The sequence below is a fragment of the Bradyrhizobium sp. MI1.4 genome, from assembly GCF_055811315.1.
Window position 1 is genome coordinate 1 of the sequence record NZ_JBVVPP010000041.1, and the last position, 52,037, is coordinate 52,037.

The following is a 52,037-nucleotide window of genomic DNA, read 5'->3' on the forward strand; positions in this document are numbered from 1 at the left end:
CCGCAAAGCGGCGAGACGGGTGAGGGGTTGTCTCGACACCCTCATATCTTGCAGTTGAATTCGCCGAGAGAAACCCCTCATCCGGCGCTTCGCGCCACCTTCTCCCACAAGGGGAGAAGGGAAGACAGTGGCGCGGCCTCAGGCCTCGCGCACCACGGTCTTCAGATAATTATACGCCTTGATGATTTCGATCAGGCGATCCTCGGTGGAGCGGTCGCCACCGTTGGCATCGGGGTGGTGCTGCTTCACCAGCGCCTTGTACTTGGACTTGACGTCGGCGAGCGTGGACTCGGGGCCGAGGCCCATCACCTGGAGCGCCTTGCGCTCGGCGTTCATGATCTTGCGCGTCTCGGCCTTGGGCGCGGCCTGCGGCCCGGCACGCCAGCCGGTACGGCCGTTCAGCTCCTGGAACATGCTGAACGGATCGAAGGCGCCGTCGATCTCGGCCTCGGCGCCCTTCTTGACGCCGCCATTGGCGCCCATCTTCCAGGTCGGACGATGACCGGTCAGCGCATCTTTCTGATAGCGCGCGACAGCGTCGGCATTCATGCCGGAGAAAAAATTGTAGTTCTGGTTGTACTCGCGCACGTGGTTCAGGCAGAAGTGCCAGTACTCACGCTGATTGTCGCGACCCTTGGGCGCACGATGCGCGCCCTTGTTCTGACACCCGGTCCATTCGCAATTGACCACGGCGTCGCGCGGCTTCACCTCCGGCTGCTTGCCTTTCGGCTTGATCCGGATGGAGTCGAAGAACTTTGATGAATCGATCGGCATGGCTGACTTTGACTACGCAATGCAAAAACCTTCAAGTCTTGACATTGCAATTAGCTGAAAAGCATAGCCGAAACTATGCTGAGGCGTCCTTGAACGGCCGCTAGAGGCGGCCTATGCAATACGGAGAGCGATCTCGCACCGTAATGACCCAGATGGCCATCAGAGACACTATCAGCAACAAGTTGCAGGAAGCTTTCACGCCGGAAAGCCTGCAAGTCGTCGACGAGTCACATTTACATGAGGGCCACGCCGGCCATCGGCCGAGCGGCGAGACGCACTTTCGGGTTTATATTGTGTCTTCCGCCTTCAAAGGGAAGAGCCGGGTCGATCGCCACCGCATGATAAATTCGGCGCTGGCCGCGGAACTCTCCGGCAGCGTGCACGCGCTGGCGATCCACGCGCAAGCGCCGGGAGAAGGCGGCAGCTAGCTCGCCGATGCGGCTGTCATGCCCGCGAAGGCGGGCATCCAGTACTCCGAGGCGGCGCGGCTAGAATCGAGCCGCTGCGGCTTACTGGGTCGTCCGCCCCAGTGCGCAAGCGCGCACAAGGCGGACGATGACAGCTACCGCTTCAAAACGACGTCCCCGCCCGCCGCCGCTTGGCTTCCTCCATTTCCGTCTCGCGCGGCACCGGTGAAATACGGAGCGCGGTGATGCGGTTGCGTTCGCGGCGGAGGACGCGGAAGCGGAAGCCGTGAAAGGTGAAACTCTGGCCGCGGTCGGGGATCGAGCGCGCCTCGTGAATGACGAGGCCGGCGACCGTCGTTGCCTCTTCGTCGGGCAGGTGCCAGTCCATTGCGCGGTTGAGATCGCGGATCGGGACCGAGCCGTCGACGACGACCGAGCCGTCCGGCTGGGCGCGCACGCCCGCGACCACGACGTCATGCTCGTCGGAGATGTCGCCGACGATCTCTTCCAGAATGTCTTCCAGCGTCACGAGACCTTCAACTTCGCCGTACTCGTCGACGACCAGGGCGAAATGAGTCTTGCGGCGGCGGAACGCCTTGAGCTGCTCGGAGACGGGCCGCATTTCCGGCACGAACCAGGGCGGCAGCGCGATGGTCGAGACGTCGATGCGCGAGGTATCGCCGTCGGACGCGCGGATCGCGCGCAGCAGATCCTTGGCGTGGAGCACGCCGATGATGTTTTCCGGTTTCTCCCGCCACAGCGGGATGCGGGTGTATTCGGCCGCCAGCACCTCGCGCACCAGATCCTCCGGCGGCAGGTCGGCGTTGATCATCGTCATCTCGGTGCGATGGATCATGACGTCGGAGACCTGGAGCTCGCGCAGATCGAGCAGCCCGCCGAGCATGTCGCGGTCGTGCTTCTCAAACTTGCCTTCATGATGCAGCAGGTCGACCGCGCCGCGGAGGCGCTCGGTCGGCGACAGGATCGCCTGGTGCTCGCCGGCAAGGCCAAACAGGCGCATCAACAGCCGCACGATGACTTCCACGATCCGCAGCAGCGGCCCCAGCACGTACATCGTCAGCCGCATCGGGCGCGCGACCGCGAGCGCCATACGGTCGGGCGCGTTGATCGCGATGGTCTTGGGCAGCACCTCGGCGAAGATCACGACCAGTGCGGTCATCAAGCCGGTGGCATAGAGCACGCCGACGTCGCCGAACCAGGCCGTGAAAATGCTGGTGGCCAGGGCGGATGCACTGATATTGGCGATGTTGTTGCCGAGCAGCAGGGCGCCGATCAGGCGCTCGCGCATGTCGAGCAGCTGCGAAACCACGTCGGCGTCGCGATTACCCTGCTTGGAGAGCCGCAGCATGCTGGCGCGCGAGGCGCCCGTCAGTGCGGTCTCGCTCGCGGCGAAGAAGCCGGAGACCAGCAGGCAGAGAATGACGATGGTGAATCCGAGCCAATCCATGAACCACTCTGGTTTCTTGTTTTGACGCGTTTCTTACGCGAACCGGTACCCACTTCGCGCGAAAACGCTGTAGCGCCGTTCAGCCTCGCGTCATGCCTTTTGCGCGAGCTTGTCCTTCAGGAAGTCGCGCACCGGAGCCGGCTCGACGTTCTTCACGGCGACGGCCCGCCCCACCGCCTCCAGCAGGATGAAGGTGAGCCTGCCGCGCTCGACCTTCTTGTCCTGCGCCATCAGCGTCATCAGCGCGTCGGCATCGGCAAGCCCCTCCTGCTCGAAGCCCGCGATGTCCTGCAAGCGCGTCGGCAAGCCGGCGTCAATGAGGTGACGCTCGACTCGCATCGCATCGGCTTCGCCGATCATGCCGAGCTTCGCCGAAAACTGCGCCGCCAGCGTCATGCCGATCGAAACGCCCTCGCCGTGAAACAGGCGGTCGGAGAAGCCGGTCGCGGCTTCTAGTGCATGGCCGAACGTGTGGCCGAGATTGAGCAGCGCACGCTCGCCGGTCTCGCGCTCGTCGCGCGAGACGACGCCGGCCTTGGCGCGGCAGGAGGTCGCGATCGCATGCTCGCGCGCCGAACCGCCTTTGGAGATGTCGGAATGGTTGTTCTCGAGCCAGGCGAAGAAGGCCTCGTCGCCGAGCACGCCGTATTTGGCGACCTCGGCATAGCCGGCGCGAAACTGCCGCGGCGACAACGTGTCGAGCACGGCGGTGTCGGCGATCACAAGCACCGGCTGGTGGAAGGCGCCGAGCAGATTCTTGCCCTGCGGCGAGTTGATGCCGGTCTTGCCGCCGACGGAGGAATCGACCTGCGCCAGCAGCGAGGTCGGCACCTGCACGAAGTCGACGCCGCGACGCAGGATCGCCGCCGCAAAGCCGGCGAGATCGCCGACCACGCCGCCGCCGAGCGCGATGACGAGATCGTTGCGCTCGATCTTGGCGGCGATCAGGGCTTCGCTGACCTTTTCGAGCCCGGCATAGGTCTTGGAGATCTCGCCTTCCTCGACGACGATGCGCGATGTCGGAACGCCGCTGGCTGCGAGGGACGCCTCGGCGGGTTCGAGCCAGTATTTCGCGACGGTGCGATCCGTCACGATCGCGGTGCGCACGCCGGGGCGCAGGCGCGCGACGCGTTCGCCGAGCGAGGCCAGCACGCCGCGGCCGATGACGATGTCATAGGCGCGATTCCCCAGCGCGACGTCGACATTGACGGGATCTGAATGTTTCAAAGGCGCGGTCATCGTGCGGCACTCGCGACGTCGGCTGGTGGCGGGGACGCCCGTTCGCCGCAAAGATGCGCGCGCAGCGTCTCTATCGTCTCATCGACGATCTTGTCGTGCGGCACGTCGCGCGAGGCGATGGTGAGGTCGGCATGGCCGTAGACCGGCTCGCGCTCGGTGAGCAGGCGCGTCACGGTTCCTTCGGGATCGGCGGTCTGGAGCAGCGGACGGTCGGCGCGCCGGCGCACGCGGCGCATGATGACATCATGATCGGCCTTGAGCCAGATCGATATCGCCTTCGCCGCGATCCGGGTCCGCGTCTCCTCGCGCATGAAGGCGCCGCCGCCGGTCGCCAGCACGATGGGACCGCCGTCGAGCAGACGCGCGATCACGCGGGCCTCGCCGTCGCGGAAATGCGGCTCGCCATGGCGCTCGAAGATTTCCGGTATGGTCATGCCGGCCGCCGCCTCGATCTCGGTGTCGGCATCGACGAAGGGCAGCTTGAGCCGGAGAGCCATGCGGCGGCCGATGGTGGATTTGCCCACCCCCATCATGCCGACGAGCACGATCGAGCGCGTCCCCAGCGCCGACAGGATGTCGGCCTCGGGCGAGGCTTGGATCGGCAACGCGGCGTCGGGCATTTGTCTCGCTCGAATGGGTCTCGCTCGATCTGCCGCCAAAGGCGGCATCCTTTGGCCACCTATACGACCCCGCAGGGGCCCTCGCCAGAGGACTCTTGCCACGAAACGGCGAACGTGTTGGATGATTTCATTGGTTAATTTGCCCGCCAAGCCCCTGACCGAGACCCTCTCCGAGATCCTGCCGATGCCCAGCCTGTTCCGCTTCCTGACGGTCGTCGCCGTGATCGCCGGCATCGTCTATGGCGTGGTCTTCGCGCTGGCGAACTTCGTCAATCCCAAGCCGCGGGAGATGACGGTGACGATCCCGCCGGATAAGTTTCTCAAGAAATAGCAGCTAGGCTGCGGGCATGCGTGCCAGATCTTCCGATAACAAGTCCTCAGACGCCAAGCTCACCGGCCTGTTCCTCGACATGCTCGCGGCGGAACAGGGCGCCGGCCCCAATACGCTCGACGCCTACCGCCGCGACCTCACCGACTTCTCCGAGTTTCTCGGTCGCGCCGGCCGTGCATTTGCGGACGCGGAAACACAGACGCTGCGCGACTATCTCGCCGATCTCGACACGCGCGGCTTCAAGTCCACCAGCGTCGCGCGGCGGCTGTCGGCGATGCGGCATCTCTATCGCTTCCTCCTGAACGAACGCATCAGAACCGACGATCCCGCGGCGATCCTGTCCGGCCCCAAGCGCGGCCGTGGCCTGCCGAAGGTGCTGTCGATCGCGGATGTCGACCGCATGCTCCGCCGCGCCAAGGAATTGAGCGAGGCGGAGGATGCCTCGCTCTCGAAACGGCTGCGCGCCCTGAGACTCTATTGCCTGCTCGAGGTGCTCTACGCCACCGGCCTGCGCGTCTCCGAACTGGTGGCGCTGCCACGTACGGCCGCGAAGCGCGACGCCCGCATGATCGTGGTGCGCGGCAAGGGCAACAAGGAACGGCTGGTGCCGCTCAACGAGGCCTCGCGCCAGGCGATGGCCGATTATCTCGCGGCGACCGAGGCGGCCAAGGACAACAACAAGACCGACAAGAAGAACAGCGTGGCGGCCTCGAAATGGTTGTTCCCCTCGTTCGGCGAGAGCGGACATCTGACGCGGCAGCATTTTGCCCGCGACTTGAAGGAGCTCGCGGTCGCTTCGGGCCTCCAGGCCCGGCTGGTCTCCCCCCACGTGCTGCGCCACGCCTTCGCCAGCCACCTGCTGCACAACGGGGCCGATTTGCGCATCGTGCAGACGCTGCTCGGCCACACCGACATCTCGACGACCCAGATCTACACCCACGTGGTCGAGGAGCGGCTGAAGAGCCTGGTCCGCGACCTGCACCCGCTGGCGGAGAAATAGTTGCTGCCGTAGCTGCAGTAGCCCGCATGAGCGAAGCGACATCCGGGATTGACGATCGGGCGACCTGCCCCGGATATCGCTTCGCTCATCCGGGCTACGGTACTGGAACGATGAAACCGCCTTGACTTCGGCCACATCTCCGCAGAAAGAGCCGGGGCCTCACGATGATTTGGCCTGCGCTCGTTGCGAGCACACAAGCCAACTCATTGACGAACCTACACTTCTTTCCGCGACATCGAATCCGCTTCGCCGCCTCGCCCCGTCCTCCCTATATTGAGTTGATGCCAGACCAGATGCGCAGCTATCTCGATTTCGAAAAGCCCGTCGCCGAGCTCGATTCCAAGCTCGATGAATTGCGGACGCTTGCGGCCTCCGGCAGCGACATCGCCGAGGAGATCGGGCGGATCGAGGACAAGGCGGCGCAGGCGATGGCCGACCTCTATCTGAACCTGACGCCGTGGCAGAAAACGCTGGTCGCGCGGCATCCGCAGCGGCCGCATTTCAACGACTTCATCAAGGGCCTGATCACCGAGTTCACCCCGCTCGCCGGCGATCGCAAGTTCGGCGAGGACGAGGCGCTGGTGGCCGGCTTCGGCCGCTTCCGCGGCGAGGCCATCTGCGTGATGGGCCAGGAAAAGGGCGATTCCACCGAGAGCCGCATCAAGCATAATTTCGGCATGGCGCGGCCCGAGGGCTATCGCAAATGCGTGCGGCTGATGGAGATGGCGGAGCGGTTCGGCCTGCCGGTGCTGTCGCTCGCCGATTCCGCCGGCGCCTATCCCGGCATCGGCGCGGAAGAGCGCGGCCAGGCCGAGGCGATCGCGCGTTCGACTGATGCCTGCATGGCGCTGACCGTGCCGAACGTCGCCATCATCACCGGCGAGGGCATGTCGGGCGGCGCCATCGCCATCACCACCGCCAACAAGGTCCTGATGCTGGAGCACGCGATCTACAGCGTGATCTCGCCCGAGGCGGCGTCCTCGATCCTCTGGCGCGACGGCTCCAAGGCGCAGGAAGCCGCCAACAACATGAAGATCACGGCCCAGGACATGCTCCGCTTCGGCGTGATCGACAGCATCCTGAAGGAGCCGGTCGGCGGCGCCCATCGCGACCCCGCCGCCATGATCGCCACCACGGGCGACGCCATTGCCAAGGCCTTTGACGAACTCCGGGGTCTGGACGGGGACGCCATCCGCAAGCATCGGCGGCAGAAATTCCTCGATATTGGCCGGAAACTGGGCTGATTCGGGCGGGCTTTGGGGCCCATTGGACGCGTCCCCCTCCGCCGTCGTCCTGGCTTTCGCCGAGACGACGCTGAATTTGAGGCCGGCCAAACCGTCCCGGAGGCCCCCGGTAACCCCGCGTTAACCCTTTTTTTGCCCAAATCAGCGATCTCAGTGCTGGTTTGGCCGAAAGGCCCAAGTTTCAGCCCAGTTTAAGTCTTCGTTGACCACGCCTTTGGGCCAACGGGCTCGTGATCCCCGTGCGGGTTGCGACCACATGACCCAGAGGTTAGAATTTTAATCAATGGCTTCAGGGCATAAGCGCTGGAGCGTGATTGCGAAAAAGCCCGTCGCGACGGGTCCCGGTCTCCGGTCGGATCATGCTTCAAGATTGGGGTTTGCGCGCGATGCCTTGGACGGTGTGGGGTCCATCTTGATTTCTCGTTCGCTTGCTCGCGCGTTTCTGGTTTCGGTGGCGCTTGCCGCCAGCTTCGTGCTGGCCGGCTGCGACACCGACCAGGCTTCGCTTGCGACCAATGCCAAGGCCAACCAGCCGGTGCCGCCAAAGCTTCTCGCCGCGATGGTCGAGAAGAACATGGATCTGCAATCACCGATCCTGGTGCGCCTGTTCAAGCAGGAGGCCGAGCTCGAGGTCTGGAAGCAGACCCGCAACGGCCAGTTCGCGCTGCTCAAGACCTATCCGATCTGTCGCTGGTCGGGCGATCTCGGCCCGAAGGTGCGCGAAGGCGATCGTCAGGCGCCGGAAGGATTCTACTCGATCAATCCGGGCCAGATGAATCCGCAATCGGCGTACTATTTGTCGTTCAACACGGGCTATCCGAACGCGTTCGACAAGGCTTTGGGCCGCAGCGGCTCGCAGCTGATGGTGCATGGCGATTGTTCGTCGCGCGGCTGCTACGCGATGACGGACGAGCAGATCGCCGAGATCTATTCGCTCGGGCGCGAATCCTTCTTCGGCGGCCAGAAGGCGTTCCAGCTGCAGGCCTATCCGTTCAAGATGACGCCGGTGAACATGGCCAAGCACCGGAACAATCCGAACATGCCGTTCTGGAAGATGATCAAGGAAGGCTATGATCATTTCGAGGTGACGCGGCAGGAGCCGAAGGTCGATTTCTGCGAGAAGAAGTACGTGTTCGACGCGGCGAAGCCGCCCGACGCCAAGCGCGATCCGGTGTTCGACGCGTCCGCTAAGTGCCCGGCCTATGTGATCCCCGAGGAGATCGCCAGCGCCGTGCGCGAGAAGGATGCGCGCGACCAGGCGGAGTACAACAAGCTGGTTTCGCGCGGCACGCCCGTTGCGCGCATGAACACCGGCATCGACGGCGGCATGAACAAGATCTTTGCCGCGAAGATTCCGGAAGGCTCGACCGGTCTGTCCGAGGGCGCCGAAGGCACCACGCTCCAGATGTTGGCGATGGCGAAGGCGCCGGGCACCATCCCTGGACACGTCAATCCGCCGAAGCCGAATCTCGATGCAGCCGCGCCCTCGCCGCAGGAAGAGCCGGTCGTCGCCGTCAGCGCGCCCGCCGCCAGCGCCCGCGTCGCCACCGCAGCTCCGCCCGAGAAATCCGGCTTCTTCTCCAATCTCGGCCGCAAGATAGGTGTGGGCAATGCCGACGCCACCGCGACCACGCCGCCGCCGCAGGCCACGGCATCCGTCGCCCCGGCTGCGACGTCGACGACGCCGCCCACCGCAGCCTCGAGGCTGAAGGCCGCGGTGACCCGGTTCGTACCGGGCCGCGACACGTCCAAGGACGCAGCGAAGGATGCACCGAAGCCGGCTGTTGCCACTGCCAAACCCGCCGAACCTGCGAAGCCCGACACCCGCCTCGCCGCAACCCGCCCGACGCTGAAGCCGTCGGTGTCGGATGGCGCGGGTGAAGCGACCCAGATCATGGGCGCCGCGCCGGTGGTGCAATCGAACTCGTTCGACAGCCGGTTTGGGGCGGTGAAGTAAAGCGGGCGCTCCGCTTAATCTCTTCGATCCATCCCAGCCTGACGCCGTCATTCCCCGCGAAGGCGGGGAATCCAGTATTCCAGAGGCACCCCTTATCGATCGAGAAGCTGCGGCGTACTGGATGCCCCGCCTTCGCGGGGCATGACAGCCGAGCTCGGTGTGAGAGCGATGCGCTTCACGCGCGCCCTAGGGCGCCAGATACCGCAGCAGCTCCGGATTGCCCCTCACCTCGCCCGCTTCGCCTTGCAGCGCGACGCGGCCGCGGTCCAGCACGTAGGCGTAATCGGCGACGCGGAGCGCGAGGTCGAGGTGCTGCTCGACGATGATGACGGCGATGGTTTTCGCAAGCTCGATCAGGCGCTCGGTGATCTCCTCGATTACGCCGATCCAGACGCCTTCGGTCGGCTCGTCGAGCAGAAGAAGTTTTGGATCGCCCAGCATGGCGCGGCCGATGGCGAGCATCTTGCGCTCGCCGCCGGAAAGCGTGCCGGCGGGCTGGTCGAGGCGCTGGCCGAGCTTTGGGAAGATGGTCAGCACGTGCTCGACCGCGTCGGCTTTCCTGCTCGCGAGCGACCCGACCGCGAGATTGTCGCGCACCGACAGGCGCGCGAACACCGAATGCTCCTGCGGCACGTAGCCGATGCCGGCGCGCACGCGCTCCTGGGTCGCGCGGCGGCTGACGTCGCGGCCATCGAAGGCGACCTCGCCCTTCCACGGCGGCAGTTCGCCGACGATGGTCTTCATCAGCGTGGTCTTGCCGGCGCCGTTGCGGCCCAGCACGGCGACACCGCCGCGCCAGGGAATGCCGAGGTTGACGTCGAACAGGACCTGGCTGCGACCATAGCCGGCGTCGAGATGCTTGATGTCCAAAAATTCAGGCACGGCGCAAATAGATCTCCTGGACGGCCTTGTTGGCCTGGATCTCCGACACCGTGCCGGACGCCAGCACCTTGCCCTGGTCGAGCACGGTGAGACGATCGCAGATGTCGCGGATGAAATCGAGATCGTGCTCGACGATGACCAGCGAGCAATGTTTTTTGATCGGCTGCAGCAATTCACCGGTGACGCGGCGCTCCTCCAGGCTCATGCCGCCGGTCGGCTCGTCCAGCAGCAGAAGCTTCGGCTTGCAGGCCAGCGCCATCGCGATCTCCAGCCATTGCTGCTGGCCGTGCGACAGCGCCGCCGCCGCGTCGAAAGCGCGGTTGGCGAGGCGAAATTGCGTCAGCATGGTCATGACCTGATCGTGCAAGAGCCCGCGCGTGCGCGAGAACACGAGATCGAACAGCGAGGATTGCGCCTGCAGCGCGAGCAGAATGTTGTCGTAGAGCGTCAGCGTCGGCAGCACGGATGTGATCTGAAATTTCAAGCTCATACCGGCGCGGGCACGCTCGGTCGGCGTGAACGCGGTGATATCGGCGTTGACGAAGGAGACCTTGCCCTGTGTCGGCACCTCGGCGCCGGCGATGCACTTCATCAGCGTGCTCTTGCCGGAGCCGTTCGGGCCGATCAGGCCGTGAAACTCGTTCTCGCCGACGGTCAGCGCGGCGCCGTCGAGCGCGGTGAGCTTCCCGAAGATCTTCTTGACGCCGGTGGCTTCAAGGAGCGGCATCGCGCTTCTCCTTCGCGGTCTTCCTGGATTTGCCACCAAAGCTGCCGACCCGCTCGCGCTCGCCGAGCACGAAGCTGATCAGGCCGAGCGGCCGGAACAGAATCACCAGCAGGAGCAGCACGCCAAGGATGATCGGCCAGACCTCGCGGTAATTGTCCGAGAGCCAGAAGCTGACGCCCTCGACGATGACGGCACCGATGACGGCGCCGATCAGCGTGCCGGAGCCGCCGAACAGCACATAGAGCACCACTTGCGTCGAGACCACGACGCCGACCATGTTGGGCCAGACGAAACCTTCGTGGAAGGCATAGAGGCTGCCGGCGAGGCCGGCCACTGCGCCTCCGATCGCAAAAATGATCGCCTTCAGATGCTGCGCCTTGTAGCCGAAAAAGGCGATGCGCTGCTCGTTCTCGCGCAATCCCGCGAGCGCCAACCCGAACTGCGAGCGCACCAGAAAGCGGCAGAGGAGATAGACCACGACGAGCAGGCCAAGCACGAGATAATAGAACGGCGGCCCTTCCGAGAACTCGTAACTGCCGAGCGTCATCGAGGAGATCGAGGGGATGCCGTTCTGGCCACCGAGATAGTACCAGCCGCGCGCAAGCCGATCGGCGGCGTAGGATCCGGTCAGCGTGCCCAGCGAGACGAAGATCACGCTGGAGGGATGCCGTCCAAGCAGCAGGAAGCCGCCCAGCAGTAGCGCAAAGGTGAGCCCGATCATGGTGCCCGCGGGCAGCACCAGGAAGATGTTGGTAATGTCGAGATCGCGCGCGAGCAGCGCCACGCCATAGCCGGCCGAGCCGAAAAACAGCGCCTGGCCGAAGCTCATGATGCCGGCATAGCCCCACACCAGGTCGAATGACAGCGCGAACAGCGCGAGGATGATCACGCGCGTCGCGAACACCGTGAGGTAGTCCTGCAGCACCAGCGGCGCGAGCAGCGCCGCGACGAGCACGACGCCCTCCACGATCGGCAGGATTTTCCGCGCCGAACCGGCTTGCCCTGCTGATCCGTGTTCAACCATGGCAACGTTCTGCTCCCCGCTGATCTCAGCGGGGACTGCCTGCTTTACTGCGCCCATCGCTTTCGGCATTCGACTCTAGCATTCCTTGGGATCGACGAGTCCGTCGCTGCGTCCGACGATCTCGTAGTTCCCGCCTTTGGCGACAGCGGTGTACATCTTCATCTTGCAGTGGCGCTTGCCCGGCACCATCTCGGCAGGTCCGCCGGGACCTTCGGCGATCTTGGCATGATCGAGCGCAGCGGCGACCGAGTCGCGATCGACCTTGCCGGCTTCCTTGACGGCGGCTTCCCACAGTTTCAGGCCGCGATAGGTGCCGGTGGCGGCGCTGCCGGCAGCGAACAGGAAGTTGCCCGGGAAATCCTTCTCGTAGGCCGCCTGGATTTTTGCGTCGAACGGGTTCTCCTTGGTGAGCACCTTGAAATAATCGAGACAGCTGGCGAGACCCTCGATCTCGGCCGCCTGATTGATGTTGAGCGTGTTCTCGTCATAGTAGACGCAGGCCAGCCGTCCGCCATTCTTGAGAAAGCCGGCCTCGTAGAGCTGCTTGAAGAACGGACCGACGCCGGGCGGGATGACGGTGTTGAAGACGACGTCGACCTTGTTGGAGATGATGCGGTTGACGGTCGAGGAGAAGTCGACCTGGTCAAGCGGATAGTATTCCTCGAACACGACCTCGCCGCCGTTGGCCTCGATCACCTTGCGGGCGTAGACGTTGAGTGTGTGCGGCCAGACATAGTTGGCGCTCGGCAGCGCGAACTTCTTGCCGCCGTTCTTGATCAGCCAGGGAATGAACTCGTCACACTGCTGCGCCGGCGTCGGCCCGGTACAGAACAGATAAGGCGTGCACTCCTTGCCTTCGTAGAGCTGCGGATAGATGTAGAGCGTCTTGCCGCGCGCGACGATCGGGTCCTTGATGGCGTTGCGCATCGACGAGGTGATGCCGCCCAATACCATGTCGACCTTGTCGCGCTGGATCAGCTTGCGGACGTTGCCGACCGCGACGGATTCGTTCGAGGCGGTGTCCTCGATAAAGAGCTCGAGCGGGCGGCCGAGCAGACCGCCGCCGGCGTTGATCTCCTTGATCACCATCTTGGCGACGTTGGCGTCGGCATTGCCGGCGTAGGCAATCGGCCCGGTGAGGTCGGTGGCGATGCCGACCTTGATCGGGGCTTCGGCCGCATTGGCCCAGGGCGCCGGGATCACCCAACCGCCGACGCCGGTTGCGACTGCACCGGAGGCAAAGGCGAGATTCGAAAGGAACCGGCGACGGGAGAGCTGAGAACGATCGGACATGTGACTAAACCCCTTTTCCAGCAATGAGGCCCTGCGGCCGGAATTTGATGAAGACGATGGCGAGAACGAAGACGAGGACATCGGCCACGACGGGCGCCATCACCCAGGGCAGCGCGGCGCTGAGCGTGCCGATGACGCCGGCGCCCGCGACCGGCCCGATGAAGGAGCCGACGCCGCCGACCATGACCGCGACAAAGCCCTGGATCAGGAAGCGCAGGCCGAGATCGGCGAACAGGCTGAACACCGGCACGATCAGTGCGCCGGCAAGGCCGGCAAGCGCCGCGCCGAACGCAAAGGTGGCGCCGTAGATCAGCGGCGTGGAGATTCCGGAGGCGCGGGCCAGCGAAGGATTTTCCAGGGTAGCGCGCACGCGCAGGCCGAAGCTGGTGCGCGCCAGCAGCAGATAGCAGCCGCCCATCACCAGCGCCGTGATGATGATGATGGTGAAGCGCCAGGCGGAGATGTGCATGGCACCGATATCGATCGAGCCGCCGATCGGCTCCGGCACGGTGAGATAGAAGCCGCCGATCAAGCCGCGCACGGATTCGCGGATGATCAGGCCGAGCGCATAGGTGCCGAGCATGGCGACGATGGGGGCTGCGTAGAAGCGTCGGATGATCAGCGCCTCCAGCACGAAGCCGAGCGCGCCGACAATGAATGGTGCGGCGACCATGCCGGCCCAGATCGGCAGGCCCTTGGCGTAGGCGAGATAGGTGATGTAGGCCCCGAGCAGGACGAACTCGCCCTGCGCGAAGTTGAAGATGCCCATCATGCTGGCGATGATCCCGAGCCCCAGCACGATCAGGACGATGATCGCGCCGAAGCTCAGGATCTCGAACGCCGCGACGAACGCGTTAGCCATGCGCCGGAGCCTTTCCCGTTCCGAAGGAATCGGAACGGGGCTCCGGCTCGTTGTCTTGACGCGTCCGAAAACGCTTCCCTGTTCCGTTGGCCCGCATCAATGCCTCGCTCACATCTTCTTCCAGTCGCCGATCTGCTCGAAGGCGTGGGCAGCCCGGTAGATGGTGGATTCCTCGAACATGCGGCCGACCAGCATCAGGCCGACGGGCAGGCCGTCGACCATGCCGCAGGGCAGCGACATCGCCGGATGATGGGTGATGTCGAACGGCGCGGTGTTGGAGATCATCTCCAGCGCACGCGCGACATAGTCTTCGCGGCTGGCCGTGGGCTCCGGCAGCTTCGTCGCCTTCATCGGCGTCGTCGGCAGCAGCAGCAAATCGTAGTCTTTGAAGGCCTTGTCGTAAGCCGCGGTCAGGCGTCGGGAAATGTTGAGAGCCTTGCCGTAATAGCGCGGACCAAACGTGTTGTTGATGTAGGTGCCGAGCAGCAGGAACAGCTTTGTGGTCTCGGACAGAGAATCCGCCTGCCGGCGCCAGCCCCGATGGAAATCCATCAGAGTGGTCGAATAGAGGTCGGATCGGCTCAGCCCATAACCGTCGCCATACATCATGGTCTGGGTCATGCCCTCGGTGCCGATCGGCGTCCAGATCGCGGGGCCCATGAGATGCATCGGGATCGAAACGTTCTCGACCGTGGCGCCCAGATCCTTGAAACGCTTTGCGGCCTCCCGCACGCTCTCGTTGACGGCGGCTTCGGCCGTCGCCTGCTCAAAGCCTTCCTTGAGGATGCCGATCCTCATGCCCTTGACGCCCTGGCCGAGCGCCTTGGTGTACTCCTCGACCTTGGGCGCCTTGATGCGGGGATCGTAGCCGTCGTCACCGGCCAGCACCTCCAGCAGCAGCGCGTTGTCGGCGACGGTCGCCGTCATCGGGCCGGTGTGGTCGACGAACACCTCGATCGGCATGATGCCGGTGTAGGGCACGAGGCCCCAGGTCGGCTTCATGCCATAAGTGCCGCAGAACGAGGACGGCATGCGGATCGAACCGCCCTGGTCGCCGCCGATCGCCATGTCGACCTCGCCGAGCGCGACGACGACGCCGCTGCCTGACGACGAGCCGCCGGCCGAATAGCCCATCTTGTGCGGATTGTGGACGGCGCCGACCGCATTGGTGTGGCTGCCGCCGGACATGCAGAAGGATTCGCAATGAACTTTTCCGGCGATCTCGGCGCCGGCATCGAGCATGCGGGTGACGATGGTGGCGTCGAAATCGGGGACGTAGCCTTCGAGCGTCGCCGAGCCGTTCATCATGGGAACGCCGGCGAGCATGATGTTGTCTTTCAGGGCGACCGTCTTGCCCTTGAGCTTGCCGCTCGCCGCACCCTTCACGGTCGACTTGCGATACCAGGCGTTGCGCGGGTTCTCTTCCGGCGAGGGCCGATAGCCCGGCGTGCGCGGATATTTGACCTCCGGCACCTCGTCCGGCATGGCTCCGACGAGATTGTAGGCCTCGATCGAGCCCTGCATCAGACCGCGGAACGAGGCGACATCGTCGTCGGTCAGCGAAAGGCCGCACTGGTCGGCGACACTGCGCAATTGGGCTGGCGTGGGAAGGACAACTGTCACGGCGCTCTCCTCAAAGGCTTCTTGATCCCTGGAATTGGAATCCCTGGCATTGGAGCCTCATTGGCGCGCGTGTGCGGCGCGCGCCCATCGGCTCTACCTCGATATTACAGACGGAAATATTTTCCTTTTCAAGTATTATTTTGGATTCGGGCGTTTGCAGATGGGGCGCCGGCGTCAGATCGGTTTGATCAGCTTGAAATCGAGGCCATCCGCGCCGGCGAGATACATTTGCATCCGGGTATGACCGTTCCTGACGGTGACGGGACCGCGCGCGCCGCCATAGACGATGTTGCGGCCGGCCGCGAGCATGGGCCCCATCGCCAACGTGCCCGCCTTGTTTGCCACGGCCTCAAGGAAGCGCAGTCCCTCATAGCTGGATTGACCGAGCGAGCCGATCGGGGGGCCGTTCGGTCCGAACATCGCGCGATAGCGGCTCTGGAAGTCGTCGTTGGCCCGCGATCCGATGCCCGGGAAATAGCCGGAGGCACAGAACAGATTTTCGCTGTTGTCGGCGCCGATTCCGAGCAGCACGGTCTCGTCCATCGCCCCGGCCAGCCGCAGCGTCGTGGCGCCGAGGCCGCATTCGCCGAACGCGCGATTGAACGTGATGCTGTCGGTGCCGATCAACGAGATCAGGACGACGTCAGGCCTCGCGGCACGGATGCGCTCCAGATGCGGCTCGTGGTTGTCTTCGCCGAGGGGAACGAACTCTTCGCCGACGACATGGCCGCCGGCCTCCTTGATGTAGCGCTTCACCGCGCGGTGCGACTGCCAGGGCCAGACATAATCGCTGCCGATCAGGTACCAGCGCGCCGCCTTCTTGACGTCGGCAAGCCAGTGGATGGAGGGGCGGCTCTGCCAGCGCGGCGTCTCGCCGATCGCCATGACACCCGGCGTCTGCTCGCCGCCCTCGTAGACGGGCGTATAGATGTAGGGGATACGGTGGCGGGTCGTAACCTTGCGCAGCGCCACACGCACCGCGCTGGTATGCAGTCCCACGATGAGGTCGATCTCATCGGAAGCGATCGCCTGCTCGGCGCGGCTCAGAATCCCGTCGAGCGGCCCGCCGGCATCGTAGATCGAAAGCTCGATCTCGCGCCCGAGAATGCCGCCGCGCTTGTTGATCTCGGCGACCGCGAGCTGCGCGCTGCTTGTCGCGCACGGGCCCCAGACACCGGGCGAGCCGGTGCAGCAAATGAAGCCCCCGATGCGGAGCTTGTTGTGTGCGCCGCGGCGCTTCATGAAATGCGCATCAGCCGGCGACAGGTCGAAATCCGCTGCCGCGGGCGACAGATTCCTGAACAGCAAGGACGGCGGTAACGCCGGACCGCCGTGAGCCGGGAAGTTTACCGTCGCGCGCACGCCAACTCCTGTCTGATACCAGACTTGAAAGCTCATTCAGCAGGCGGCCGCGGCACCCGCCCTATTGTTGGGCAATATCCTATTTTGAAAATATTGAATATTCAAGAATTGAAGTGCATATAGATGCAGCATCGATTGCAAGACATTCACTCATTTGGGTCAAGACAAAGTCTTAGCCGTGGCAAAACCGAACACCCCGATCACCGAACACCTCGCGTATCTGCTCGCGCAAGCCAACCGGGAGATCAACCGGCAGCTCGAACTGCGGTTGAGCAAGGAAGGCGTGCCCGTCGAGCAGTGGCGCATTCTGAAAGTCCTGTCGGATGGCAACGGCCATTCGATGGGAGAGCTCGCGGATGCCGTGCTGCTCAACCATCCGACGCTGACCAAGATGATCGATCGCATGGTCTCGGACACGCTGGTCTACCGCGTGCAGGACCCGAACGACCGCCGCAAGGTCCTGATGTTCATCTCCGATCGCGGCAAGGTGCTGAGCAAGAAGCTCAACTCGCTCGCGGTCGACCAGGAAGAGCACATCCTCGAGAGCTACGGCGACAAATCGACGAGCGAATTGAAGCGGCTGCTGGAGAGCTTGATCGACAGCTCGAATTGAGCTGGCGTGTTTAGCAAGCTCTCTCCACACGGTCGTCCCGGCGAAGGAGATGGAGCCGCGCGCCCCATACTCGATGTCATCGCCCGATTTAATCGGGCGATCCAGTATTCCAGAGACTGACGTGATTGAACCGAGAAGCCGTGGCGTACTGGGTCGCCCGGCTAAACCGGGCGACGACAGTGGAATGTGAGGCGCCGACGTCGCACCTCACACCTGATCGCTAAGCGTACCGCCCGTGGCAGTGCTTGTACTTCTTGCCTGAGCCGCAGGGGCAATCCTCGTTGCGGCCGATCTTGCCCCAGCTTGCCGGGTTCTTGGGATCGCGCAACGCCGCGTCGGTGGCCTGCGCTCCGAGCGTGACGCTCGCGAGCGCCATTTCGTCCTCGCCGGTGTTCGGGTCGAACTTGTGCGCTTCCATCGGCGGCAGCACCGGGGCTTCCTGCTCCGGCGGCACGATCTCGACCCGCATCAGCTGCGCCGTGACGGCCTCGCGCAGATGCGCGCTCATCTCCTGGAAGAGGTTGAACGCCTCGGTCTTGTACTCCTGCAGCGGATCGCGCTGGCCGTAGCCGCGCAGGCCGATGACCTGGCGCAGATGGTCGAGCATGATCAGATGCTCGCGCCAGAGATGGTCGAGCGTCTGCAGCAGGATGGTCTTCTCGACGTAACGCATCACGTCGGGACCCCATTGCGCGACCTTTGCGGCCATGTGCTCGTCGGCGCGGGTCTCGATGCGCGTGAGCAGCTCCTCGTCGGCGATGCCCTCTTCCTTGGCCCAGTCCTCGACCGGCAGGTCGAGATCGAGCACGCGCTTGAGCTCTTCCTTCAGGCCCGCGACGTCCCACTGCTCGGCATAGGCATGCTCGGGCACGTGCTTGGCGACGAGGTCGTCGATGAAGGCGTGGCGCATGTCGGCGACGGTCTCGGCGACGCTGTCGTCCTTCATCAGGTCGACGCGCTGGTCGAAGATCACCTTGCGCTGGTCGTTCTGGACGTTGTCGAACTTGAGCAAATTCTTGCGGATATCGAAGTTGCGCGCCTCGACCTTCTGCTGCGCCTTTTCGAGCGCCTTGTTGATCCAGGGATGGATGATGGCCTCGCCCTCCTGCAGGCCGAGACGCTGCAACATGCTGTCGAGGCGATCCGAGCCGAAGATGCGCATCAGATCGTCTTCCAGCGACAGGAAGAATTTCGAGCGGCCGGGATCGCCCTGACGGCCGGAGCGGCCGCGGAGCTGGTTGTCGATGCGGCGGGATTCGTGGCGCTCGGAGCCCATGATGTAGAGGCCGCCGGGCTTCTTCACGGTCTTGGCGGGCTTCGAACCCTTCGCGGGCTCGATCTCGACCTCTTCCTCGGCCTTCAGCACGATGTCGCGGAAGTGCTCGATGTCGGCCTTGATCTGCTCGATCTTCAAGGCCTTCTCGGCCTCGTCCTCGATCGAAGCGGCCTCCTGCTGGATGCGCATTTCCAGCGAGCCGCCGAGCTTGATGTCGGTGCCGCGGCCGGCCATGTTGGTCGCGATCGTGATCGCGCCGGGGACGCCGGCTTCCGCGACGATGTAGGCTTCCTGCTCGTGGAAGCGCGCATTCAGCACCGCGAACAGCTTTGCCGGTTTGCCGGCGCGGGCCGCCGCGTACAGCTTCTGCATCGAATTTTCGTTGCCGAAATCGATCTGCCGATAGCCGTGCTTCTTGAGATATTCGGCGATCACTTCCGACTTTTCGATCGAGGCGGTGCCGACCAGCACCGGCTGCAGCCGCGCATTGGCGCGCTCGATCTCGGCCAGGATCGCGGCGTATTTCTCGTTCTGGGTGCGATAGACCTCGTCGTCCTCGTCGAGACGGGCGACCGGCAAATTGGTCGGGATCTCCACGACCTCGAGCTTGTAGATGTCGAACAATTCGTCGGCTTCGGTCAGCGCCGTGCCGGTCATGCCGGCGAGCTTTTCGTACATCCGGAAATAGTTCTGGAAGGTGATCGAGGCCAGCGTCTGGTTTTCCGGCTGGACCTGCACGTGCTCCTTGGCTTCCAGCGCCTGATGAAGGCCTTCCGAATAGCGGCGGCCCTGCATCATGCGACCGGTGAACTCGTCGATGATGACGACCTCGTCGTCGCGGACGATGTAGTCCTTGTCGCGCGTGAACAGCGTGTGGGCGCGCAGCGCCTGGTTGATGTGGTGCACGACGGAAACGTTCTCGACGTCGTAGAGCGATTCACCCTTGAGCTGGCCGGCATCGCGCAGCAGCGTCTCGATCTTCTCCATGCCGGCTTCGGTCAGCGTCACCGTACGCTGCTTCTCGTCGACGTCGTAGTCGGACTTGTCGAGCTTGGGCAGGAAGCCGTCGATGGTGTTGTAGAAGTCGGAGCGGTCGTCGAGCGGGCCGGAGATGATCAGCGGCGTGCGCGCTTCGTCGATCAGGATGGAGTCGACTTCGTCGACGATGGCGTAGAAGTGCGGCCGCTGGACCATGTCCTCGAGCCGGTACTTCATGTTGTCGCGCAGATAGTCGAAGCCGTATTCGTTGTTGGTGCCGTAGGTGATGTCACAGGCATAGGCCATCTTGCGCTCGGAATCGTCGAGGCCGTGCACGATCACGCCGGTGGTCAGGCCGAGGAAGCCGTAGATCTGGCCCATCCAGGCGGAGTCACGGCGGGCGAGGTAATCGTTGACGGTGACGACGTGGACGCCCTTGCCGGCGAGCGCGTTGAGGTAGACCGCGAGCGTTGCGACCAGGGTCTTGCCTTCGCCGGTCTTCATCTCGGCGATGTCGCCCTCGTGCAGCACCATGCCGCCGATCAGCTGGACATCGAAATGGCGCTGGCCGAGCGTGCGCTTGGCGGCTTCACGGACCGTGGCGAAAGCGGGGACCAGCAGGTCGTCCAGGGTCTTGCCCTCGGCGAGCTGCTTTCTGAACTCGACGGTGCGGGCCTTGAGTGCCTCGTCGGAGAGTTTCGAGACCTCGGGCTCCAGCGCGTTGATCGCGTTGACGCGGGACTGATATCCCTTCACCCGCCGGTCGTTGGCGGAGCCGAAAAACTTGCGGGCGAGCGCGCCGATCATGCTTAGTTCCTGTGTTCGCGATTCAACCGCGTTCGCGTTGCAGCCAAGAGGTTGTCACCCGCCTGCCTATCAACTCACCGTGACGCCTGCTGGGCGCCAGAGCCCCGTCTGCGGGGGGTCCATCCGCCATATGGGTGGGAGTTGGGCAAGTCTGGGTTCAACGGCCAAAAACGCAGCAAAATAAACGCCATCGCATGGACGCGACCGGGCAGAGATATGGCCCGGTCAGGGCCTTGTCAACGGCGGGTGCATTGCGGCTAATTCATCATTTTGACAGACTTTTCGCGTTGCCAAGGCCCCCTGAATTGGGCGAGTGTCCGCCCCGCTCGAGCAGCCCCCTGCTTCAACAAAAGGATTTTCCATGACCACCTCGTTCCCGGTAACCAGAACCGGCCTGCGCTTCGGCCTCGCCACCGCCCTCGTGGGCTGCCTTGCGCTGGCGCTGATCGCGGGTCCCGGCCGGGCTGCCGACGATCCGGTGCTGGCGAAGGTCAATGGCGCGGAAATCAAGAAGAGCGACGTCGCCATGGCCGAAGAGGAACTCGGGCCGAGCCTCGCCCAGATGGACCCGGCGACCAAGGACGAGAACGTCCTGTCCTTCCTGATCGACATGAAGATCGTCGGCAAGGCCGCCGAGGACAAGAAGCTCGCCGAGGGCGAGGAGTTCAAAAAGCGGCTCGCGTTCGCCCGCAACCGCCTGCTGATGGACAGCCTGCTCGCCGGCGAGGGCAAGGCCGCCACCACCCCGGATGCCATGAAGAAGGTCTATGAGGAGGCCTCCAAGCAGATCACCGGCGAGCAGGAAGTGCACGCCCGCCACATCCTGGTCGAGACCGAGGACGAGGCCAAGGCGGTGAAGGCCGAACTCGACAAGGGCGCCGATTTCGCCGAACTCGCCAAGAAGAAGTCCAAGGATCCGGGCTCGGCCGACGGCGGCGACCTCGGCTTCTTCACCAAGGAGCAGATGGTGCCGGAATTCTCGGCGGTCGCCTTCGCGCTCGAGCCGGGCAAGATCTCCGACCCCGTGAAGTCGCAGTTCGGCTGGCACGTCATCAAGGTCGAGGAAAAGCGCAGCCGCAAGGCGCCGGACTTCGAGCAGGTCAAGGCGCAGATCGAGCAGTATGTCACCCGCAAGGCCCAGGCCGATTACGTCGCCAAGCTGCGCGCGGAAGCCAAGGTCGAGCGGCTGGACCAGCCGGCGGATGCGGCAAAGGACGCCAAGCCGGCCGATGCGGCCAAGCCGGCTGACGCCAAGCCGTCCGACAGCAAGATGGCGCCCCCGGCGAAGAAGTAAGAATTCGCTGTCACTTCGGTGACGTGAAGAGTATCTAAGCCTTTGTGATGCCCGGCCCCCGCGCCGGGCATCTGCATGTCCAGATCCCACAAAGGCGCCCCGATGTCCTCCTCCGTTTCCCCCCTCGCCCCGAAACACGTTCCCGACATGCCCGTGATCGCGGGGGTCCGTCTCGCGACGGCCGAAGCCGGCATTCGCTACAAGAACCGCACCGACGTGCTGCTGGCGGTGATGGACAAGGGCACCGCGGTCGCAGGCGTCTTCACCAAGTCGAAATGTCCCTCCGCGCCGGTGGAATGGTGCCGCGCCAAGCTGAAAGGCGGCAAGGCCCGCGCGTTGGTGGTCAATTCCGGCAACGCCAATGCCTTCACCGGCAAGACCGGCCGCAGCTCCACGGCACTGACCGCGAAGATCGCGGCCAAGGCCGTCGGATGCACCGAGGGTGAGATCTTCCTGGCCTCGACCGGCGTGATCGGCGAGCCGCTGGATGCGAGCAAGTTCGATGGCGTGCTCGGTCGGCTCGCGGAAACCGCCGAGGCCGGCGATTATCTGGCGGCCGCCAAGGCGATCATGACCACCGACACCTTCCCGAAGGTCGGGACCGCGACCGTGAAGCTCGGCAAAGCCAAGGTCACCATCAATGGCATGGCCAAGGGTGCCGGCATGATCGCGCCCGATATGGCGACGATGCTGTCCTTCATCTTCACCGACGCACCGATCGCGCCTGCCGCGCTGCAGGCGCTGCTCAAAAGCGGCGTCGAGGACACCTTCAACGCGGTCACGATTGACGGCGACACCTCGACCTCGGACACGCTGCTGGCCTTTGCCACCGGTGCTGCTGCGGAACACGGCGCGCCGAAGATCAGTCGCGCCACCGACCCGCGCCTGAAAGCCTTCGTCAAGGCCTTCAACCAGGTGCTCGCCAATCTTTCCGAGCAGGTGGCCCGCGACGGCGAAGGCGCCCGCAAGCTGGTCGAGATCACCGTCGAGGGTGCCAAGACCAAGGCCTCGGCGCGCAAGATCGCGATGTCGATCGCGAACTCGCCGCTGGTGAAGACCGCAATCGCCGGCGAGGACGCCAATTGGGGCCGCGTGGTGATGGCGGTCGGCAAGGCCGGCGAGCCGGCTGACCGCGACAAGCTCTCGATCTCGTTCAACGGTATCCGCGTCGCCAAGAGCGGCGCGCGAGATCCGTCCTATGACGAGGCGCAGGTGTCGGAAGCGATGAAGGCGCCGGAGATCGCGATCAAGGTCTCGCTCGGCCTCGGCAAGGGCCGCGACCGCGTGCTGACCTGCGACCTCACCAAGGAGTATGTCGCGATCAACGGGGATTACAGGTCGTAGCCGGACTCGCGGTGAGTCCGCTTGACCCGCAAGCGGGCGGGGTGATCAAAATCACCCCGAGATCCGCGCATCCGCGAGTGCCTTCTTGAACAGCGCGTTCATCGCTTCCGAAATGCCCTGGGTGGGGCTGACCTCGAAATAGAATCCCGGCGAAGCGCAGCTCTGCATGTTCTGCGCGATCTTGCTGTTCGGAGACGGCCCCCACGGCCCGGGGTTAAAGGGCGAGATCCAGGTGGTGTACCAGGTGTCGGTAGGTGGTTGATACGTCGTGTACAGCACCGCGATCTTGATACCGCGGTCCTTGATGGCCGTGCAGAGCGCCGGATTGATCGGCGACTGACAGCGATTCGATGACGCGAGAGGATACGAAGAAGACGAGACACTACACATCGTCGTGCCTGAGTTGGTTTCGTCAGCGACCCCATCGGATACAAAAAACAGATATTTCAGCGGTGACGCGGATGTGCCGGCTCCCGGCGAGGCGATTGCGCTATTGATCGCGGGAAAAATCGTGGTGAAGGGAGTATCTTTGTCTTTAGTATACGAGTCATTCTGACCGGCGACCGCCATCAGGTCGATGTTTCCCGCCGCAGTCTTGGCGGAGCTCAGGCTCGACGACAGCGCGAACAGATTTCTCAATCCGATCGTCGCTGACGAAGCGCCGAAATCGTAGATCGCCATTCTGAACTGGTTCGAATAGGTCTGCGTGTTCTGGGCTGTGTCCATCAGGTTCGCGCTCGCCTGGCGCACCACGTCAATTCGGGTCGTGATGCCGTTTGCTTTGGCGATGTCGTAGTTGCTTGTGCCGGCGGCCTTGGTGGTGTCGTGACACGCGAATGCACATCCACCCGTCTTTCCCTGCAATTTCGTTATGTCGGTCGGTGTCGCTGCGACGCCCATCGACGGAGAATTGTCCAGCAGGAGATAGAAGTCGACATAGAGCGGCATATTGGCCGTCGACGACGACGTGCCGCTCATGGTCAGTGTGGTCTTGCCGATCAGGCCGAGAAACATGGTGTTGATGGTGGCGGTGAACGAGACGGTCGAGTTTATGGTCGAGCCGGTCTTGACGACGGTCGGGGTGACGCTGTCGAGCGTATAGCCGGTCAGGTTGGCGCGATTGGCATCGAAGATTTTCTGGGCGTCGTCGACGCCGGCCGTGATCGTGCCGTCCGTGGTCATCGAGCCCGCGGCGGCAAACCCCGGCGATGCCTTGGCGAGCGCACCGACGCTGGCCGCGTCAGCCGCGCCCTGAAGCTTGGCCCGGACCTGCGTCGCGCGGGAGTAGTCGATCGCGGTGCCGATGAACGTGATCAGGGGGACGCAGCAGATTGCGAAGATCACCGCGACATTGCCGCGCCGGTCGCGAAGGAACCGACGGAAGATGGTACGACACTCAGCGCGCATGGATCTGGCCCGAAATGGTTTCAGCGTGTCCACTCTAGGAACCGTGGATTAAATATGACTTATGGAGACCTCGGAAACATGGGCCGTAACAGGGTTAACGAACCGTTGCGGATGATCCTTCAGCGAGCGGAATTCCAGGCATGGCTGATCTCAAACTGACGCTCGTGGTGGCTTGCGCCCTGGTCGACGCCGACAAGCGCGTCCTGATCGCGCAGCGCCCCGAGGGCAAGACGCTGGCCGGCCTTTGGGAATTTCCCGGCGGCAAGTGCGAGCCCGGCGAGCGGCCGGAACAGAGCCTGATCCGCGAACTCCACGAGGAGCTCGGCATCACCGTCGCCGAACCCTGTCTGGCGCCGCTGACGTTCGCGAGCTACGGCTACGAGACCTTCCACCTCCTGATGCCGCTCTTCATTTGCCGGCGCTGGGAGGGACAGGTCACGCCGCGCGAAGGCCAGGCCCTGGCCTGGGTTCGCGCCAACAAGCTGCGCGACTATCCCATGCCGCCCGCGGACATTCCGCTGATCCCGCATTTGATTGATTTGTTGATGTGAATTCGAAGCGGGCACCACACTCTCGGCGTCATGCCCGGGCTTGTCCCGGGCATCCACGATCTTCGTGCTGAACCGAGAGGCGTGGATGGCCGGGACATAGGCGAGCGGAAGCGACGCCGTCCTTCGGACGGCATGCCGGCCATGACGGCGGAGAGAGCTTACGTCCCTCCGGCCTTCTTCACCGCTTCCGCCAGGCTCGCCTTCGCTGATCCAGGCTTGAGCGGCTGCTGCTGGCTCGCATGCGGCGCCCAGCCGGAAAGCCAGATGATGTCGAATGTCGCACGGATGCGGCCGTCGGCGTCGGCAAAGCGTTCCGCGTAGATTTCAGCCATCCGCAGCAGCGTCGATCGCCGGCTCGGCGTGCGTCGCCGCTCGATCAGCACATTGGCGGCGCCCATGCGCCTGATATCCTGCATCAGCGCGAACGCGTTGGCGTAGCGCACCACGACGCGGTCGACATCGGTGACCGGCAGCGCAAACCCCGCCCGCTGCAACAGCGCGCCAACGTCGCGCAGATCGGCGAACGGTGCGACTCGCGGCGATACGCCGCCCTCGCATTCGGCCTCCGCGGCGGCAAAGGCCTGGCGCAGCTCGGTCAGGCTGTCGCCGCCGATCATCGCCGCCAGCAGCAGCCCGTCCGGCCTCAGCGCGCGACGGATCTGCGCGAGCACACCCGGCAGATCGTTGGCGAATTGCAGCGCCAGCGCCGAGACCACGAGATCGAGGCTCTCCGGTACAAAGGGCAGCTTCTCCGCACCCGACGCATCGAGCTCAATGCGCTCGATCGAGGGCAGTCGCGCGCGCAGCACCGCGAGACCCTCGCCGGGCGTCCAGAGATCGGCCGCTGTGTGAAACTCTCGCATCACCGCGGCCAGCCGGTCGGAGATGTCCTCGGCGACCCGATCCAGCAGGAAGCTCGCGGCACCTTGCGCCTGCGCGCGGCGCTGTCGCGCGCGCAGCAAGGCACGATCGAACAAAGCGGGCGGGGTTTGTGGGTCTTGAGCCATGCCGCTGGTTACGCCGATCATGCTGGTTCTGGCAATCCACTGCGCGCGGCGCTAGCCTTGCCTCATGGAGCCGACACCGGCCCCCGTGTTCCAAACTAGCAATCCGCACCAGGCCCGCGGCGCCGGAGCGTCAAACGATGATCACCTGTTATCTGCGATACGAGATCCCCCCGGACAAGCTCGCCGAATTCGAAGCCTATGGCAGGATGTGGCTGGAACTAGTGCCAAGATTCGGCGGCATCCACCACGGGTACTTCCTGCCATCGGAAGGCGCCAGCGACGTCGCCCTCGCGATGTTCAGCTTCCCGAGCTTCGCGGCGTACGAACAATATCGGAAGGCCAGCGCCGAAGATCCGGACGTCCAGAAAGCGATCGAGTTCGCAAGGCAAACGCGCTGCTTTCGCCGTTATGAGCGATCGTTTTTCCGGCCCGTGCTGCCGAAAGAGCCGTAGGCCGGGCGCGGACGAGAACAGCCCATTGACTTGAGCGTGGCGCAGGACGGCGCTAGCCTTGCCCAATGGACGCCGAGGCATCACCACCACGCTCCATTTCCAGCCATTTGCGCGGCGCACTTCAGGCCTGCCGCAGTGTGATGGCGCATCTGCCAAGGCTTGCGCTCGACGTTGCGCTGCCGACACTGTGCGTGTCCTGCCGCGAGCCGGTCGACGGCGAGGGCGTGTGCGCGGCGTGCTGGGCGCGGCTGTCGTTCATCGAACGGCCCTACTGCCCGCGGCTCGGCATTCCCTTTGTGTACGATCCCGGGCCCGACATGCTGTCGATGGAGGCGATCGCGAGCCCGCCGGCCTACCAGCGGGCGCGCGCCGCGGTGCGTTATGACGACGTCGCGCGCACCCTGGTGCATGCGCTGAAATACCAGGACCGGACGGATTTGGCGCCCGCCATGGGCCGCTGGATGGCGCGCGCGGGCGGCGAACTGCTCGCCGAAGCCGACATGCTGGTGCCCGTTCCCCTGCATTGGCGAAGGGCGTGGCGCCGCCGCTACAACCAGTCCGGGGCGCTGGCGCGGATCATCGAGCGGCAGAGCGGAGTGAAGGCGAAGGCTGAGGTGCTGCGCCGGGTACGCGCGACCGAGCAGCAGATCGGCCTGTCGCGGGCCCAGCGCGCTACCAATGTGCAGGGCGCATTCCAGGTATCCCCCGACCGCCAGGCGGACGTTCAAGGTCGGCGCATTGTCCTCATCGACGACGTCCTGACGTCGGGCGCGACGCTGGATGCCTGTGCGCGGGCCCTGCTCCGGGCCAAAGCGGCGCAAGTGGACGTGCTGGTGTTTGCCCGGGTTGTCGAGAGCCGGTGAAGTCCCATATAATTCAATGAATTCATGACATGAGAGCGCTAGACAAGATGACCGCTGCTGTCGAGATCTACACGAGGCCGGGCTGCGGCTATTGTTCCGCCGCCAAGTCGCTGCTGACCCGCAAGAAGGCGACGTTCACGGAGTTCGATATCGCCAAGAACCCGTCCTGGCGCCAGGAGATGTACGATCGCGCCGGCGAGGGCTCGACCTTCCCGCAGATCTGGATCGGCGGGAACCATGTCGGCGGCTGCGACGAGCTCTACGCGCTCGATCGCGAAGGCAAGCTCGACGCCATGTTCGAGAGCGTCAAGGCGGAGTCATGAGCGACAACAGGACTTTCACGGCGGCGATGGTGCAGATGCGCACCGGCCTGATGCCCGAGCCGAGCCTCGCGCAGGCCACCAGGCTGATCCGCCAAGCTGCAGCCAATGGCGCCGACTACGTGCAGACGCCCGAAGTCAGCAACATGATGCAGCTCAACCGCAAGGCCCTGTTCGAGCACCTCCAGAGCCAAGACGACGACAGCTCGCTGAGGGCGTACCGGGCGCTCGCGGCGGAACTGAAGATCCACATCCATGTCGGCTCGCTGGCGCTGCGCTTTTCGAACGAGAAAGCGGTCAACCGCTCGTTCCTGATCGGGCCCGAGGGCAATGTGCTCGCGAGCTACGACAAGATCCACATGTTCGATATCGAGCTGCCTGACGGCGAGAGCTATCGCGAATCCGCCAATTACCAGCCGGGCGAGACGGCCGTGATCTCTGACCTGCCCTGGGGCCGCGTCGGCCTGACGATCTGTTATGACGTGCGCTTCCCCGCGCTCTACCGCGCGCTGGCCGAAAGCGGCGCGTACTTCATCACGGTGCCCTCGGCCTTTACCCGCAAGACCGGCGAGGCGCATTGGCACGTATTGTTGCGTGCGCGCGCGATCGAGACCGGTTGCTTCATCTTCGCCGCGGCGCAGGCAGGCCTGCACGAGAACAAGCGCGAGACTTATGGCCATTCGCTCATCATCGATCCCTGGGGCGAGATTCTCGCCGAAGGCGATGTCGAGCCCGGCATCATCATGGCAAAAATCGATCCGGCCAAGGTCGAGACCGCGCGCCGCGCGATCCCCTCACTCCAGCACGGCCGCCGCTTCGGCGTCGCCGACCCCAAGGCGGGGCCGGACCATCTGCACCTGGTGCGGGGATCGGCATGATCCGCTACGCGCTCCGCTGCCACCGGAGCCACGACTTCGAGAGTTGGTTCCAGAGCTCGGCCGCGTACGACCAGCAGGTGAAGCGCAAGCTCGTGACCTGTCCGATTTGCGGCTCGGCCAAGGTCGACAAGGCGATCATGGCGCCGCGCATCGTCGGCAAGAAGGGCCGCGGACGCGCCACGCCGCCGCCTGAGCCCACCGCCACGATGACCGCGCCCGAAGCTGCGCAATCCGCACCGACCTCGCTGTTGATGGCGCAGGAGCGCGAGCTGCGCGCCAAGCTCAAAGAGCTGCGCGATCACATCGTGAAGAACGCCGACAATGTCGGCGAGCGATTCGCCACCGAAGCCCGCGCGATGCATTACGGCGACAAGGAGCACCGTCCGATCTATGGCGAGGCCTCGCCCGACGAGGCCAAGTCGCTGATCGACGAAGGCATCGAGGTGTCGCCGCTGCCGACGCTGCCGGAAGACCGGAATTAGACTCCCACCAACACCGCCACGCCGACCACGATCAGCGCGATGCCAATAATCTCGCGCGGCGCGATCGGCTGCTTGAACGAATAGTACGCCACGCCTTGCGCGAACAGCACCTCGATCAAAGCGAGGGTGCGGACATTGGCGGCGGCCGTCAGCGCGAACGCTAGGAACCAGAACTGCGAGGCGAAGGCGCCCATGAAGCCGGCGAGCAGCGATGGCTTCCAAAGCCTCAGGATCGACTGAAGCACTTTTGGCGCCCGCCAGAGCAGATAGACCGTCAGGATCAGCGTCTGCACGAACAGGCCGAGCACCAGCGTGAACGATGCCGCAGTCACGAACGAGACATCAGGCACGTTGATGATGGCGCCGCGGAAGCCGACCGCAGAGAGCGCGAAGGCCGCGGCCGCGACGAGGCCGGTGATGGTCGGCTTCAATTCGGCAAAGCTCTTCTCGCCGCCGGGCCGCAGCGCGGTGATGACGACGCCGATTGTCGCGATCACGATCGCAAGCACCTTCAGCCATGTCAGATGATCGCCGAGGAAGACGAAGCCGAAGATGGCGGTCTGGATCGCCTCGGTTTTCAAATAGGCCGTCGTCACCACGAAGGAGCGGTCGTTCATGGCGAGCAGCATCAGGCCGGTCGCGACGATCTGGCTGAGCGCGCCGAGCAGGAGCCACGGCCAGAACACACCGGGCGGCATGTCGAGATGATCGCCGGTGGCGACCAGCACCACCGCCAGGAAAAGCAGCGAGAACGGAAAGCCGAACAGGAAGCGGATATTGGTTGCGCCCCAGGTCCCCAGCGGCTTCGTCAGCGACCGCTGCATCGCATTGCGCGCGACCTGGCCGAGCGCGGCAATGACGGTAAAGGGAATCCAGAGGCTGGCGATGGTGAACATGGGGATGGGACTGCGCTGGGAGCGAGAGGACGTTGAGTCAACGTGCCGCTCGCGCTCAAGCAGGTCAATCACGCGGATGTCATGGGTGCGATGCTTGCCTGACGAATTCGGTGTCGTCCTGGACAAGCGAAGCGCAGATCCATGCCCCATTACCCCAGGGAGTGGTTTGGCGAAGACTCGTAATTATCAATTTTCGCCTAACTAAACCCTGGCTTTCGCCAGGACGACGCCGAATGTTTGGAAGCGGCAACGCCTCACACCATGCCTTCCGCCACCACCATGTAGTTCACGTCCATGTCTGACGAGAGGGTCCATTTGTCGGCGAAGGGGCTGTAGACGACGCCGGTCTGCTCGGTGATGACCAGGCGGTTGTCGAGCAGGTATTTCGTCAACTCGTCGGGGGTGACGAACTTGTTCCACTCGTGGGTGCCGCGCGGCAGCCAGCGCAGGACATATTCAGCGCCGACGATGGCAAGCGCAAAGCTCTTCCAGTTCCTGTTCAGCGTCGAGACCACCATCAGGCCGTTCGGCTTCAGCATCGCGGCGCAGCGCTTCAGGAAAACGCCGACGTCGACGACGTGCTCGACCACCTCCATCGCCAGAACGATGTCGAAGCGCTCGCGCGGGTCGATCTCCTCAACCGTGGTGCAGCGATAGTCGATCGCGAGGTGCGCCTTGTCGGCATGCAGCTTGGCGGCCGCGATGTTGCTGACCGACGGATCGACGCCGATGACCTGCGCACCCAGGCGCGACAACGGCTCGCAGAGCAGGCCGGCGCCACAGCCGATGTCGAGCACGCGCAGACCGCCGAGGCAGTTGAGGCTGCGCGCGTTGCGCTCGAACTTGCGGCAGGCGGCATCGCGGATATAGCCGAGCCGCAGCGGGTTGATCCGGTGCAGCGGTGCCATCTTGCCGTTGGGATCCCACCACTCCGCCGAGAGCTTTGAGAATTTCGCGATCTCGGCGGCATCGACGGTCGAGCCCGGCGAGGTGCTTGCGGTTACGGAAGTATCTTGCTGCATGCTCATGGTTACGCGCGGTCCTACCGCGTGGTGATCGAACTACGGAAGGCGAGCGGCGAGGCGATGGTCTTGATCGTCTCGATCCCCTCGCCGACGCCGCGAATCGTCACGTCGCCGTAGTTGAGAATTCGTCCAAGAATGGTCTGATCGACATCGACGCTCTCGACCTTGTCCAGCGCCATCTCGAAGGTGCGGCGCTTGATGAAGCCGGTCTTGTGCACGACCCGCAAATTGGTCACGTCGGTCTCGGTGGTAAAGCGATGGAACCAGCCCTTCACAGTCCAGTACAGCGCCGCCAGAGCGACCAGGCCGGCCGCAACCAGACAGAGCATGACGAGCCCCTCGACGGTGGTTTGCCGGGACAGGACGAACAGGACCAGCGCCACGATCCAGGCCAGGATCGCCGGAAAATAGAAGATCCAGTGCGCATTGGTCGAATACAGCACCTTCTCGCCAGGCTGCAGGATCTCGTCGATATAGCGCGCCATGATCTCGGTTAACCCACTACCCCGCACCCTGCCCCGCAGGAACCCGCTTGCCCCCGGCCCCGCCGCTATGTATACGCGCGGTCGGTGTCCGCGAGGCCCGTCCAGTGCGGGCCACCATACTGATCCTTATGAAGGAATGCACGCGTCGTCATGAGCCGCCTCGTGATGAAATTCGGCGGCACGTCCGTCGCCAACATCGAACGTATCCGCAACGTCGCACGCCATGTGAAGCGTGAGGTCGACGCCGGCCATGAAGTGGCCGTGGTCGTCTCGGCGATGTCCGGTAAAACCAACGAGCTGGTGGCCTGGTGCACCGAGGCCTCGCCGATGCACGACGCGCGCGAATACGACGCCGTGGTCGCCTCGGGCGAACAGGTGACGTCCGGCCTGCTTGCCATCGTGCTTCAGGGCATGGGTATCCAGGCCCGCTCCTGGCAGGGCTGGCAGATCCCGATCACGACCAGCGACGCCCATGCTTCGGCCCGGATCGAGGGCATCAACGGCAGCGAGATCATCAAGCGCTTCAGGGAGCGCAAGGAAGTCGCCGTGATCGCCGGCTTCCAGGGCATCAACCCCGAGACCAACCGCATCACCACGCTCGGCCGCGGCGGCTCCGATACCTCGGCCGTGGCGATCGCCGCCGCCGTGAAGGCGGACCGCTGCGACATCTACACCGACGTCGACGGTGTCTACACCACCGATCCGCGAATCGTGCCGAAGGCGCGCCGGCTCGACAAGATCGCATTTGAAGACATGCTGGAGCTGGCCTCCCAGGGCGCCAAGGTGCTCCAGGTCCGCTCGGTGGAACTCGGCATGGTCCACAACATGCCAATTTTCGTCCGCTCGAGCTTCGACAAGCCCGAGGATATCGACCCGCATGCCAACCAGCCGCCCGGCACGCTGATCTGCAGCGAGGAGGAGATCATGGAAAGCCACGTCGTCACCGGCATCGCCTTTTCGAAGGACGAGGCCCAGATCTCGGTACGCCAGATCGAGGACAAGCCCGGCGTGGCGGCGTCGATCTTCGGCCCGCTCGCCAATGCCAACATCAACGTCGACATGATCGTGCAGAACGTCTCTGAGGACGGGAAGACCACCGACCTCACCTTCACCGTCCCGGCCGCCGACTACACCAGGGCCAAGGAGACGATTACCGCGGCCAAGAGCCAGATCAATTATGCCCGGCTCGACACGGCTACCGATGTCGCCAAGATCTCGGTGATCGGCAGCGGCATGCGCAGCCATGCCGGCGTTGCCGCCCAGGCGTTCTCGGCCCTCGCAGGACGGAATATCAACATCCGGGCCATTACAACCTCCGAGATCAAATTCTCGGTTCTAATCGACACCGCCTATACCGAGCTTGCGGTGCGCACCCTGCACACGCTCTACGGTCTCGATCAGGCTTAGGCTAATTTTCTCTTAGCGGTCGCAGCAAACGCGAAGGTGTCCACACTTTCGCGTTTGGCAGGCGTTTTGCTTGGCAAAACAAGCCCCAATTCGCTATACGGCGAACTGGGTGGGCTGCCAGAAACTGTGCCCCAGTTGAGGCGGTGCTGATTCGGCCCAGGCAACCGCCGGGGCTGGCGCCGGACGAGCAAATTTGTTGTTTTTCTGGATTTCTGGGCGAGCCGCCGCGGGTCCTTTCGGCCCCGGCAGACGGAGGAGATTGACGGTTCATGCGGAGCGCGTCGGGAGGTCCCCGCGTCTTGTTGAGACGGCTCCGCGAAACCATGGCGGAGCAGGTCTCGGCCCAGGAGCGGCTGGACAAGATCGTGGTGCTGATCGCCGCCAACATGGTGGCCGAGGTGTGCTCGGTCTATGTGCTGCGCGTCGACAACACGCTCGAGCTCTATGCCACCGAAGGCCTCAACCGCGAGGCGGTGCACCACACCGTGCTCAGCGCCCATGAGGGCCTGGTCGGCCTGGTCGCGAGCGAGGCAACGCCTCTCAACCTAAGCGATGCGCAAAGCCATCCGGCCTTCTCGTTCCGCCCGGAGACCGGCGAAGAGATTTACCACTCCTTCCTCGGCGTGCCGATCCTGCGCGCCGGCAACACGCTCGGCGTGCTGGTGGTGCAGAATCGGGCCAAGCGCAACTATGTCGAGGAGGAGCTCGAGGCGCTTCAGACCACCGCGATGGTGCTGGCGGAGCTGATCGCCTCCGGCGAGCTGTCTGCGCTGGCCCAGCCAGGCCATGAGCCCGCGGCGCGCCATTCGGCGCAGAAGGTCGGCGCCATCCTGTCGGAAGGCATCGCACTCGGCCATGTCGTGCTGCACGAGCCGCGCGTGGTTATCAAGGACTACATCGCCGAGGACCTGCCAAAGGAGATCAAGCGGCTCGACACCGCGCTCGCCAAGCTGCGCGCCGATCTCGACCGCATGCTGGAGCGCGGCGACGTCGCCGAGGGCGGCGAGCATCGCGAGGTGCTGGAAGCCTACCGCATGTTCGCCAACGACCAGGGCTGGTCGCACAAGCTGCACGAGGCGGTCGCCACCGGCCTCACGGCGGAAGCCGCCGTCGAGCGTGTGCAATCCGACACCCGCGCGCGCATGCTGCGCTCGACAGATCCCTATTTGCGCGACCGGCTGCATGATCTCGAGGATCTCGGCTATCGCCTGATGCGACAGCTGGTCGGCCAGGATCACGCGCCGTCACGCGAACAATTGCCCGACAACGCCATCGTCATCGCGCGCGCGATGGGCCCGGCGGCGCTGCTCGACTATGACCGCAAGCGCCTGCGCGGCATCATATTGGAGGAAGGCACCGCCAATTCCCACGTCTCGATCGTGGCGCGCGCGCTCGGCATTCCCGCGGTCGGCGAAGTCCCGAACGCGCCTGGTATCGCCGATCCCGGCGACGCCGTCATCGTCGACGGCACCTCCGGCATGATCTATGTGCGCCCATCGCAGGAGGTCGAAGCGGCCTTCGCCGAGCGCGTGCGCTTCCGGGCCCGCCGCCAGGCGCAGTATCTGGCGCTGCGCGACCGGCCCTGCGTCACCAAGGACGGCCAGAAGGTCGAGCTGATGATCAATGCGGGTCTAGCGATCGACTTGCCGCACATCGAAGACACCGGCAGCGCCGGCATCGGCCTGTTCCGCACCGAGCTGCAATTCATGGTCGGCCAGAGCCTGCCGCGCACCAGCGACCAGCTCGCGCTCTATCGCACCGTGCTGGATGCCGCCGGCACCAAGCCCGTCACCTTCCGCACCCTCGACATCGGCGGCGACAAGGCGCTGCCTTATATGGAGGCGGTAATCGAGGAGAACCCCGCGCTCGGATGGCGCGCGATCCGGCTCGGGCTCGACCGTCCCGGCCTGTTGCGCGGGCAGATCCGCGCACTGCTGCGCGCCGGCGGCGGCCGCGCGCTGCGCATCATGTTCCCGATGATCTCGGAGGTGGGTGAATTCGATTCTGCGAAGGCGCTTGTCGAACGCGAACTGACCTATCTGCGCCAGCACGGCCACACGCTGCCGGAGCGGATCGACATCGGCACCATGGTCGAGGTGCCGGCGCTGCTATATCAGCTCGACGAGCTCCTGAAGAAGGTCGACTTCATCTCGGTCGGCTCCAACGATCTGTTCCAGTTCCTGTTCGCGGTCGACCGCGGCAACGCGAAAGTCTCGGAGCGCTTCGACACCATGTCGGCGCCGATCCTGCGCGCGCTTCGCGAGATCGCACGCAAGACGCAAGCCGCGAACAAATCGCTGTCGCTCTGCGGCGAGATGGCGTCGAAACCGATCGGCGCGCTGGCGCTGATCGGGATGGGCTATCGCTCGCTGTCGCTCTCGGCCACCGCGCTCGGCCCGGTCAAGGCCATGGTGCTCGATCTCGACGCCAAGAAGGCCGAGGCGATGCTCGGGCCGTTGCTGGACGCGCCCGCCGGCAGCGTCTCGATCCGGCAGAAGCTGACGGAATTTGCCGAGGCCGAAGGCCTGGCCTTGTAGCGGGCCTGTCGCCCCCTCCTGCCGCCTCGCCCTTTTCCGCATTTGAGACCGAACCGATGTCGTCACTCCCCGAAGCCAAACTGGACGTCCTGCTCGCGCATCACGCCTCACTCGAGGCCGAATCGCTCGGTCAGCTCGCCTCCGAACGCTATGTGCAGATCACGCGTGAGCTCGCCGAGCTCACGCCATTGATCGAAGCGGCCAAGACCTATCGTTCGGCCCTCAAGGAGCTCGCCGACACCGAGGCGCTGATCGCCGATCCCGCGACCGATGCCGAGATGCGCGCCATGGCGGAAGCCGAGCGCGGCGAGCTGACGCCGAAGATCGAGGAGTTGGTCCAGAAGATCCGCGTCGCGCTGCTGCCGAAGGACGCCATGGACGATCGCAACGTGGTGCTGGAAATCCGCGCCGGCACCGGCGGCGACGAGGCTTCGCTGTTTGCCGGCGACCTGTTCCGGATGTACGAGCGCTTCGCGGCCCTGCAGGGCTGGAAGGTCGAGGTGATCTCGGCCAGCGAGGGCAGCGTCGGCGGCTACAAGGAAATCATCGCCGAGGTGCAGGGCCGCGGCGCGTTCTCGAAGCTGAAGTTCGAGTCCGGCGTGCACCGGGTGCAGCGCGTGCCGGACACCGAGACGCAGGGGCGCATCCACACATCCGCCGCCACTGTCGCCGTGATGCCCGAGGTCGAGGAGGTCGACGTCGAGATCCGGAACGATGATTTGCGTATCGAGACCATGCGCGCCGGAGGCGCCGGCGGCCAGCACGTTAACAAGACCGAATCGGCGATCCGCATCACCCACCTCCCGACCGGCATCGTGGTGATGATGCAGGATAGCCGCTCGCAGCACAAGAATCGCGCTTCCGCCATGAACATCCTGCGCTCGCGCATCTACGATGCCGAGCAGCAACGCCTCGACGCGGCGCGCTCGGCCGAGCGCAAGGAGAAGGTCGGCTCCGGCGACCGCAGCGAGCGCATCCGCACCTATAATTTCCCGCAAGGACGCGTCACCGATCACCGCATCAATTTGACGCTCTATAAGCTGCCGCAGGTGATGGCGGGCGAAGCGCTGGGCGAACTCACCGACGCGCTGACCACCGAGCACCAGGCCGCGCAGCTCGCCGCTCAGGGCGCGGCGGCGTAGAGCTCGCGGCTTCGCGCTTTCTTCAGCGCGTCCTCAGCGTCTCTTGGCTCGAAACGCTCGCAGGATCTTGCCCAAACCGGGCGCGGCGGCGCTGAGCTCGTCAAGATGGATGCGCGAGAGGGATCGCAGCTTCCGCTCGCCCTTCGCTGTCAGCTTGACCAGGACGCGCCGCGCGTCATCCGGGTCGGCTTCCCGGCCAATCAGCTTCAGTTTCGCCATGCGATCCACCAGCTCCACCGCGGTGTGGTGCCGGATCAGCAGGAAGCGCGCGATGTTGCCGACGCTGGCGCCGTCAGGGGCGGCCAATCCTTTGATCGCCAGCAGCGCCTGGTGCTGCTGCGGCGTCAAGCCGGCGCTCTGGGCCGCGGCTTCGCTGAAGGCCAGGAAGGTTCGGAGCTGATAGCGAAACTGCGCAAGCGCCCCGTAGTCGGCCTCGCGCATCGCGCCACCTTTTGTGGCCACAGCACGCGCCGGGCGTGTCGTCTTCCGCTTCGATGGGGCCATTCCCTGCCTGCGACGTCGAGCCAGCCGGCGCAACGGGCGGCCTCACCGAGACTAGCAAGGAAGGCCAAGCCGAACCAACCGACCGGCGCCCCGGATACACAAGTATCGCCACCTATTCGAAGCTGGACAGCAGGATCTTCACCAGGATGACCTGGAACGCGATCGGGATGCGGACGCTTTTCCGCCGGATCGAGCGCTGGAGCGCGCCGGCAATCTCGGCGCTGGTCAAGGCGCCCGCGGATGCATTGCTAATCAATTCCGCCCACATCTGCGACAGCGACCCCCCGGGCGGAATCACCGGCTTGATCGTCACGCCACAGCCCTGCGCCCAGTCGATGATTTCCCTCATCGTGTGAGGACCGCAATTGCGCGCGGTCGCGAGGCGTTCAGCCGTCAGCGCAAGCAGCAATTCGCGCGAGGGCGACCAGTTCCCCTTCGGCGGCTGCTCGGCAGTGAGCTCGACCGCGAGCTCCTTGAGGACGTTCTGGGCGCGCACGCTCAACTTCTGCATCGGACCTGGTGCGCGCTTCGCCTGAACGGGGCCGACGACGGGCCCGCGCCGGCCGGCCGGCCAGTTGCGCGGATCGGGCATGCGCGAGGCATCGCCGGACTGCGGTGTCGCCCGCTGCCCGCTCACCTCTTCCGGCCACGCCGCCTCCTGCCGCTCCGCACCTTGCGGCCACGACCGTCGCTTTCGGGTACCCGCCACTGTCGTCTGCCGCGCCATTTCTCTCGCCGAACCCGCCAGCCTCGTACTCACAAAGGCTAATATATATCGTGATACGATATGTTTTCACGAGATAATTTTCGGCGTTCGACCAAAGACGAAATTGACAGAAGGCGTTCACAAGCAATGCTTGCGCCCAAGAGCTACACGCGGATGTGACGTGCCCGGCGCGGACAGGCCTTCGAGGCCGGCTGCCGTCGGACAGGTCGTGCTTTGCCTGCAAACAAGAACGACGTTCGGAGGAAACGATCATGACTGACAATCTCATCCGCCGCGGCCTTTCGCGCCGTGGCCTGCTTCAGACCACCGCGGGCCTCATCGGTGGCGCGGTTCTGCCGGGGATGCCGGCGTTTGCCGAGGACAAGCCGGCGATCGGCTCCTACCCCGCAGGGGTCTCGGGCTCCACCGCCTTCATCGGCATCTCGGTGCCGCGCACCGGCACCTATGCCGTGCAGGGTGAAGACGAGCTCAAGGGCTACCAGCTCGCGATCGAGCACATCAATGAAGGCCACGAGCTGATCAAGAAGATCTCGCCCAAGACCAGCAAGGGCGTGCTCGGCAAGGAGCTGAAGTTCGGCGTCGCCGATTCCGCGGCCAAGCCGAACGAGGCAGTGCAGGCGCAGCAGCGCTTCATCAGCGAGAACAAGGCGATCATGATCACCGGCGGCACGTCGAGCGCCGTTGCGGTGGCGCTGAACAAGCTCGCCCAGCGCGAACATGTGATTTTCGTGTGCGGCATTTCCGGCTCGAACGATACCACTGGCAAGGATTGCGTCCGCTACGGCTTTCGCCAGAACTTCTACGGCCAGACTGCGGCCGCAGCGATCGGCCCGGTGATGGTACGTGAGTTCGGCAAGGGCAAGAAGGCGGCGTATCTGACTCCCGACTACACCTACGGCCACACCGTTACCAAATCGATGCAGGACTTCCTGGCGACCGCCGGCTGGACCACCGTGACCAACCAGGTCGCCCCGCTCGGCGCCCCCGACTATTCCTCATACCTGCTGAACGTCGCCAACTCCGGCGCCGACGTGCTGATCAACGTCAATTGGGGCCACGACGCGGTACTGTCGACACAACAGGCCAAGCAGTTTGGCGTGCTCGACAAGATGAAGCTGGTCGTGCCGTACCAGGTGCCTTTCATCGCGCGCGAGACCGGGGGCCTGATGCAGGGCGTCTACGCCGCCACCGACTATTGGTGGACCATCGAGGACAAGTTCCCGCTGGCGAAAATGTTCAACGAAGCGTTCGAGAAGAAGTACGGCTACAAGCCCGAATGGGGCGCCGAGAACGCCTATGTCAGCTTCGCGCATTGGGCGCACATGTGCGAGCAGGCCGGCAGCTTCAGTCCGCCTGACGTGATCAAGACCTACGAGAAGGGCGAGACGATCCCCTCCCTGGTCGGCGACGTCCATTACCGCCCGGAGGATCACCAATGCGTCCGCCCGGTGATCATCGTCAAGGGCAAGCAGCAGAAGGACATGAAGAACAAGGAAGACTGGTACGACGTCGTCGAGATCGTCCCGGGTGAGGGCCTGATGCAGAAGCCCGACGCCTTCGGCTGCCATCTCGGCGACTACAGCTGAGACCTCGCCAACCCCTGTGACGCCGCGGACTGCACTCCGGTCCCGCGGCGTCGCCTTTTTCTGACGCGCAACAGCGCGCGCCACAACAGCGATTGTCCTATGATAAGTTGGCCCAACCTCGTTTCACAGCTTTTCAACGGGCTCGCGCTCGGCGCCCTGCTCGCGCTGATCAGCTCCGGCCTGACCATCATCTACGGCACGCTCGGCGTGCTCAACCTCGCACACGGCGCGATGTTCATGATCGGCGGCTATGCCGGCTTCGTCGCCTACCAGTACACGGAGTCGTTCATCCTTGCCGTGATCGCGGGCTCCCTGTTCGTGATGCTGCTCGGCGTTCTCATGGAACGCGTCATCATCCGTCATTTCTATCATCGTCCGCACGAGGATCAGCTGCTCGTGACGTTCGGGCTCGGCATCTGTTTCGTCGAGCTCGTGCGCCTGATCTTCTCGAGCCAGTCGCAGCTGGTGCCGCCGCCGGCGCTATTCCAGGGCATCACCAATCTCGGCTTCATGTTCTATCCGACCTACCGCCTCGCCGTCGTCGGCATCGTCGCGATCGCCCTCGGCGCATTGTTCATCGTGCTCTACCGGACCCGGCTGGGCATGATTGTGCGCGCCGGGATCGAGGATTCGGTGATGGTGGATTCGCTTGGCATCAATGTCTATCGCGTCTTCATGGTGGTCTTCGGCATCGGCGCAATGGCCGCCGGCTTTGCCGGCATCGTCAACGCGCCGGTGGTGTCGCTGACACCGGGCATCGGTGACGACATCCTGGTCCAGACTTTCGTGGTGGTGGTGATCGGTGGCGTCGGTTCGTTCCCCGGCGCAATTCTCGGCGGCCTGATCGCCGGCGAGATCATCAGCGTCACCTCCATGTTCAACCCCGGCTATGCCTATGTGATGCTGTTTGCGGCGATGACGCTCGTACTCGTGGTACGACCGCATGGCCTGCTCGGCGTCCAGGGCCGCGAGTAAGCGATCACCTGATGCTCAAGCAACGCCCCTTCCTGATCGAAGCCCTGACTGCGATCGGCTTGATCGCAGCCCCCTTCGTGCTGCCTCATCTCGGCTTCGCGCCGAACACCGTGAACAGGATCCTGGTCTGGGGCCTGTTCGGGCTCGGCTTCGACATCCTGTTCGGCTTCACCGGCCTGCTCTCGTTCGGCCAGTCCGCCTTCTACGGCACCGGCGGCTTCGTCGCCGCCTACCTGCTGACCCGCGCGGGCTTCGGCAACGTGCTGGGCGCGCTGATCATCGGCATGATCGCGGCCGCAGCGACCGGCTACCTGATCGGCCTGATCGCATTGCGCCGCACCGGCATCTATTTCGCGATGATCACCGTGGCAATCGCGGAAGTGTTCTTCTTCGTCGAATTCAATCCACTTTCCGATTTCACCGGCGGCGAAAACGGCCTGCCCGGCGTGCCGACGCCGAGCTTCAATCTCGGCTTCACCTCCATCCACTTCACCAATGGCTGGTCGCTCTATCAGTTCATCGCGCTGTGCTATTTCGTCGGCGTCGTCATCGCCCTCAGGATCGTGCGCTCGCCGGTCGGCGCGGTTCTGAGTGCGATCCGCGACAATCCGCTGCGCGCCACGGCGGTCGGCCACAACATCCATGGCTACAAGCTGACCGCCTTCGTGATCGCAGCCGCTTACGCGGGCTTCGCCGGCGGACTGCTCGGCGTGCTCCAGGCCTTCATGCCGCCCGACGCCTTCACCTTCGACACCTCGGGCCAGCTCGTGATGCAGACGGCCATCGGCGGCAGGGGCACGCTGTTCGGACCGCTGGTCGGCGCAACCGTTTGGCTGTTCCTTCAGGACTTCCTGCAGTCCGCACTGGGCCTCGGCGCAGCCTGGAAGTTGGTGCTGGGTGTCGTGTTCGTGCTGCTGGTCTGCTTCCTGCGCGGCGGCATCATCGGCGGCCTTGCCGATCTCTACCGCCTCGTCTCGGGAAAGCGAAAGCAGGCGGATGCGGAGATGGAGCAGGACGCCGCTGACACCGAGGCCAGGCTGCAACCTCCACCGGCGCCGATGCAGGCCAAGGAGGTCGAGCACCCCGCCTATTCCGGGCCGATCCTGAAAGCCACCGGCCTGACCAAGCGCTATGGCGGCCTCGTTGCCAACAGCGACATCGATTTCAGCGTCAATCGGGGCGAGCTGCGCGGGATCATCGGCCCCAACGGCGCCGGCAAATCAACCTTTTTCAAGATGCTGACCTGCGAGATCGCGCCGAGCTCCGGCCAGATCGTGTTCGAGGGCCGCGACATCACGGGATTGAAGGTCACCGAGGTTTGCCAGCTCGGACTGACCAAAAGCTACCAGGTCAACCAGCTCTTCACCGGGTTGACGGTGCGGGAGAACCTGACGATCGCAGCCCTTGCCGAACTGCGCGGAAAATTCCGGCTCGACCTGTTCCGCACGCTCGGCGGCGTCAAGGACCTGACGGAGCAGGTGGCGCACACGCTCGCTTTGGTGAACCTGACCCGTCGTGCCGACACGCCCGTGTCCGAGCTCGCCTATGGCGAGAAGCGCAGGCTGGAAATCGGGCTTGCGCTCGCCACGTCGCCGCGCCTGTTGCTGCTTGACGAGCCGCTCGCCGGCATGAGCCCGCGAGAGCGTCTCGAGACCGTCAAGCTGCTCAAGTCGATCGCGCGCGGCCGTACCATGATCATCATCGACCACGACATGGATTCGCTGTTTGAGTTGGTCGAGCGCGTCACCGTGCTCCAGGAAGGCCGGGTGCTGGTCTCCGGCACGCCGGAGGAAATCAAGGCCAACGCCGCCGTCCAGGAAGCCTATCTCGGTGGCGTGCACGGAGAGATCGCGGCATGAGCCTGATCGAGGTCAACGGCCTGAACAGCTATTACGGGGACTCCCACATCCTGTTCGACGTCGCCATGCATGTCGAGCGTCACGAGGTGGTGGCGCTGCTCGGACGCAACGGCGCCGGCAAGAGCACCACGCTGAAGAGCCTTATGGGCGTCGTGACGCCGCGTAGCGGCAGCGTGAAATTCGACGGCATCGATATCGCCGGGCGCAAGAGCCACAGAATCGCGCAGGCCGGCATGCAGCTCGTGCACGAGGAACGCCGCATTTTCGGCAGCCTGTCGGTGGAGGAAAACATCGTCCTCGCCGGCATCACCGCGCCGAAACGCTGGCCGCTCGATCGCATCTACGAGATGTTTCCGCGGCTGAAGCAGCGGCGCAACAACCGCGGCACCGAGCTATCCGGGGGCGAACAGCAGATGCTCGCGATCGCACGGGCGCTCGTGCGTGATCCCAAGATCGTGCTGCTGGACGAGCCGTTCGAGGGACTCGCGCCCGTCATCGTCCACGATCTGGTCAAGGCCTGCCGCGAGCTCGCCGCCGCCGGCCAGACCATCGTGCTGGTCGAGCAGAACCTGGCGGCGACGCTGGCGCTGGCGACACGGATCTACATCATCAACAACGGACATATCGTGCACGAAGGGCCGGCGCGGGAGCTCAAGGCCCAGCCGGAGCTGCTCCAGCGCTATCTCGGCGTCTAGAGAGCGGCGATCATTCGCCTGGCGTGAGCGGCGAGCACCGCCGTGTCCTCCTTGCGCGTCTGCGCCGGCAGCAGCTCGATTCCGGCCCTGACCGGCATGACGTGCATGTGCAGGTGAAAGACCACCTGGCCGCTGGCCGGCTCGCTGAACTGCTGAAGGATGATGCCCTCGGCGTCGAACGCCTTCATCGCGGCAATCGCGATCCGCTTGGCGGTTCGGGCGACCGCGGCGAGGTCGTCATCCGCGATGTCGAGGATGCCGCGTGCCGGCGCCCGGGGAACGACCAGCGTGTGCCCGGGCGAACGCGGCATGATGTCGAGGAAGGCGAGGCTACGGTCGTCCCTGAAAACCTCGAAACAGGGGATCTCGCCACGCAGGATCTTTGCGAAGACGTTCTGATCGTCGTAGGGCGTCATGGACCCTCCTTGGTTGCGAGGCGCGATCTGACGCGCTCCTTTTCATTGACGCAAGCAAGCCAGCCGATCTATCCACGATGCTAGGCAGGATGGTTCCATTGGCGACAGATTTCGATCCCGGACACAGCATCGAGAGTGCGCGGCGCGTGCTTGCGGCACGGCTGCAATCGGCCGGCATCGAGCAGCCCGCCCTCGATGCGCGCCTGCTCGTCGGAGCTGCGCTGAGGCTTGATCTGACCGGGATGGTGACGCAGGCGGGCCGACAACTCGCGCCTGAAGAGGCTGCGCGGCTGGAAGCGTATGCGCAGCGCCGGCTCGCGCATGAGCCCGTCGCCCGCATTCTCGGCGCTCGGGAATTCTGGGGCCTGCCGTTCCAGCTATCCGAGGCGACGCTGGTCCCGCGGCCGGATACCGAGACCGTGGTCGAACTGGCGCTCGAGATCTTTCATGGGCTTACGAATTCGGGACGGCGCCCGTGCATCGCCGATATCGGCACCGGATCCGGCGCCATCCTGCTCGCGCTGCTGCACGAAATTCCCGGCGCCGTCGGCGTCGGCACCGATCTCAGTCTGACCGCGCTCAAGACCGCCAGAGACAACGCCGCGGCTCTTGGCCTCGCCGACCGCGCCAGCTTCGTCGGCTGCTCCTACGCAGCGGCGCTCCGCGGCCCGTTCGACCTCGTCGTGTCGAATCCGCCCTATATCCCGTCGGCCGAAATTCCGAAATTGAGCATCGAGGTGCGCGAGCACGATCCGCACCTGGCGCTCGACGGCGGCAATGACGGTTACGACGCCTATCGCGCCCTGATCCCGCAGGCGACTGAACGTCTCGCTCCCGGCGGAGCACTGATCGTCGAGGCCGGACAGGGCCAGGCCCGAAATATTGAAACCTTGATGACGGCTGCCGCGTTGGTCGTGGACAGGCCGCCCAAGGCCGATCTGGCGGGAATCCCACGGGCGGTTTCGGCCCGGAAAATGCCCCCATAAAAGCCGGATTGGGCTGCAAAAAACCTCTTGGAATATCCCTTGGGAACGACTACCTTCCTATCAACACATCGGTGCCGGCCCCGTAGACCTACGGGCGAAAGCCGGGCTCTCGGGCGAGAGCTTACTGATAATGGTTCCAAGCCGCAGGTCCTGTTGAGCGCGATGGCCATTTGAGCTGCGCTGCTTACCGACCGCAACGTGAACGAAAGCCTGATATTGCGCTTGAAGACTTACGCAACAAAGCAGGGCTTGTTTCGGCAGGCGATATGAATGGGTTCGCTGGCGATGGATGCTGGCGGTGGGGAACGCGTCTTTTGTTGAACGCGACGGTCGACGAACATCGGCAGGGATCAATCCGCTCTTGCGTGCGGTTGCGCGCAAGCGATGTGAACCGCTGTCATCAGGTCACTCTCGGCAATCAGTAATGCGTGCAACCTTTAGGGCTGGAATTAAAGGCAGGACATGAGAAACGGTCAGAACAAGCAGCGGATGCGCAACCGCAACAATAATAATAACAATAACAACAATAATAACCGGCGCGGCCAGAACCCGATGACCCGGGTCTACGAGTCCAACGGACCTGACATCAAGATCCGCGGCACGGCTTCGCATATTGCTGAAAAGTATCTCCAGCTCGCGCGCGACGCGCGCTCATCCGGAGACCCCGTTGCGGCCGAGAACTACTACCAGCATGCCGAGCATTATTTTCGTCTGATCGCGACGGCTCAGGAACAGTTCCGGCAGAACCAGCAACCGCGCGGCGACGAGCCCATCAGCAACAACAGCGGTGACGACGGCGAGGACGACGGCGAGAATTTCTCGAATTTCGGCCAGGAACCGGGTTTTGTCCCACAGCCGCCACCGCCGCCCTTCACCCGCGACCGCGACGGCCCGCGCGATCATCAGCCGCGTGATCATCAGCCCCGCGACAACCATGCTTATCAGCGCGACAACCAGCAGCCGCGCGAGCATCGCGAACGCGACCATCGTCCGCAGCCGCAATATCAGCCCCAGCCGCAACCGCTACCGCTGAACCAGCCTCAGCCCGTCGTCGCCGACGCCGTCAGCGTCGATCGTTTGCCTTCCTTCATCACCGGCCCGCAGCCGCAGGTGAGCGGTGGCGCGCCCGGCCAGGCCGGCTTCGAAGGTGGTGGTGGCGAGCGCTTTCCGCGGCGGCGCCGCCGCCCGAATGGCCCGCGCCCCGAGCGCGAAGCCGCTCCGGCCGCCTCAAGCGACGAAGTGGCTCCCGGCGAGTAAGCCTTTCGCCGGACATCTTGCCAGATGTCCTGACCCGAATCGTCCCGGCATGTCCGGGACGATTTGTTTTTAGCCGCGCGTCGCCGTCGTCGAGGATGGTACCAGCACCGGCTTCGCCAGTGATGGAATGAGCCGCGCCCGCTCGCGCTTGGCGGGGATCGCGCGGTAGACCTGCTTGGTCGCCTCGACGATGTGCACGCCGGCGAAGGGCAGCGACAGCGCCGCGCCGGCCCGCTCCCACATCTGTGCGGATTTCAGCACCCAGCCCCCGGCATAGGGCGGCATGAACAGCGCCTCGCCCCAGGCGGTCGGGGTGAACCAGGTCTGGCGCAACAGGTCCGTGATCTGCGAACGCGAATAGGGCCGGCCGTGACCGAACGGCGTGCTGTCGGTGCGGGTCCACACCCCGCGCCGGTTCGGGATGACCGCAATCACGCGACCGGACGGCGACAGCACGCGCCATGCCTCGCGCAGCAGCGCGGCCGGATCGTCCGACATTTCCAGTGCGTGGACCAGCAGGATGCGATCGACCGCGGCGTCGGGAAGCGGCAGCGAGAACTCGTCCACCAGCGAGGCAAGCGCCGGCCGTCCGGTGGGCCATTTCAGGACGCCCTGGGCCGAGGGCATGAAGGCGATGCAGCGCTCCGCGTCCTCGCGGAACAACCCGAGATAGGGCGTGGGATAGCCGAAGCCGAGCACCCGCTGGCCATCGACGCGCGGCCAGCGCTCCCGAATGCCACGATTGATCATTTGCCGCGCCACAATCCCGAGGCGACGGGAGTAGAACTCGCGGAGGTCGACGACATCAATGGTCATGATCGCAATGTAACATGCACGAGGCGGCCCCCGCGCGCGGAATATTGCATTGCCTGCGCAACGTTAACGCCATATTTGTCTGACGGAGCTGAGCGCGATCGGAGATGACATGGCCGCCGAAATTCGTACTTTCACCTGTTTAAACGACAATTTCGGTTACCTCATCCACGATGTGGAAACCAAGGCGACGGCGTCGATCGACGCGCCGGAGGCCGGCCCCATCGTGAGGGCGCTCGAGCGCGAGGGGTGGCAGCTCACCGACATTCTGATCACCCATCATCATGGCGATCATGTCGGCGGGGTCGCCGAACTCAAGCAGAGATACAATTGCCGCGTCGTCGCGCCGCATGACAAGACGACGGAGATCGCAGACGTCGACCTGCGCGTCGCCAATGCCGAAATCGTCAGGGTCGGCAGCTTGCTGGGGCGCGTACTGGAGACGCCCGGCCACACGCTCGACCACATCTCCTATGTGTTCGACACCGACAAAGCGCTGTTCGCCGGCGACACGCTGTTCTCGATCGGCTGCGGCCGCGTGTTCGAGGGCACCTATCCGATGATGTGGGATTCGCTTCTGAAGCTGCGTGCCCTGCCCGACGACTTCAAGCTCTATTGCGGCCATGAATACACGGCCTCCAACGTCAAGTTCGCGCTGACCGTCGACCCCGACAATGCGGCGCTGCAGGCGCGCGCGGCGGAGGTGGCGAGGCTGCGGGCCGAGAACAAGCCGACCATTCCCGCGCTGCTTGGTGACGAGAAGCGGACAAACGTGTTCCTGCGCGCCGACGAACCCTCGATCGCAGCCAGGCTGCACATGAAGGGCGCGGATGCCACCGCGGTGTTCGGCGAGCTGCGCGAGCGCAAGAACAAGTCTTGAAGAACAGATCCTGACGGGAATCGATGCCGACCGCAGCCGAGATCATCGCGCGCCTCGAACTCCGCCCGCATCCCGAAGGCGGGCATTACCGAGAGACGTTTCGCGACCAGACCACCGACGCCAACGGCCGCGCGCGCTCGACCCTGATCTATTTTCTGCTGGCGCGCGGCGAGCGTTCGCACTGGCATCGCATCGATGCTGTCGAGAGCTGGCACTATTACGCCGGCAGCCCGCTGACCCTGCGGATAGCGCACGAAGGCTGCTCCCAGCACGAGGTACGGCTCGGTACGGACCTGTTGAACGGCGAGCGGCCACAGGCGATCGTGCCGGCCGATGCGTGGCAGACGGCAGAGACCACCGGCGAGTGGACCCTGGTCGGCTGCACCGTGGCGCCCGCCTTCGAGTTCGCGAAGTTCGAGCTCGCGCCGAAGGGCTGGGAGCCCTAAGGCCCTGTCGCTTCGGCTTGCGCCGGCAATGATGCTACCGCTTCCGCAGCAACATGTCCTTCGCCGCAATCAGGCCGCCGCCGGCGATCAGGATCGCGGCGATGGTGATGTTGGCGCTGGCATTGGCAAAGCCAGCGGCGATGAGGAAGCCGGTCGAGAGCAGCGGCGTCGCATAGGAGGCGGCGCCGAGCACGCGGATGTCGCCACGCTTCATGCCGATGTCCCAGGCGTAGAACGCAGCACCGACGGGGCCGATGCCGAGCGCGATGACGGAGAGCCATTGCAGCGTCGTGTCCGGCCACACCGTGGTTTCAAGCAGTCCATGCATCAGCGCGGCGAGCACCGCGGTGGCGAGGCAGAATCCCGCGACCGCATCGGTCGGCACCGCCTTCAGTCGCCGCGACAACACCGAATAGATCGCCCACACGAACGCTGCGATGAAGGCCGCGGCCAAACCCGGCAATTGTCCCTGCGTGAAGCCCGAGGTGTTACCGGCGAACAGCAGCACGGTGCCGACGAGGCCGAGCAGGGCGCCAACGACGTGATGCACGGCAAGCCGCTCGCCCGGCAGAAACGACGAGAACAGCACGATCAGGAGCGGCCACAGATAATTCAGCAGGCCGGCTTCAGCCGGTGGCGCAAAGCGCAGCGCGAGGAAATACAGCGCGTGATAGCCGAACAGTCCGCCGACACCGACGATCCACACGACCAGCGGCTGACGCAGGCTTTTGGCCGCTGCGCCGCGGCCGATCCAGGTGAGCAGGCCGACGAGCCCGCCGATCGCGAACGTCATCGCGGCCAGCTGGAATGCCGGGATCTTTCCGGTCGCCACCGTCATCACTGACAGCAGCGACCACATCAGGATCGCGGTCAATCCGATCAGCGTTGCGGTGCGGGGAGTCATCGATCAAAGGCTCTGAGGACGTTTATGCCCGGCACAAGGCCGGGCATTTTCGTCTTCACTATCGCCTTGTCGCGACTGAAGCTACATATTTTGCCTCAGCGACGTTGCGCCAAGAGAATGGGCGCCATCAGGCCTGATATTGGCCGCCATTGATGGTCAGCGTCGAGCCGGTCATGAAGCCGGCCTCGTCCGCCGCCAGGAACACGACCGCACGTGCGATCTCTTCCGGTTCGCCGAGCCGGTTAACCGGGATCTGCGGGATCACGTTCTTTTCCAGGACGTCCTTTGGCACTGCCTGCACCATTTCGGTGTTGATGTAGCCGGGGCAGATCGCGTTGACGGTGATGCCGCCCTTGGCGTTCTCGAGCGCGAGTGCCTTGGTGAAGCCGATGTCACCGGCCTTCGCCGCGGAATAGTTGACCTGGCCAAACTGTCCCTTTTGACCGTTGATCGACGAGATCGAAATGATGCGGCCGAACTTGCGCGCACGCATGCCTTCAATGATGGGACGCGTCATGTTGAACAGCGAACCGAGATTGGTATTGATGACGGCGTTCCACTGATCGAGCGTCATCTTGTGGAAGGCGGTGTCGCGGGTGATGCCGGCATTGTTGACGAGCACGTCGATCGGGCCGACCTCGGCCTCGACCTTCCTCACACCCTCGGCGCAGGCATCGAAACTGCTGACGTCCCATTTGTAGACGGCGATGCCGGTCTCGGCCTTGAACTTCTCTGCCGCCGCGTCGTTGCCGGCATAGCTCGCCGCAACCTTGTAGCCGGCCGCCTTCAGCGCCTTGCTGATCGCAGCTCCGATGCCCCGCGTACCACCCGTCACCAATGCAACACGTGCCATATCGTATTTCCTTCCCTTGGACTCTTCGGACGTTTCTGAGTGATCGTTTTTAAGTGCGGATTATGGGGGACGTTTGACGGACATCAAGAACAAAACGCCCGGCGTCGAGCCGGGCGTTTCTCTTTAGTCGAGGCTTGTACGGTTGCGAAGAATATTTGATTTGCAACCGCTGCCTTTTTAATCGCGTGCAACGCACTCAGTCACGTGTGCAGCGCACGCGCAAATGACGCGTCAACTATCTCAGTCGCGCGCCACACACATCGCGATACCCATGCCGCCACCGATGCACAGCGTGGCGAGGCCCTTCTTCGAATCGCGCTTCTGCATCTCGTGGAGCAGCGTCACCAGCACGCGGGCGCCGGAGGCACCGACCGGATGGCCGATCGCGATCGCGCCGCCGTTGACGTTGACCTTGGAGGTATCCCAGCCGAGGTCCTTGTTGACGGCACAGGCTTGCGCAGCGAAGGCTTCGTTGGCCTCGATCAGGTCGAGATCGCCGACGTTCCAGCCGGCCTTCTTCAGCGCGGCACGCGAGGCCGGGATCGGGCCCGAGCCCATGATCTTCGGATCGACGCCCGCCTGCGCCCAGGACACGATGCGCGCGAGCGGCTTCTTGCCTTCCTTGGCGGCCTGCTTGGCGGTCATCAGCACCACGGCAGCAGCGCCGTCGTTGATGCCGGACGCCGAGCCCGCGGTGACCGTGCCGTCCTTCTCGAAGGCGGGACGAAGCTTCGCCATCGCGTCGACCGTTGCGCCATGGCGCGGATATTCGTCGGCGCTGACGACGACATCGCCCTTGCGTCCCTTGATGGTGACGGGAACGATTTCGTCGTTGAATTTACCGGCCTTCTGCGCGGCCTCGGCCTTCTGCTGCGAGGCCACCGCAAACTCGTCCTGCTGGGCGCGGGTGATCTGCCACTGCCGCGCGACGTTCTCGGCGGTGTTGCCCATGTGATAACCGTTGAAGGCGTCCCACAGGCCGTCCTTGATCATGGTGTCGATGAATTCGACTGCCCCCATCTTGACGCCGCCGCGCAGATACTGGGCGTGCGGAGCCATGCTCATGGATTCCTGGCCGCCGGCGACCACGATCTCGGAATCGCCGTTGAGCAGCGCCTGATAGCCGAGCGCAACGGTGCGCAGGCCCGAGCCGCAGAGCTGGTTGACGCCCCAGGCCGGGCTCTCGACCGGAATGCCGGCATTGATCGAAGCCTGACGGGCCGGGTTCTGGCCCTGGGCGGCGGTCAGGATCTGGCCCATGATGACTTCGGAGACCCGGCCGGGCTCGATGCCGCCGCGCTCCAGCGCGGCCTTGATGGCAATGGCGCCGAGATCATGGGCGGGAAGGGTTGCGAACGCTCCGTTGAAGCTTCCGACCGGGGTGCGGGCGGCGCTGACGATGACGACATCGTCTGACATGGGCATCTCCTGGGTTGAATGGGGGCAGACGGGGCTGGGGAAACGGCTCGCCAGTCTCGGACGGCATCCTGTTAACGTCGTTGAGGCATGTCAATCGGCCGGTGGCCGAATTCATCCCGCAGCGCATTCAAAATAGCGTTCTTGGCGCTTTCGCAAGCACGTTTTTGCTGCCCGATTAACCGTGGCGCACAAAACGGTAGCGTGACCCCTTTGAAAATGCTTATTTTGTTGCGTTGCGTACTCTTCCCGCCCTGCGGCATAGCCCGTCAGGTTCCCGTTCTCCGCGCTTGCAAGTGAGAGCCCATGGCGAAATCAGACCAACCCACCACCATCAAGAAATACGCGAACCGCCGGCTCTATAACACCGGGACGAGCACTTACGTGACGCTGGAAGACCTCGCCGCCATGGTCAAGGACGGCGAAGATTTCCTGGTTTACGACGCCAAGACTGGCGACGACATCACCCGCTCCGTGCTTGCCCAGATCATCTTCGAGCAGGAGAACAAGGCCGGCCAGAACCTGCTCCCGACCACCTTCCTGCGCCAGCTGATCCGCTTCTACGGCGACAGCATGCAGATGGTGGTGCCGAAATATCTGGAGCAGGCCATCGCCTCGCTCACTCAGGAGCAGGAGAAGTTCCGCAAGCAGATCGCCACCTCGCTGTCCGGAACCCCGTTTGCGCCGCTGGAGGAACAGGTCCGCCGCAACATGGAGCTGTTCCAGCAGACCTTCTCGATGTTCAAGCCTTTCGCGCCCGGCGCAGCCCGCCCCGCGGGCTCCGCGGAGCCGGCGCCCGAGGCGGCCGCCGAAGCCCCAAAGGACAGCAATATCGACGATCTGCGCCAGCAGATGAAGGACATGCAGGAACGCCTCGAGCGGATGTCGAAGAAGGACGAGTAGGTCCTCTCGTTCGCGCTCGCGTCGCGAGCGCCGCGGCCCGCTGATTTCCTCAGCAGTCCCCCACCTCGGGGGGTGGGGGGGGCCGGGCGCCGGAAAACCACCCACCACCCCCGGGGCGGGGGCGGGGGGGGGGGGGGGGGGGGGCGGGGGGGGGGGGGGGGGGGGGGGCGGGGGGCGGGGCGGGGGGGGGGGCGGCGCGGGGCGGGGCGGGGGGGGGGGGGGGGGGGGGGGGGGGGGGGG

51 protein-coding genes are annotated in these 52,037 nt (G+C 64.5%); 26 read left to right on the forward strand and 25 right to left on the reverse strand.

Annotated features, from left to right (window positions below; genetic code table 11):
- Window positions 1-138 precede the first annotated feature (138 nt).
- Complete coding sequence (locus tag AC0L23_RS29905; protein WP_027515160.1) at window positions 139-774, reverse strand: J domain-containing protein; 636 nt, start codon at window positions 772-774, stop codon at window positions 139-141.
- A gap of 152 nt (window positions 775-926) precedes the next feature.
- On the opposite strand from AC0L23_RS29905, the gene AC0L23_RS29910 reads away from it, so the two are divergent.
- Window positions 927-1,202: a BolA family protein gene (locus AC0L23_RS29910; RefSeq protein WP_026232423.1), complete on the forward strand. Its 276-nt coding sequence runs from the start codon at window positions 927-929 to the stop codon at window positions 1,200-1,202.
- 142 nt (window positions 1,203-1,344) lie between these two features.
- On the opposite strand, the gene AC0L23_RS29915 is transcribed toward AC0L23_RS29910, so the two are convergent.
- The 3 genes from AC0L23_RS29915 to AC0L23_RS29925 form a co-directional block, all read right to left on the reverse strand.
- On the reverse strand, window positions 1,345-2,649 hold the full coding sequence (locus tag AC0L23_RS29915; protein ID WP_018452925.1) for an HlyC/CorC family transporter: 1,305 nt from the start codon (window positions 2,647-2,649) through the stop codon (window positions 1,345-1,347).
- A 90-nt stretch (window positions 2,650-2,739) separates the two neighbouring features.
- Complete coding sequence (gene aroB, locus AC0L23_RS29920) at window positions 2,740-3,888, reverse strand: 3-dehydroquinate synthase (protein ID WP_085358854.1); 1,149 nt, start codon at window positions 3,886-3,888, stop codon at window positions 2,740-2,742.
- A complete protein-coding gene (locus AC0L23_RS29925) occupies window positions 3,885-4,508 on the reverse strand; it encodes a shikimate kinase (protein ID WP_085384097.1) in 624 nt (207 codons plus the stop codon). The genes aroB and AC0L23_RS29925 overlap by 4 nt, the downstream gene beginning before the upstream one ends.
- Window positions 4,509-4,692: 184 nt before the next feature.
- Here AC0L23_RS29925 and AC0L23_RS29930 point away from each other — a divergent pair, with 184 nt between their 5' ends.
- The 4 genes from AC0L23_RS29930 to AC0L23_RS29945 all read left to right on the forward strand — a co-directional run bounded on the left by AC0L23_RS29930 (window position 4,693) and on the right by AC0L23_RS29945 (window position 9,040).
- Window positions 4,693-4,839 carry a hypothetical protein gene (locus AC0L23_RS29930; protein ID WP_035669499.1) on the forward strand — a complete coding sequence of 49 codons (147 nt, stop codon included), beginning with the start codon at window positions 4,693-4,695 and terminating at the stop codon, window positions 4,837-4,839.
- A 16-nt stretch (window positions 4,840-4,855) separates the two neighbouring features.
- Window positions 4,856-5,839 carry a site-specific tyrosine recombinase XerD gene (gene xerD / locus AC0L23_RS29935; RefSeq protein ID WP_085351648.1) on the forward strand — a complete coding sequence of 328 codons (984 nt, stop codon included), beginning with the start codon at window positions 4,856-4,858 and terminating at the stop codon, window positions 5,837-5,839.
- Between the two features lie 281 nt (window positions 5,840-6,120).
- The gene (locus AC0L23_RS29940; protein WP_007599220.1) at window positions 6,121-7,083 is read left to right on the forward strand and encodes an acetyl-CoA carboxylase carboxyltransferase subunit alpha; all 963 of its coding nucleotides are present in this window, start codon (window positions 6,121-6,123) and stop codon (window positions 7,081-7,083) included.
- A 412-nt stretch (window positions 7,084-7,495) separates the two neighbouring features.
- Window positions 7,496-9,040, forward strand: coding sequence for a L,D-transpeptidase family protein (locus AC0L23_RS29945; protein ID WP_240543212.1), 1,545 nt, complete (start codon window positions 7,496-7,498; stop codon window positions 9,038-9,040).
- Between the two features lie 186 nt (window positions 9,041-9,226).
- On the opposite strand, the gene AC0L23_RS29950 is transcribed toward AC0L23_RS29945, so the two are convergent.
- From AC0L23_RS29950 to AC0L23_RS29980, 7 genes are all read right to left on the reverse strand, one after another.
- Window positions 9,227-9,922: a branched-chain amino acid ABC transporter ATP-binding protein gene (locus tag AC0L23_RS29950; RefSeq protein ID WP_085358856.1), complete on the reverse strand. Its 696-nt coding sequence runs from the start codon at window positions 9,920-9,922 to the stop codon at window positions 9,227-9,229.
- Window positions 9,915-10,649 carry an ABC transporter ATP-binding protein gene (locus AC0L23_RS29955; RefSeq protein ID WP_085358858.1) on the reverse strand — a complete coding sequence of 245 codons (735 nt, stop codon included), beginning with the start codon at window positions 10,647-10,649 and terminating at the stop codon, window positions 9,915-9,917. Before AC0L23_RS29955 ends, AC0L23_RS29950 begins: the two co-directional genes overlap by 8 nt.
- A complete protein-coding gene (locus AC0L23_RS29960) occupies window positions 10,636-11,742 on the reverse strand; it encodes a branched-chain amino acid ABC transporter permease (RefSeq protein WP_085358860.1) in 1,107 nt (368 codons plus the stop codon). The genes AC0L23_RS29955 and AC0L23_RS29960 overlap by 14 nt, the downstream gene beginning before the upstream one ends.
- 6 nt (window positions 11,743-11,748) lie before the next feature.
- Complete coding sequence (locus AC0L23_RS29965) at window positions 11,749-12,966, reverse strand: substrate-binding protein (RefSeq protein ID WP_085358862.1); 1,218 nt, start codon at window positions 12,964-12,966, stop codon at window positions 11,749-11,751.
- Window positions 12,967-12,970: 4 nt separating this feature from the next.
- The gene (locus tag AC0L23_RS29970; protein WP_085351651.1) at window positions 12,971-13,828 is read right to left on the reverse strand and encodes a branched-chain amino acid ABC transporter permease; all 858 of its coding nucleotides are present in this window, start codon (window positions 13,826-13,828) and stop codon (window positions 12,971-12,973) included.
- Window positions 13,829-13,936: 108 nt separating this feature from the next.
- Window positions 13,937-15,451, reverse strand: coding sequence for an amidase (locus AC0L23_RS29975; protein WP_085351652.1), 1,515 nt, complete (start codon window positions 15,449-15,451; stop codon window positions 13,937-13,939).
- A 174-nt stretch (window positions 15,452-15,625) separates the two neighbouring features.
- The gene (locus AC0L23_RS29980) at window positions 15,626-16,813 is read right to left on the reverse strand and encodes a substrate-binding domain-containing protein (protein ID WP_085384113.1); all 1,188 of its coding nucleotides are present in this window, start codon (window positions 16,811-16,813) and stop codon (window positions 15,626-15,628) included.
- A gap of 178 nt (window positions 16,814-16,991) precedes the next feature.
- Here AC0L23_RS29980 and AC0L23_RS29985 point away from each other — a divergent pair, with 178 nt between their 5' ends.
- Window positions 16,992-17,426, forward strand: coding sequence for a MarR family winged helix-turn-helix transcriptional regulator (locus AC0L23_RS29985; RefSeq protein WP_007599198.1), 435 nt, complete (start codon window positions 16,992-16,994; stop codon window positions 17,424-17,426).
- Window positions 17,427-17,646: 220 nt separating this feature from the next.
- On the opposite strand, the gene secA is transcribed toward AC0L23_RS29985, so the two are convergent.
- Entirely contained in the window at window positions 17,647-20,487 is a 2,841-nt protein-coding gene (gene secA, locus AC0L23_RS29990) for a preprotein translocase subunit SecA (protein ID WP_085394759.1), read from the reverse strand.
- Window positions 20,488-20,848: 361 nt separating this feature from the next.
- Here secA and AC0L23_RS29995 point away from each other — a divergent pair, with 361 nt between their 5' ends.
- A complete protein-coding gene (locus AC0L23_RS29995) occupies window positions 20,849-21,781 on the forward strand; it encodes a peptidylprolyl isomerase (protein WP_018452911.1) in 933 nt (310 codons plus the stop codon).
- Window positions 21,782-21,883: 102 nt separating this feature from the next.
- Window positions 21,884-23,125 (forward strand): bifunctional glutamate N-acetyltransferase/amino-acid acetyltransferase ArgJ, encoded by a 1,242-nt coding sequence (gene argJ / locus AC0L23_RS30000; RefSeq protein ID WP_085357813.1) that lies wholly within the window; start codon window positions 21,884-21,886, stop codon window positions 23,123-23,125.
- Between the two features lie 51 nt (window positions 23,126-23,176).
- Here the strand turns inward: argJ and AC0L23_RS30005 are convergent, their stop codons facing one another.
- Window positions 23,177-24,532 (reverse strand): TadE/TadG family type IV pilus assembly protein, encoded by a 1,356-nt coding sequence (locus tag AC0L23_RS30005; RefSeq protein WP_085357815.1) that lies wholly within the window; start codon window positions 24,530-24,532, stop codon window positions 23,177-23,179.
- A gap of 140 nt (window positions 24,533-24,672) precedes the next feature.
- Between AC0L23_RS30005 and AC0L23_RS30010 the strand changes: the two genes are divergently transcribed.
- Complete coding sequence (locus AC0L23_RS30010; RefSeq protein ID WP_085348366.1) at window positions 24,673-25,083, forward strand: (deoxy)nucleoside triphosphate pyrophosphohydrolase; 411 nt, start codon at window positions 24,673-24,675, stop codon at window positions 25,081-25,083.
- 158 nt (window positions 25,084-25,241) lie between these two features.
- Here AC0L23_RS30010 and AC0L23_RS30015 read toward each other — a convergent pair whose 3' ends face one another.
- The gene (locus tag AC0L23_RS30015; RefSeq protein ID WP_085357817.1) at window positions 25,242-26,111 is read right to left on the reverse strand and encodes a methyltransferase domain-containing protein; all 870 of its coding nucleotides are present in this window, start codon (window positions 26,109-26,111) and stop codon (window positions 25,242-25,244) included.
- A gap of 116 nt (window positions 26,112-26,227) precedes the next feature.
- Between AC0L23_RS30015 and AC0L23_RS30020 the strand changes: the two genes are divergently transcribed.
- The 5 genes from AC0L23_RS30020 to AC0L23_RS30040 all read left to right on the forward strand — a co-directional run bounded on the left by AC0L23_RS30020 (window position 26,228) and on the right by AC0L23_RS30040 (window position 29,085).
- Window positions 26,228-26,542, forward strand: coding sequence for an NIPSNAP family protein (locus tag AC0L23_RS30020; RefSeq protein WP_085348368.1), 315 nt, complete (start codon window positions 26,228-26,230; stop codon window positions 26,540-26,542).
- Window positions 26,543-26,607: 65 nt separating this feature from the next.
- Window positions 26,608-27,405, forward strand: coding sequence for a ComF family protein (locus tag AC0L23_RS30025; protein ID WP_085357819.1), 798 nt, complete (start codon window positions 26,608-26,610; stop codon window positions 27,403-27,405).
- A gap of 47 nt (window positions 27,406-27,452) precedes the next feature.
- Window positions 27,453-27,728 (forward strand): glutaredoxin 3, encoded by a 276-nt coding sequence (gene grxC, locus AC0L23_RS30030; RefSeq protein ID WP_085357821.1) that lies wholly within the window; start codon window positions 27,453-27,455, stop codon window positions 27,726-27,728.
- Window positions 27,725-28,603 (forward strand): carbon-nitrogen hydrolase family protein, encoded by an 879-nt coding sequence (locus AC0L23_RS30035; RefSeq protein WP_085357823.1) that lies wholly within the window; start codon window positions 27,725-27,727, stop codon window positions 28,601-28,603. The genes grxC and AC0L23_RS30035 overlap by 4 nt, the downstream gene beginning before the upstream one ends.
- Window positions 28,600-29,085, forward strand: coding sequence for a DUF1178 family protein (locus AC0L23_RS30040; protein ID WP_085357825.1), 486 nt, complete (start codon window positions 28,600-28,602; stop codon window positions 29,083-29,085). Before AC0L23_RS30035 ends, AC0L23_RS30040 begins: the two co-directional genes overlap by 4 nt.
- On the opposite strand, the gene AC0L23_RS30045 is transcribed toward AC0L23_RS30040, so the two are convergent.
- From AC0L23_RS30045 to AC0L23_RS30055, 3 genes are all read right to left on the reverse strand, one after another.
- A complete protein-coding gene (locus tag AC0L23_RS30045) occupies window positions 29,082-29,981 on the reverse strand; it encodes an EamA family transporter (protein ID WP_085357827.1) in 900 nt (299 codons plus the stop codon). The genes AC0L23_RS30040 and AC0L23_RS30045 overlap by 4 nt on opposite strands.
- 254 nt (window positions 29,982-30,235) lie before the next feature.
- A complete protein-coding gene (ubiG, locus tag AC0L23_RS30050; protein ID WP_162496295.1) occupies window positions 30,236-31,009 on the reverse strand; it encodes a bifunctional 2-polyprenyl-6-hydroxyphenol methylase/3-demethylubiquinol 3-O-methyltransferase UbiG in 774 nt (257 codons plus the stop codon).
- 14 nt (window positions 31,010-31,023) lie between these two features.
- A complete protein-coding gene (locus tag AC0L23_RS30055; RefSeq protein WP_018452897.1) occupies window positions 31,024-31,491 on the reverse strand; it encodes a PH domain-containing protein in 468 nt (155 codons plus the stop codon).
- Between the two features lie 150 nt (window positions 31,492-31,641).
- Between AC0L23_RS30055 and AC0L23_RS30060 the strand changes: the two genes are divergently transcribed.
- The 3 genes from AC0L23_RS30060 (at window position 31,642) to prfA (ending at window position 36,577) form a co-directional block, all read left to right on the forward strand.
- Entirely contained in the window at window positions 31,642-32,898 is a 1,257-nt protein-coding gene (locus AC0L23_RS30060) for an aspartate kinase (protein ID WP_085357829.1), read from the forward strand.
- Window positions 32,899-33,167: 269 nt separating this feature from the next.
- Window positions 33,168-35,435: a phosphoenolpyruvate--protein phosphotransferase gene (ptsP, locus tag AC0L23_RS30065; RefSeq protein ID WP_085357831.1), complete on the forward strand. Its 2,268-nt coding sequence runs from the start codon at window positions 33,168-33,170 to the stop codon at window positions 35,433-35,435.
- Window positions 35,436-35,491: 56 nt separating this feature from the next.
- The gene (prfA, locus tag AC0L23_RS30070) at window positions 35,492-36,577 is read left to right on the forward strand and encodes a peptide chain release factor 1 (RefSeq protein WP_473357670.1); all 1,086 of its coding nucleotides are present in this window, start codon (window positions 35,492-35,494) and stop codon (window positions 36,575-36,577) included.
- A 33-nt stretch (window positions 36,578-36,610) separates the two neighbouring features.
- Here the strand turns inward: prfA and AC0L23_RS30075 are convergent, their stop codons facing one another.
- Both AC0L23_RS30075 and AC0L23_RS30080 read right to left on the reverse strand, forming a co-directional pair.
- On the reverse strand, window positions 36,611-37,081 hold the full coding sequence (locus tag AC0L23_RS30075) for a MarR family winged helix-turn-helix transcriptional regulator (RefSeq protein ID WP_085357835.1): 471 nt from the start codon (window positions 37,079-37,081) through the stop codon (window positions 36,611-36,613).
- A gap of 112 nt (window positions 37,082-37,193) precedes the next feature.
- Complete coding sequence (locus AC0L23_RS30080; protein ID WP_473297370.1) at window positions 37,194-37,790, reverse strand: hypothetical protein; 597 nt, start codon at window positions 37,788-37,790, stop codon at window positions 37,194-37,196.
- A gap of 269 nt (window positions 37,791-38,059) precedes the next feature.
- Here AC0L23_RS30080 and AC0L23_RS30085 point away from each other — a divergent pair, with 269 nt between their 5' ends.
- From AC0L23_RS30085 to AC0L23_RS30100, 4 genes are all read left to right on the forward strand, one after another.
- On the forward strand, window positions 38,060-39,394 hold the full coding sequence (locus AC0L23_RS30085) for a substrate-binding protein (RefSeq protein WP_018452891.1): 1,335 nt from the start codon (window positions 38,060-38,062) through the stop codon (window positions 39,392-39,394).
- A gap of 99 nt (window positions 39,395-39,493) precedes the next feature.
- Window positions 39,494-40,369 carry a branched-chain amino acid ABC transporter permease gene (locus AC0L23_RS30090; RefSeq protein ID WP_085348400.1) on the forward strand — a complete coding sequence of 292 codons (876 nt, stop codon included), beginning with the start codon at window positions 39,494-39,496 and terminating at the stop codon, window positions 40,367-40,369.
- 11 nt (window positions 40,370-40,380) lie between these two features.
- The gene (locus AC0L23_RS30095) at window positions 40,381-42,228 is read left to right on the forward strand and encodes a branched-chain amino acid ABC transporter ATP-binding protein/permease (protein WP_085357839.1); all 1,848 of its coding nucleotides are present in this window, start codon (window positions 40,381-40,383) and stop codon (window positions 42,226-42,228) included.
- Window positions 42,225-42,923 (forward strand): ABC transporter ATP-binding protein, encoded by a 699-nt coding sequence (locus tag AC0L23_RS30100; protein ID WP_018452888.1) that lies wholly within the window; start codon window positions 42,225-42,227, stop codon window positions 42,921-42,923. The genes AC0L23_RS30095 and AC0L23_RS30100 overlap by 4 nt, the downstream gene beginning before the upstream one ends.
- Here the strand turns inward: AC0L23_RS30100 and AC0L23_RS30105 are convergent.
- Window positions 42,920-43,339 carry an HIT family protein gene (locus AC0L23_RS30105; RefSeq protein WP_018452887.1) on the reverse strand — a complete coding sequence of 140 codons (420 nt, stop codon included), beginning with the start codon at window positions 43,337-43,339 and terminating at the stop codon, window positions 42,920-42,922. The two genes, AC0L23_RS30100 and AC0L23_RS30105, sit on opposite strands and share 4 nt — an antisense overlap.
- A gap of 89 nt (window positions 43,340-43,428) precedes the next feature.
- Between AC0L23_RS30105 and prmC the strand changes: the two genes are divergently transcribed.
- Both prmC and AC0L23_RS30115 read left to right on the forward strand, forming a co-directional pair.
- Window positions 43,429-44,325 carry a peptide chain release factor N(5)-glutamine methyltransferase gene (prmC, locus tag AC0L23_RS30110; RefSeq protein WP_085348402.1) on the forward strand — a complete coding sequence of 299 codons (897 nt, stop codon included), beginning with the start codon at window positions 43,429-43,431 and terminating at the stop codon, window positions 44,323-44,325.
- Between the two features lie 462 nt (window positions 44,326-44,787).
- Window positions 44,788-45,582, forward strand: a complete 795-nt coding sequence (locus AC0L23_RS30115) for a DUF4167 domain-containing protein (protein WP_018452885.1) — start codon at window positions 44,788-44,790, stop codon at window positions 45,580-45,582.
- A gap of 69 nt (window positions 45,583-45,651) precedes the next feature.
- Here AC0L23_RS30115 and AC0L23_RS30120 read toward each other — a convergent pair whose 3' ends face one another.
- Window positions 45,652-46,398 carry a class I SAM-dependent methyltransferase gene (locus AC0L23_RS30120; protein WP_007599158.1) on the reverse strand — a complete coding sequence of 249 codons (747 nt, stop codon included), beginning with the start codon at window positions 46,396-46,398 and terminating at the stop codon, window positions 45,652-45,654.
- 109 nt (window positions 46,399-46,507) lie between these two features.
- Here AC0L23_RS30120 and gloB point away from each other — a divergent pair, with 109 nt between their 5' ends.
- On the forward strand, window positions 46,508-47,275 hold the full coding sequence (gene gloB / locus AC0L23_RS30125) for a hydroxyacylglutathione hydrolase (RefSeq protein WP_085348403.1): 768 nt from the start codon (window positions 46,508-46,510) through the stop codon (window positions 47,273-47,275).
- 23 nt (window positions 47,276-47,298) lie between these two features.
- Entirely contained in the window at window positions 47,299-47,721 is a 423-nt protein-coding gene (locus AC0L23_RS30130; protein ID WP_018452883.1) for a cupin domain-containing protein, read from the forward strand.
- A 34-nt stretch (window positions 47,722-47,755) separates the two neighbouring features.
- Here the strand turns inward: AC0L23_RS30130 and yddG are convergent, their stop codons facing one another.
- The 3 genes from yddG to AC0L23_RS30145 form a co-directional block, all read right to left on the reverse strand.
- Window positions 47,756-48,625 (reverse strand): aromatic amino acid exporter YddG, encoded by an 870-nt coding sequence (gene yddG, locus AC0L23_RS30135; protein WP_018452882.1) that lies wholly within the window; start codon window positions 48,623-48,625, stop codon window positions 47,756-47,758.
- Between the two features lie 127 nt (window positions 48,626-48,752).
- Window positions 48,753-49,478, reverse strand: coding sequence for an acetoacetyl-CoA reductase (gene phbB, locus AC0L23_RS30140; protein ID WP_085357841.1), 726 nt, complete (start codon window positions 49,476-49,478; stop codon window positions 48,753-48,755).
- Between the two features lie 240 nt (window positions 49,479-49,718).
- Entirely contained in the window at window positions 49,719-50,897 is a 1,179-nt protein-coding gene (locus AC0L23_RS30145) for an acetyl-CoA C-acetyltransferase (protein WP_018452880.1), read from the reverse strand.
- 303 nt (window positions 50,898-51,200) lie between these two features.
- Here AC0L23_RS30145 and phaR point away from each other — a divergent pair, with 303 nt between their 5' ends.
- On the forward strand, window positions 51,201-51,797 hold the full coding sequence (gene phaR, locus AC0L23_RS30150; protein WP_085357843.1) for a polyhydroxyalkanoate synthesis repressor PhaR: 597 nt from the start codon (window positions 51,201-51,203) through the stop codon (window positions 51,795-51,797).
- Between the two features lie 49 nt (window positions 51,798-51,846).
- Here the strand turns inward: phaR and AC0L23_RS30155 are convergent.
- The coding region (locus tag AC0L23_RS30155; protein ID WP_473357671.1) for a hypothetical protein at window positions 51,847-52,037 on the reverse strand (191 nt) is incomplete at its 5' end.

Coding starts and splice junctions, on each gene's coding strand:
- AC0L23_RS29905 (WP_027515160.1), bottom strand. CDS start 774: ATGCCGATCGATTCATCAAAGTTCTTCGACTCCATCCGGATCAAGCCG.
- AC0L23_RS29910 (WP_026232423.1), top strand. CDS start 927: ATGGCCATCAGAGACACTATCAGCAACAAGTTGCAGGAAGCTTTCACG.
- AC0L23_RS29915 (WP_018452925.1), bottom strand. CDS start 2,649: ATGGATTGGCTCGGATTCACCATCGTCATTCTCTGCCTGCTGGTCTCC.
- aroB (WP_085358854.1), bottom strand. CDS start 3,888: ATGACCGCGCCTTTGAAACATTCAGATCCCGTCAATGTCGACGTCGCG.
- AC0L23_RS29925 (WP_085384097.1), bottom strand. CDS start 4,508: ATGCCCGACGCCGCGTTGCCGATCCAAGCCTCGCCCGAGGCCGACATC.
- AC0L23_RS29930 (WP_035669499.1), top strand. CDS start 4,693: ATGCCCAGCCTGTTCCGCTTCCTGACGGTCGTCGCCGTGATCGCCGGC.
- xerD (WP_085351648.1), top strand. CDS start 4,856: ATGCGTGCCAGATCTTCCGATAACAAGTCCTCAGACGCCAAGCTCACC.
- AC0L23_RS29940 (WP_007599220.1), top strand. CDS start 6,121: ATGCCAGACCAGATGCGCAGCTATCTCGATTTCGAAAAGCCCGTCGCC.
- AC0L23_RS29955 (WP_085358858.1), bottom strand. CDS start 10,649: ATGCCGCTCCTTGAAGCCACCGGCGTCAAGAAGATCTTCGGGAAGCTC.
- AC0L23_RS29960 (WP_085358860.1), bottom strand. CDS start 11,742: ATGCCGAAAGCGATGGGCGCAGTAAAGCAGGCAGTCCCCGCTGAGATC.
- AC0L23_RS29965 (WP_085358862.1), bottom strand. CDS start 12,966: ATGTCCGATCGTTCTCAGCTCTCCCGTCGCCGGTTCCTTTCGAATCTC.
- AC0L23_RS29970 (WP_085351651.1), bottom strand. CDS start 13,828: ATGGCTAACGCGTTCGTCGCGGCGTTCGAGATCCTGAGCTTCGGCGCG.
- secA (WP_085394759.1), bottom strand. CDS start 20,487: ATGATCGGCGCGCTCGCCCGCAAGTTTTTCGGCTCCGCCAACGACCGG.
- AC0L23_RS29995 (WP_018452911.1), top strand. CDS start 20,849: ATGACCACCTCGTTCCCGGTAACCAGAACCGGCCTGCGCTTCGGCCTC.
- argJ (WP_085357813.1), top strand. CDS start 21,884: ATGTCCTCCTCCGTTTCCCCCCTCGCCCCGAAACACGTTCCCGACATG.
- AC0L23_RS30005 (WP_085357815.1), bottom strand. CDS start 24,532: ATGCGCGCTGAGTGTCGTACCATCTTCCGTCGGTTCCTTCGCGACCGG.
- AC0L23_RS30010 (WP_085348366.1), top strand. CDS start 24,673: ATGGCTGATCTCAAACTGACGCTCGTGGTGGCTTGCGCCCTGGTCGAC.
- AC0L23_RS30015 (WP_085357817.1), bottom strand. CDS start 26,111: ATGATCGGCGTAACCAGCGGCATGGCTCAAGACCCACAAACCCCGCCC.
- AC0L23_RS30020 (WP_085348368.1), top strand. CDS start 26,228: ATGATCACCTGTTATCTGCGATACGAGATCCCCCCGGACAAGCTCGCC.
- AC0L23_RS30025 (WP_085357819.1), top strand. CDS start 26,608: ATGGACGCCGAGGCATCACCACCACGCTCCATTTCCAGCCATTTGCGC.
- grxC (WP_085357821.1), top strand. CDS start 27,453: ATGACCGCTGCTGTCGAGATCTACACGAGGCCGGGCTGCGGCTATTGT.
- AC0L23_RS30035 (WP_085357823.1), top strand. CDS start 27,725: ATGAGCGACAACAGGACTTTCACGGCGGCGATGGTGCAGATGCGCACC.
- AC0L23_RS30040 (WP_085357825.1), top strand. CDS start 28,600: ATGATCCGCTACGCGCTCCGCTGCCACCGGAGCCACGACTTCGAGAGT.
- AC0L23_RS30045 (WP_085357827.1), bottom strand. CDS start 29,981: ATGTTCACCATCGCCAGCCTCTGGATTCCCTTTACCGTCATTGCCGCG.
- ubiG (WP_162496295.1), bottom strand. CDS start 31,009: ATGAGCATGCAGCAAGATACTTCCGTAACCGCAAGCACCTCGCCGGGC.
- AC0L23_RS30055 (WP_018452897.1), bottom strand. CDS start 31,491: ATGGCGCGCTATATCGACGAGATCCTGCAGCCTGGCGAGAAGGTGCTG.
- AC0L23_RS30060 (WP_085357829.1), top strand. CDS start 31,642: ATGAGCCGCCTCGTGATGAAATTCGGCGGCACGTCCGTCGCCAACATC.
- ptsP (WP_085357831.1), top strand. CDS start 33,168: ATGCGGAGCGCGTCGGGAGGTCCCCGCGTCTTGTTGAGACGGCTCCGC.
- prfA (WP_473357670.1), top strand. CDS start 35,492: ATGTCGTCACTCCCCGAAGCCAAACTGGACGTCCTGCTCGCGCATCAC.
- AC0L23_RS30075 (WP_085357835.1), bottom strand. CDS start 37,081: ATGGCCCCATCGAAGCGGAAGACGACACGCCCGGCGCGTGCTGTGGCC.
- AC0L23_RS30085 (WP_018452891.1), top strand. CDS start 38,060: ATGACTGACAATCTCATCCGCCGCGGCCTTTCGCGCCGTGGCCTGCTT.
- AC0L23_RS30090 (WP_085348400.1), top strand. CDS start 39,494: ATGATAAGTTGGCCCAACCTCGTTTCACAGCTTTTCAACGGGCTCGCG.
- AC0L23_RS30095 (WP_085357839.1), top strand. CDS start 40,381: ATGCTCAAGCAACGCCCCTTCCTGATCGAAGCCCTGACTGCGATCGGC.
- AC0L23_RS30100 (WP_018452888.1), top strand. CDS start 42,225: ATGAGCCTGATCGAGGTCAACGGCCTGAACAGCTATTACGGGGACTCC.
- AC0L23_RS30105 (WP_018452887.1), bottom strand. CDS start 43,339: ATGACGCCCTACGACGATCAGAACGTCTTCGCAAAGATCCTGCGTGGC.
- prmC (WP_085348402.1), top strand. CDS start 43,429: ATGGTTCCATTGGCGACAGATTTCGATCCCGGACACAGCATCGAGAGT.
- AC0L23_RS30115 (WP_018452885.1), top strand. CDS start 44,788: ATGAGAAACGGTCAGAACAAGCAGCGGATGCGCAACCGCAACAATAAT.
- AC0L23_RS30120 (WP_007599158.1), bottom strand. CDS start 46,398: ATGACCATTGATGTCGTCGACCTCCGCGAGTTCTACTCCCGTCGCCTC.
- gloB (WP_085348403.1), top strand. CDS start 46,508: ATGGCCGCCGAAATTCGTACTTTCACCTGTTTAAACGACAATTTCGGT.
- AC0L23_RS30130 (WP_018452883.1), top strand. CDS start 47,299: ATGCCGACCGCAGCCGAGATCATCGCGCGCCTCGAACTCCGCCCGCAT.
- yddG (WP_018452882.1), bottom strand. CDS start 48,625: ATGACTCCCCGCACCGCAACGCTGATCGGATTGACCGCGATCCTGATG.
- phbB (WP_085357841.1), bottom strand. CDS start 49,478: ATGGCACGTGTTGCATTGGTGACGGGTGGTACGCGGGGCATCGGAGCT.
- AC0L23_RS30145 (WP_018452880.1), bottom strand. CDS start 50,897: ATGTCAGACGATGTCGTCATCGTCAGCGCCGCCCGCACCCCGGTCGGA.
- phaR (WP_085357843.1), top strand. CDS start 51,201: ATGGCGAAATCAGACCAACCCACCACCATCAAGAAATACGCGAACCGC.